This window comes from Aeoliella sp. (assembly GCF_965227375.1).
Taxonomy (GTDB): domain Bacteria; phylum Planctomycetota; class Planctomycetia; order Pirellulales; family Lacipirellulaceae; genus Aeoliella.
In genome coordinates, this window is record NZ_CBDDFX010000002.1 from 747,305 (window position 1) to 803,823 (window position 56,519).

At 61.6% G+C, this 56,519-nt stretch carries 53 protein-coding genes (1 of these 53 cut by a window edge); 34 read left to right on the top strand and 19 right to left on the bottom strand.

Features of this window, described 5'->3' with window-relative positions:
- On the bottom strand, positions 1-205 hold the 5' end (the start) of the coding sequence (locus tag ACQK2L_RS16130; protein ID WP_425398056.1) for a PQQ-binding-like beta-propeller repeat protein. The gene continues 1,604 nt to the left of window position 1, outside the view; 205 of the gene's 1,809 nt are visible here — the first part of the coding sequence; the start codon lies at positions 203-205; its stop codon lies off the left edge, out of view.
- Here ACQK2L_RS16130 and ACQK2L_RS16135 point away from each other — a divergent pair.
- The 6 genes from ACQK2L_RS16135 to ACQK2L_RS16160 are packed head-to-tail and all read left to right on the top strand — an operon-like array spanning position 192 to position 6,201.
- Positions 192-1,016, top strand: coding sequence for an SDR family NAD(P)-dependent oxidoreductase (locus ACQK2L_RS16135; RefSeq protein WP_425398057.1), 825 nt, complete (start codon positions 192-194; stop codon positions 1,014-1,016). The two genes, ACQK2L_RS16130 and ACQK2L_RS16135, sit on opposite strands and share 14 nt — an antisense overlap.
- Positions 1,017-1,045: 29 nt before the next feature.
- Entirely contained in the window at positions 1,046-2,482 is a 1,437-nt protein-coding gene (locus ACQK2L_RS16140) for a DUF6513 domain-containing protein (protein ID WP_425398058.1), read from the top strand.
- Complete coding sequence (locus tag ACQK2L_RS16145) at positions 2,479-3,918, top strand: anthranilate synthase component I family protein (RefSeq protein ID WP_425398059.1); 1,440 nt, start codon at positions 2,479-2,481, stop codon at positions 3,916-3,918. Before ACQK2L_RS16140 ends, ACQK2L_RS16145 begins: the two co-directional genes overlap by 4 nt.
- 9 nt (positions 3,919-3,927) lie before the next feature.
- Entirely contained in the window at positions 3,928-4,593 is a 666-nt protein-coding gene (locus ACQK2L_RS16150; protein ID WP_425398060.1) for an anthranilate synthase component II, read from the top strand.
- Positions 4,594-4,615: 22 nt separating this feature from the next.
- Positions 4,616-5,227 carry a DUF447 domain-containing protein gene (locus ACQK2L_RS16155; RefSeq protein WP_425398061.1) on the top strand — a complete coding sequence of 204 codons (612 nt, stop codon included), beginning with the start codon at positions 4,616-4,618 and terminating at the stop codon, positions 5,225-5,227.
- A 2-nt stretch (positions 5,228-5,229) separates the two neighbouring features.
- Positions 5,230-6,201 (top strand): hypothetical protein, encoded by a 972-nt coding sequence (locus ACQK2L_RS16160; RefSeq protein WP_425398062.1) that lies wholly within the window; start codon positions 5,230-5,232, stop codon positions 6,199-6,201.
- A 6-nt stretch (positions 6,202-6,207) separates the two neighbouring features.
- On the opposite strand, the gene dapA is transcribed toward ACQK2L_RS16160, so the two are convergent.
- The 3 genes from dapA to ACQK2L_RS16175 all read right to left on the bottom strand — a co-directional run bounded on the left by dapA (position 6,208) and on the right by ACQK2L_RS16175 (position 8,626).
- Positions 6,208-7,113 carry a 4-hydroxy-tetrahydrodipicolinate synthase gene (dapA, locus tag ACQK2L_RS16165; RefSeq protein WP_425398063.1) on the bottom strand — a complete coding sequence of 302 codons (906 nt, stop codon included), beginning with the start codon at positions 7,111-7,113 and terminating at the stop codon, positions 6,208-6,210.
- A gap of 81 nt (positions 7,114-7,194) precedes the next feature.
- Positions 7,195-7,911: a pyridoxine 5'-phosphate synthase gene (locus tag ACQK2L_RS16170; RefSeq protein WP_425398064.1), complete on the bottom strand. Its 717-nt coding sequence runs from the start codon at positions 7,909-7,911 to the stop codon at positions 7,195-7,197.
- Between the two features lie 37 nt (positions 7,912-7,948).
- Positions 7,949-8,626, bottom strand: a complete 678-nt coding sequence (locus ACQK2L_RS16175) for a hypothetical protein (RefSeq protein WP_425398065.1) — start codon at positions 8,624-8,626, stop codon at positions 7,949-7,951.
- Positions 8,627-9,103: 477 nt separating this feature from the next.
- Between ACQK2L_RS16175 and ACQK2L_RS16180 the strand changes: the two genes are divergently transcribed.
- Positions 9,104-9,478 carry a hypothetical protein gene (locus tag ACQK2L_RS16180; RefSeq protein ID WP_425398066.1) on the top strand — a complete coding sequence of 125 codons (375 nt, stop codon included), beginning with the start codon at positions 9,104-9,106 and terminating at the stop codon, positions 9,476-9,478.
- A 10-nt stretch (positions 9,479-9,488) separates the two neighbouring features.
- Here ACQK2L_RS16180 and mgtE read toward each other — a convergent pair whose 3' ends face one another.
- Positions 9,489-10,895, bottom strand: coding sequence for a magnesium transporter (mgtE, locus tag ACQK2L_RS16185; RefSeq protein WP_425398067.1), 1,407 nt, complete (start codon positions 10,893-10,895; stop codon positions 9,489-9,491).
- A gap of 244 nt (positions 10,896-11,139) precedes the next feature.
- On the opposite strand from mgtE, the gene rnc reads away from it, so the two are divergent.
- Together rnc and ACQK2L_RS16195 are read left to right on the top strand one after the other, a co-directional pair.
- A complete protein-coding gene (gene rnc / locus ACQK2L_RS16190) occupies positions 11,140-11,889 on the top strand; it encodes a ribonuclease III (RefSeq protein WP_425398068.1) in 750 nt (249 codons plus the stop codon).
- Positions 11,879-13,114, top strand: coding sequence for an NAD(P)/FAD-dependent oxidoreductase (locus ACQK2L_RS16195; protein WP_425398069.1), 1,236 nt, complete (start codon positions 11,879-11,881; stop codon positions 13,112-13,114). Before rnc ends, ACQK2L_RS16195 begins: the two co-directional genes overlap by 11 nt.
- A gap of 2 nt (positions 13,115-13,116) precedes the next feature.
- Here ACQK2L_RS16195 and ACQK2L_RS16200 read toward each other — a convergent pair whose 3' ends face one another.
- Positions 13,117-14,847 carry an AAA family ATPase gene (locus ACQK2L_RS16200; protein WP_425398070.1) on the bottom strand — a complete coding sequence of 577 codons (1,731 nt, stop codon included), beginning with the start codon at positions 14,845-14,847 and terminating at the stop codon, positions 13,117-13,119.
- A 185-nt stretch (positions 14,848-15,032) separates the two neighbouring features.
- Positions 15,033-15,665, bottom strand: coding sequence for a response regulator (locus ACQK2L_RS16205; RefSeq protein ID WP_425398071.1), 633 nt, complete (start codon positions 15,663-15,665; stop codon positions 15,033-15,035).
- A gap of 358 nt (positions 15,666-16,023) precedes the next feature.
- On the opposite strand from ACQK2L_RS16205, the gene ACQK2L_RS16210 reads away from it, so the two are divergent.
- Entirely contained in the window at positions 16,024-16,881 is an 858-nt protein-coding gene (locus ACQK2L_RS16210; RefSeq protein ID WP_425398072.1) for a sugar phosphate isomerase/epimerase family protein, read from the top strand.
- Positions 16,882-16,935: 54 nt separating this feature from the next.
- Positions 16,936-17,394 (top strand): alternative ribosome rescue aminoacyl-tRNA hydrolase ArfB, encoded by a 459-nt coding sequence (arfB, locus tag ACQK2L_RS16215; protein WP_425398073.1) that lies wholly within the window; start codon positions 16,936-16,938, stop codon positions 17,392-17,394.
- A gap of 14 nt (positions 17,395-17,408) precedes the next feature.
- On the opposite strand, the gene ACQK2L_RS16220 is transcribed toward arfB, so the two are convergent.
- Both ACQK2L_RS16220 and ACQK2L_RS16225 read right to left on the bottom strand, forming a co-directional pair.
- Positions 17,409-18,155, bottom strand: coding sequence for a UvrB/UvrC motif-containing protein (locus tag ACQK2L_RS16220; RefSeq protein ID WP_425398074.1), 747 nt, complete (start codon positions 18,153-18,155; stop codon positions 17,409-17,411).
- 180 nt (positions 18,156-18,335) lie between these two features.
- The gene (locus ACQK2L_RS16225) at positions 18,336-18,803 is read right to left on the bottom strand and encodes a hypothetical protein (RefSeq protein ID WP_425398075.1); all 468 of its coding nucleotides are present in this window, start codon (positions 18,801-18,803) and stop codon (positions 18,336-18,338) included.
- 814 nt (positions 18,804-19,617) lie between these two features.
- Here ACQK2L_RS16225 and ACQK2L_RS16230 point away from each other — a divergent pair.
- Positions 19,618-19,944 (top strand): carbon storage regulator, encoded by a 327-nt coding sequence (locus ACQK2L_RS16230; RefSeq protein ID WP_425398076.1) that lies wholly within the window; start codon positions 19,618-19,620, stop codon positions 19,942-19,944.
- Here the strand turns inward: ACQK2L_RS16230 and ACQK2L_RS16235 are convergent.
- Together ACQK2L_RS16235 and ACQK2L_RS16240 are read right to left on the bottom strand one after the other, a co-directional pair.
- Positions 19,916-21,961: an esterase/lipase family protein gene (locus ACQK2L_RS16235; protein ID WP_425398077.1), complete on the bottom strand. Its 2,046-nt coding sequence runs from the start codon at positions 21,959-21,961 to the stop codon at positions 19,916-19,918. The genes ACQK2L_RS16230 and ACQK2L_RS16235 overlap by 29 nt on opposite strands.
- A gap of 330 nt (positions 21,962-22,291) precedes the next feature.
- On the bottom strand, positions 22,292-22,555 hold the full coding sequence (locus tag ACQK2L_RS16240) for a carbon storage regulator (RefSeq protein ID WP_425398078.1): 264 nt from the start codon (positions 22,553-22,555) through the stop codon (positions 22,292-22,294).
- A 303-nt stretch (positions 22,556-22,858) separates the two neighbouring features.
- Here ACQK2L_RS16240 and ACQK2L_RS16245 point away from each other — a divergent pair, with 303 nt between their 5' ends.
- Positions 22,859-23,956 (top strand): M24 family metallopeptidase, encoded by a 1,098-nt coding sequence (locus ACQK2L_RS16245; RefSeq protein WP_425398079.1) that lies wholly within the window; start codon positions 22,859-22,861, stop codon positions 23,954-23,956.
- 355 nt (positions 23,957-24,311) lie between these two features.
- On the opposite strand, the gene ACQK2L_RS16250 is transcribed toward ACQK2L_RS16245, so the two are convergent.
- Positions 24,312-26,105 (bottom strand): SulP family inorganic anion transporter, encoded by a 1,794-nt coding sequence (locus ACQK2L_RS16250; protein ID WP_425398080.1) that lies wholly within the window; start codon positions 26,103-26,105, stop codon positions 24,312-24,314.
- A gap of 12 nt (positions 26,106-26,117) precedes the next feature.
- On the opposite strand from ACQK2L_RS16250, the gene ACQK2L_RS16255 reads away from it, so the two are divergent.
- A complete protein-coding gene (locus ACQK2L_RS16255) occupies positions 26,118-26,267 on the top strand; it encodes a hypothetical protein (RefSeq protein WP_425398081.1) in 150 nt (49 codons plus the stop codon).
- A 190-nt stretch (positions 26,268-26,457) separates the two neighbouring features.
- On the opposite strand, the gene ACQK2L_RS16260 is transcribed toward ACQK2L_RS16255, so the two are convergent.
- Both ACQK2L_RS16260 and ACQK2L_RS16265 read right to left on the bottom strand, forming a co-directional pair.
- A complete protein-coding gene (locus tag ACQK2L_RS16260; RefSeq protein ID WP_425398082.1) occupies positions 26,458-27,570 on the bottom strand; it encodes a cellulase family glycosylhydrolase in 1,113 nt (370 codons plus the stop codon).
- Between the two features lie 34 nt (positions 27,571-27,604).
- Positions 27,605-28,057: a hypothetical protein gene (locus tag ACQK2L_RS16265; RefSeq protein ID WP_425398083.1), complete on the bottom strand. Its 453-nt coding sequence runs from the start codon at positions 28,055-28,057 to the stop codon at positions 27,605-27,607.
- A 435-nt stretch (positions 28,058-28,492) separates the two neighbouring features.
- On the opposite strand from ACQK2L_RS16265, the gene ACQK2L_RS16270 reads away from it, so the two are divergent.
- The 4 genes from ACQK2L_RS16270 to ACQK2L_RS16285 all read left to right on the top strand — a co-directional run bounded on the left by ACQK2L_RS16270 (position 28,493) and on the right by ACQK2L_RS16285 (position 35,320).
- Positions 28,493-31,666, top strand: coding sequence for a DUF1592 domain-containing protein (locus ACQK2L_RS16270; protein WP_425398084.1), 3,174 nt, complete (start codon positions 28,493-28,495; stop codon positions 31,664-31,666).
- Positions 31,663-33,024 (top strand): DUF1552 domain-containing protein, encoded by a 1,362-nt coding sequence (locus ACQK2L_RS16275; RefSeq protein WP_425398085.1) that lies wholly within the window; start codon positions 31,663-31,665, stop codon positions 33,022-33,024. The genes ACQK2L_RS16270 and ACQK2L_RS16275 overlap by 4 nt, the downstream gene beginning before the upstream one ends.
- A gap of 19 nt (positions 33,025-33,043) precedes the next feature.
- Positions 33,044-33,889 carry a hypothetical protein gene (locus ACQK2L_RS16280; RefSeq protein WP_425398086.1) on the top strand — a complete coding sequence of 282 codons (846 nt, stop codon included), beginning with the start codon at positions 33,044-33,046 and terminating at the stop codon, positions 33,887-33,889.
- A gap of 153 nt (positions 33,890-34,042) precedes the next feature.
- Positions 34,043-35,320: a hypothetical protein gene (locus ACQK2L_RS16285; protein ID WP_425398087.1), complete on the top strand. Its 1,278-nt coding sequence runs from the start codon at positions 34,043-34,045 to the stop codon at positions 35,318-35,320.
- 98 nt (positions 35,321-35,418) lie between these two features.
- Here ACQK2L_RS16285 and ACQK2L_RS16290 read toward each other — a convergent pair whose 3' ends face one another.
- A complete protein-coding gene (locus ACQK2L_RS16290; protein WP_425398088.1) occupies positions 35,419-36,123 on the bottom strand; it encodes an ATP-grasp domain-containing protein in 705 nt (234 codons plus the stop codon).
- Positions 36,124-36,579: 456 nt separating this feature from the next.
- Positions 36,580-37,467, bottom strand: a complete 888-nt coding sequence (locus ACQK2L_RS16295; protein ID WP_425398089.1) for an L-type lectin-domain containing protein — start codon at positions 37,465-37,467, stop codon at positions 36,580-36,582.
- A 663-nt stretch (positions 37,468-38,130) separates the two neighbouring features.
- On the opposite strand from ACQK2L_RS16295, the gene ACQK2L_RS16300 reads away from it, so the two are divergent.
- The 5 genes from ACQK2L_RS16300 (at position 38,131) to ACQK2L_RS16320 (ending at position 41,958) form a co-directional block, all read left to right on the top strand.
- Entirely contained in the window at positions 38,131-38,922 is a 792-nt protein-coding gene (locus ACQK2L_RS16300) for a tyrosine-protein phosphatase (RefSeq protein WP_425398090.1), read from the top strand.
- On the top strand, positions 38,922-39,713 hold the full coding sequence (locus ACQK2L_RS16305; RefSeq protein WP_425398091.1) for a DUF1570 domain-containing protein: 792 nt from the start codon (positions 38,922-38,924) through the stop codon (positions 39,711-39,713). Before ACQK2L_RS16300 ends, ACQK2L_RS16305 begins: the two co-directional genes overlap by 1 nt.
- A 248-nt stretch (positions 39,714-39,961) precedes the next feature.
- Entirely contained in the window at positions 39,962-40,483 is a 522-nt protein-coding gene (locus ACQK2L_RS16310; RefSeq protein ID WP_425398092.1) for a carboxypeptidase-like regulatory domain-containing protein, read from the top strand.
- 168 nt (positions 40,484-40,651) lie between these two features.
- Positions 40,652-41,215, top strand: coding sequence for a carboxypeptidase-like regulatory domain-containing protein (locus ACQK2L_RS16315; RefSeq protein WP_425398093.1), 564 nt, complete (start codon positions 40,652-40,654; stop codon positions 41,213-41,215).
- Positions 41,216-41,406: 191 nt separating this feature from the next.
- Positions 41,407-41,958, top strand: coding sequence for a hypothetical protein (locus tag ACQK2L_RS16320; RefSeq protein ID WP_425398094.1), 552 nt, complete (start codon positions 41,407-41,409; stop codon positions 41,956-41,958).
- Here the strand turns inward: ACQK2L_RS16320 and ACQK2L_RS16325 are convergent.
- On the bottom strand, positions 41,955-42,926 hold the full coding sequence (locus ACQK2L_RS16325) for a bile acid:sodium symporter family protein (RefSeq protein WP_425398095.1): 972 nt from the start codon (positions 42,924-42,926) through the stop codon (positions 41,955-41,957). The genes ACQK2L_RS16320 and ACQK2L_RS16325 overlap by 4 nt on opposite strands.
- Before the next feature lie 244 nt (positions 42,927-43,170).
- On the opposite strand from ACQK2L_RS16325, the gene ACQK2L_RS16330 reads away from it, so the two are divergent.
- The 8 genes from ACQK2L_RS16330 (at position 43,171) to ACQK2L_RS16365 (ending at position 50,636) form a co-directional block, all read left to right on the top strand.
- Positions 43,171-44,112, top strand: coding sequence for an IS5 family transposase (locus tag ACQK2L_RS16330; RefSeq protein ID WP_425396299.1), 942 nt, complete (start codon positions 43,171-43,173; stop codon positions 44,110-44,112).
- A gap of 80 nt (positions 44,113-44,192) precedes the next feature.
- Positions 44,193-45,863 (top strand): protein kinase domain-containing protein, encoded by a 1,671-nt coding sequence (locus ACQK2L_RS16335; RefSeq protein ID WP_425398096.1) that lies wholly within the window; start codon positions 44,193-44,195, stop codon positions 45,861-45,863.
- 145 nt (positions 45,864-46,008) lie between these two features.
- A complete protein-coding gene (gene leuC, locus ACQK2L_RS16340) occupies positions 46,009-47,409 on the top strand; it encodes a 3-isopropylmalate dehydratase large subunit (RefSeq protein WP_425398097.1) in 1,401 nt (466 codons plus the stop codon).
- A 112-nt stretch (positions 47,410-47,521) separates the two neighbouring features.
- Positions 47,522-48,217 (top strand): hypothetical protein, encoded by a 696-nt coding sequence (locus ACQK2L_RS16345; RefSeq protein WP_425398098.1) that lies wholly within the window; start codon positions 47,522-47,524, stop codon positions 48,215-48,217.
- A gap of 13 nt (positions 48,218-48,230) precedes the next feature.
- Positions 48,231-48,818, top strand: a complete 588-nt coding sequence (gene leuD / locus ACQK2L_RS16350) for a 3-isopropylmalate dehydratase small subunit (RefSeq protein ID WP_425398099.1) — start codon at positions 48,231-48,233, stop codon at positions 48,816-48,818.
- Positions 48,811-49,830 carry a hypothetical protein gene (locus ACQK2L_RS16355; protein ID WP_425398100.1) on the top strand — a complete coding sequence of 340 codons (1,020 nt, stop codon included), beginning with the start codon at positions 48,811-48,813 and terminating at the stop codon, positions 49,828-49,830. The genes leuD and ACQK2L_RS16355 overlap by 8 nt, the downstream gene beginning before the upstream one ends.
- A 36-nt stretch (positions 49,831-49,866) precedes the next feature.
- Positions 49,867-50,190 carry a tetratricopeptide repeat protein gene (locus ACQK2L_RS16360; protein WP_425398101.1) on the top strand — a complete coding sequence of 108 codons (324 nt, stop codon included), beginning with the start codon at positions 49,867-49,869 and terminating at the stop codon, positions 50,188-50,190.
- Positions 50,191-50,213: 23 nt separating this feature from the next.
- On the top strand, positions 50,214-50,636 hold the full coding sequence (locus ACQK2L_RS16365) for a hypothetical protein (RefSeq protein WP_425398102.1): 423 nt from the start codon (positions 50,214-50,216) through the stop codon (positions 50,634-50,636).
- 3 nt (positions 50,637-50,639) lie between these two features.
- Here the strand turns inward: ACQK2L_RS16365 and ACQK2L_RS16370 are convergent, their stop codons facing one another.
- Both ACQK2L_RS16370 and ACQK2L_RS16375 read right to left on the bottom strand, forming a co-directional pair.
- Positions 50,640-51,038, bottom strand: a complete 399-nt coding sequence (locus ACQK2L_RS16370) for a DoxX family protein (protein WP_425398103.1) — start codon at positions 51,036-51,038, stop codon at positions 50,640-50,642.
- A 30-nt stretch (positions 51,039-51,068) separates the two neighbouring features.
- Positions 51,069-51,614, bottom strand: coding sequence for a PSP1 family protein (locus ACQK2L_RS16375; protein WP_425398104.1), 546 nt, complete (start codon positions 51,612-51,614; stop codon positions 51,069-51,071).
- Between the two features lie 175 nt (positions 51,615-51,789).
- On the opposite strand from ACQK2L_RS16375, the gene bioB reads away from it, so the two are divergent.
- The 3 genes from bioB to ACQK2L_RS16390 all read left to right on the top strand — a co-directional run bounded on the left by bioB (position 51,790) and on the right by ACQK2L_RS16390 (position 56,285).
- Positions 51,790-52,824 (top strand): biotin synthase BioB, encoded by a 1,035-nt coding sequence (bioB, locus tag ACQK2L_RS16380; protein ID WP_425398105.1) that lies wholly within the window; start codon positions 51,790-51,792, stop codon positions 52,822-52,824.
- A 30-nt stretch (positions 52,825-52,854) separates the two neighbouring features.
- Positions 52,855-53,568, top strand: a complete 714-nt coding sequence (locus tag ACQK2L_RS16385; protein WP_425398106.1) for a hypothetical protein — start codon at positions 52,855-52,857, stop codon at positions 53,566-53,568.
- A 185-nt stretch (positions 53,569-53,753) separates the two neighbouring features.
- A complete protein-coding gene (locus tag ACQK2L_RS16390) occupies positions 53,754-56,285 on the top strand; it encodes a CARDB domain-containing protein (protein ID WP_425398107.1) in 2,532 nt (843 codons plus the stop codon).
- Positions 56,286-56,519: the final 234 nt, after the last annotated feature.

A 56,519-nucleotide genomic window follows, 5' to 3' on the forward strand; every position in this document is an offset into this window, starting at 1 on the left:
ACCACAAGACGGGAAACCAGCGAACGGGCCACGAGGCCCAGGGCTTACTATCAACTGCGGGGTCCGACGACATGTCCAAGCCGACCTTGTATATTGAGTACTTACCAGTGCGAGCGACCGCAGGCGAGTGGCCCGCCGCGGCATGCACTAGATGGTAGGCCGCCACCAACGACCGAACAACGCCAAACCCGATGAGCTCACCCAAGAATGCCGCCGTCCGTGGGGACACACGTCCACTATCCGGCAAAACCGCGCTGGTGACCGGCAGTTCCAGCGGCATCGGTCGAGCGATGGCCGTGGCCCTCGCCACCGCGGGTGCGGACGTCCACTTGCACACCCGCAGCAACACGCGCGGCTTGGAGGAGGTCCGCAATGAGCTCGTAGCCATTGGCGCTGGCGGAGTCGACTTTCAGTTCGACCTGGCGGAAGCGGCGATCGATGAAAAATTCGTGAATGCTGCTTGGGACGCTGGGCCGGTGGACATTTGGATCAACAACGCTGGCGTCGACGTCCTCACGGGCGAGGTAGCCCAGTGGTCGTTCGACGAAAAACTGGCCGCGCTGTGGGCCGTGGACGTACGGGCCACGATGTCGCTCAGTCGACTGGTCGGCGAGAAGATGCAAGAGCGCGGGGCCGGTACGATTATCAACATCGGCTGGGATCAGGCCGAGGTTGGCATGGAGGGCGACAGCGGGCAGATGTTCGCCGCGGTGAAAGCCGCCGTGATAGCCTTCACACGCAGCCTGGCCCGAACGCTCGCTCCGACGGTGCGCGTGAATTGCATCGCGCCAGGTTGGATCCGCACCAAGTGGAGCGGCCAGGCGAGCGACTACTGGGACCGCCGCGCGCGGGCCGAGGCCCTGCTCGATCGTTGGGGCACGCCCGAAGACGTTGCCGCCGCGGCCGTGTTCCTGGCCTCGCCCGCGGCCAGTTTCATCACCGCTCATGTGCTTCCCGTGAACGGTGGATTCGCGGGAACGTATCAAGGTCCTCGGGATGGTACCGACGAGGTGTAGCTCGTCGGCTATTGGGCTCACCAGGGGCGATGTATTCATTTCTCGCAGAAGTTAGCACCACTTTGTCGCGCGATCACATTCAATTTGTCACCGGTCGACTGGCCGAGCATTCGCTCCGCGGGGTGGTGGAGTCGCTTGCGCCGCAGGTCGGTTTCGACTACACGATCAGTGTGCTGCCGATCACCGTGGCCGCGCTAATGACGCCCGAGTGGATCGCCCGCAAGCTGACGATCGAACCTGCCGCCACGCGCATCCTGCTGCCGGGCTACTGCCAGGGCGACGCGGGGCCGATCGCCGAACTTGCCGGTCAGCGCGCGATCGAGTTTGGCCCGCGCGATCTGCGACGACTCGCGGAGCACTTCGGTCACCGACGCGAGCCCGAGGGCTACGGGGCGTACGACATCGAAATCCTAGCGGAGATCAACAATTGCCCGCGGCTCGTGCTCGACGAGATCCTCACCATCGCCCGACGTTACGCGGCCGACGGGGCGGACGTGATCGACCTGGGCTGCGATCCCGATGGGCCGTGGCTTGGCGTGGCCGACGCCGTGAAAGCGGTGCAGGACCTGGGATTGCGGGTGTCGATCGACAGCCTCGACCCACGCGAAATCGCGCCAGCGGTCGCTGCCGGTGCGGAGTTGGTGCTGTCGGTGAACTCCAGCAACCGCGAAGCGGCCGTTGATTGGGGCGCGACGGTGGTCGCTGTGCCAGACGACCCTCGCACGCTGGCCGGCTTGGACGAGACGGTCGATTTCCTCGCGACGCATCGCGTTCCGTTGCGGATCGATCCGATCTTGGAGCCTATCGGTTTCGGCTTTGCAGCGAGTCTCCAACGGTACTTCGCCACACGCGAGCGTTACCCCGATGCCGAGATGATGATGGGCATTGGCAACTTGACCGAACTGACCGACGTCGACTCGGCGGGCGTGAACGTGCTGCTATTGGCCGTGTGCCAGGAGCTGGGCATTCGCAGTGTGTTGACCACCGAGGTGATCCGCTGGGCCAAGTCGAGCGTCCGCGAGTGCGACATCGCACGGCGACTGGTCCATCACGCGGTGATCGAAGGCGTGCTGCCCAAGCACGTCGAGCGGCGGCTACTCACGCTGCGCGACGAGCAAGTCACCGAGCCAACGGACGAGGACCTGGAGCGACTCGCCGAGCAGATCAAGGACAACAACTACCGCATCTTCGCCAAAGACGGTGAGGTGCATCTGGTTACCAGCGACTTGCATCTGGCCAACGCCGATCCGTTCGCACTCATGAAGCAGTTGCTCGCCACGGGCCCGGCGAACCTCGACGCCAGCCACGCGTTCTATCTGGGATACGAGATGCACAAGGCGCTGACTGCCATCTCGCTCGACAAGCAGTATCAGCAGGACGAGGCCTTGGACTGGGGGCATCTGACTCGCGAAGAGAACCGGCACTACCTGAAGTCCCGCCCGCAGAAGAAGCAAGCCGACGAATGACCCACAGCCGCTCCGAGCCCGATACGAGCCTTACCCAGCCAGAGCAAGGCTTGCCGGTGGTCCGCCCGCTGCCGGTGGAGATCACCGCGCTCGACGCATTCCGCGCGCTGCGGGCGTTGCCGCACGTGGTGTATTTCGATAGCGCGATGCCCCACGAACAGCTCGGGCGGTACTCGTTCGTGGTGGCCGATCCCTTTCAGTGGCTCACCGCGCCGGCGGATGGCTCGGATGCACTGGGGATGCTCGAAGCCGAGTGGCAAAAGTACCTCACCGCGACAGTCGAAGGGCTGCCGCCGTTTCAAGGTGGTGCGGCCGGCTTGTTGGGTTACGAACTCTGCCACAGCCTCGAACGTTTGCCCCGCCCCGAGTACGACGAGTTCCAAGTGCCAGCGCTCGCTATGGGGCTGTACGACGTAGTGGCCGCGTTCGACCATCAGACGGGCCAAGGTTGGCTTATTTCGCAGGGCTTTCCCGAAACAGAACCCGCGCGCCGCCGCCAGCGGGCGCTCGAGCGCTGCGAAGAGTTCTACCAGCTGATACTCTCTCCGCCAGAATCTACCGACGCGCCGGTCAGTGAGACGATCCGTGCAGCAGAGCTTGCTCCGCAGTTCGACGTCGGCGAGGGACTCACGAGCGATTTCTCGCGCGAGGCGTACCTCACCGCGGTCGCCCAGGCGGTGGAGTACATTCACGCGGGCGACATCTTTCAGGTGAATCTCTCGCAGCGGCTGCTTCTGCCGGCCAGCAGCAGTTCGGCTGATCTGTATGAGCGGCTCCGCGAGCGCAACGCGGCGACTTTCGCCGGCTACTGCGACTTGGGCGAGTTCCAAATCGTGAGCGCTTCGCCCGAGCGTTTTTTGCGCGTGGCGGGCGATCACGTGGAGACGCGGCCCATCAAGGGCACTCGCCCGCGGACTTCCAGGCCCGAAGCCGACCTGTTCGCCGGCGACGAGCTGTCGCAGAGTGCGAAGGATCGCGCCGAGAACGTGATGATCGTCGACCTGCTGCGAAACGACCTGTCGCGCGTCTGCCAGCCGGACAGCGTGCGGGTAACGCAGCTTTGCGGCCTGGAGTCGTACGCCTACGTTCAGCACCTGGTCTCGGCCGTGGAAGGCAATCTGCAACCGGGCAAGACGTCGATCGACTTGCTGCGGGCGTCGTTCCCCGGAGGTTCGATCACCGGCGCGCCGAAGGTGCGGGCGATGGAAATCATCGCCGAGCTGGAACCCACGGCCCGCGGTGCGTATTGTGGTTCGCTCGCGTATATTGGTTTCGACGGCGCCATGGACAGCAACCTGCTGATCCGCACCATCACCGCTGGCGGTGGTTGGTGGCAAGTGCCGGCCGGGGGAGGAATTGTCGCCGATAGCGATCCGCGGCGCGAGTACGAAGAAACCTGGCACAAAGCTCACGGCATGCTGCGGGCGCGAGACTAATTGGCACCTATGATTCTGGTTATCGACAACTACGACAGCTTCGTGCACAACTTGGCCCGCTACCTGCAGCGGCTGGGTGGCGAGACGCAGGTAGTGCGCAACGACCAGATCACCGTCGAAGAAGTCCGCAGTATGCAGCCGCAAGCGGTGGTGCTCTCCCCAGGCCCCTGCACGCCCGACACCGCGGGCGTGTCGCTGGAACTGGTCCGCCAGCTTCACACCGAACTGCCGTTGCTGGGCGTGTGCCTTGGCCATCAAACCATCGCCCAGGCTTTGGGCGGACGCGTGGTGCGCGGCCTTCGGCCCTGGCATGGGCAGGCTTCCAACGTCACGCATCACGGCAAGAGCCTGTTCGCCGACGTTCCCTCGCCACTCACGGTGGGTCGATACCACTCGCTGGTTGTCGACGAGGCGTCGCTGCCGGCCGAACTCGAACCGACTGCTTGGACGCTCGACGGTCAAACCCTGATGGGCTTCGCGCATCGCGAACTACCGGTGGTCGGCTTGCAGTTTCACCCCGAGTCGGTGCTCACCGAGCACGGCTATCAGATGCTGGGCAACTTCCTCCGCACCGCAGGCATCGACCTGCCGCAAGACTCCGCGCCGACCATGGCGAGCGAACTGGAAGAAACAACCCCCGAGTGGACCATGCCCACTCGCCCTGTGACTTTTTAACTCAACACCCTGCCGCCCGACGATGACGAATTTTCACGAATGTGCTTTGCTCGAGGGCATCGTCACCACGCTGAATGACGATGGCACCACGCATATCGCCGCGATGGGGCCTCGCGTCGATTGGCCGATCACCGGTATGTTGCTGCGCCCTTACCAGACCTCGACGACATTCAAGAATCTCTGCCGAAACAAGCGAGGCATTCTGCACGTGACCGACGACGTGCTGCTTATGGCCCGGGCGGCCGTGGGCCGGTTGTACGAAACGCCGCCCATGGAGTTCGGTCCCGAAGGCTACCCCCAGCGACTGGCCGACTGCGTGCGGTGGTATGCGTTTGAAGTACAAAACTTGGACGAATCGCAGGACCGCACCGAGATGATCTGCCGGGTGAGCGAACAGGGCCACGTGCGGGACTTCTTCGGGTTCAATCGTGCGCGGCACGCGGTGATCGAAGCGGCCATCCTGGCCTCGCGACTGCACCTGATTTCCGTCGAAACCGTGCTCGATCAGTTTGAGCAGTACGCCACGATCGTCGACAAGACCGCTGGCCCCACCGAACGCACCGCCTTTGCAGAGTTGCAGCAGTATTTGAGCGACCGTCTGAGCGAACAAGACACCCGCACGATGATGGAGTAGAGGTGGCCACTGCAATCATTTCACTCACCATCGAATGCGGTGCTCGGCTCCATTTTGGGCTGTGGGCGTGGGGCGAGGTGCATGCTCGGCAGTTTGGCGGGCTGGGCATGATGATCGAGTCTCCGCGGCTGGTGGTTCGATTCACTCCGGCAGACCGCTTCGAAATCGGGGGCAAGCTTGCCGGGCGAGTTCAACGCATCGCCGGCCACTGCACGGAGCATTGGAACCTCGAGTCGCTGCCACCGGTACGCATTGAGGTGGTCGACCACCCGCCGCAGCACGCGGGCTTTGGGCTTGGCACCCAATTGGGATTGGCAGTGGCGCGCGGTCTTGCCGAATGCCTTGGCAAGCAGAATCTAAGTTCGGCGGAGCTGGCCGTCGCTGCCGGGCGGGGGTTGCGATCGGCGGTCGGTACGCATGGTTTTGAGCAGGGAGGGCTGTTGATTGACGCAGGAAAACGCCCGGGCGATGCCGTGGGCCAGTTGCAGCGGCGCGTGGAAGTGCCGAGCCACTGGCGGGTGCTGTTGGTTACTCCGCAAGTGGGCGCCGGCAAGGCTGGCGAGGCCGAAGTGTCCGCGTTTGCCGAGTTGCCACCGGTGCCGGAGTCGACGACGCAGGGGCTGCGACATTTGGCTGCGGAGGTCATCGCGCCGGCCTGCGAAGCGGCCGACTTTGACACATTCGCCCGCGGCATCTTCGACTACGGCCACACCGCCGGAATGTGCTTTGCCAAGGTTCAAGGAGGAGCGTACGCCAGCGACGAGGTTTCACGCGTCGTGGAACTCGCACGCTCGTTTGGAGCCGAAGGGGTCGGGCAGAGCTCGTGGGGACCCACGGTGTTTGCTATGGCTCGCGACAAGCAGCACGCAGCGGAGCTTCGCGCGCAACTCGAACGGGAAATTCCAAGCGACGAGTACACGATCACCATCGCTGGGGCGAAGAATGACGGAGCGCGGTTGTATCGTGAAGCTTAGAACGAACTACAGCAATCCATAACCGACCAGAGTCTGTCGCAACGAGGCCATTTCGCTTTCTTCCAGCGGGGTCATCGGCAAAAGCAGTTCGCCGGAGTCGCGACCCACCATCTGCATCGCGGCCTTTACGGGGATGGGGTTGGTGGCGATGCCCAGCATGTCGCGGCACAGGCCGAACAGCTTGTAGTGCCACTGGCGAGCTTCTTCGTAGTTGCCCGCGTTGGCCGCGGCCACCAGCTTGAGCATGTCGCCCGGCACTAGGTTGCCTACCACGGAGACTACCCCGCGAGCGCCGACCGCCATGAGCGGCAGCGTCAAGCTGTCGTCGCCCGACAGCACGGTCAGGTTCGTGGCCGCGATGATCTGCGACGCCTGATCGAGCGAACCGGTCGCTTCTTTCACCAGGGCGATGTTCTCCAGTTCCGCTAGCCGGGCGATGGTATCGGGCTCGATGTTCTTCGCGGTGCGGCCGGGGATGTTGTAGATGCACTGAGGAATGCCGGTTTCTTCGGCCAGCACCTTGAAGTGCTCGTAGAAGCCCTTTTGGGTCGGCTTGTTGTAGTAAGGAGCTACTTGCAGGGCGGCGTCCGCGCCGACGTTCTCGGCAAACTTGGTCAGTCGCAGCGCTTCGGCCGTGCTGTTACTGCCGGTGCCGGGCATCACTTTGGCGCGGCCGGCGGTCTTTTCGACCACGAACGCAATCACCCGCTCGTGCACCTCGTGGCTCAACGTGGGCGACTCGCCGGTGGTGCCTACCGGGCACAAGCAGTTAGTGCCGGCGGCGATTTGGAACTCGATCTGCTCGCCGAACACGTCGTAGTCCACCTCGCCATTCTTCAGCGGGGTGGTCAGTGCTACGGACAGTCCTGCAAACGCTTCGCCTTTGGTGGTCATCGCTTCTTTCTCGCTCATCTCGAGGGATCAGTAACCCGGGTAATGATACCGAGTGGGGCGGCGCACCGGCCAGGGGGCGATGCTTCGGCCGCTGCTGAACTAAGGGCTGACCAAGCGTTTCATGTCGCGGACCGCTTGTTCCAGGCCGACCATGATGGCTCGGGCGATGATGCTGTGACCGATGTTCAGCTCGTGCATGCCGGCAATCTGGGCTACGGGGCGGACGTTGCGATACGTGAGCCCATGCCCTGCGTTGAGTAGAATCCCGGCGTCGCGAATCTGCTTGGATGCCTTCTCCAACTCGGCAAATTGCTCGCTGGCGGGGCCTTTGGCCGAAGCGTGGGCGTACGCGCCGGTGTGCAATTCAATGGCCTCGGCGCCGGTGGCGATGCCGGCCTCGATTTGCTGCGAATCGGGATCGAGGAACAAACTGACCTGGATCCCGGCGTCCTGCAGGCGTTTCACGGCATCGGCCACTTTGCCTTGCTGCCCCACGACGTCGAGCCCGCCTTCGGTAGTGACTTCTTCGCGTCGTTCCGGCACCAGTGTGGCTTGCGATGGCTTCAGATCGCAGGCGATGGACAGCACGTCTTCGGCGGTGGCCAGTTCCAAGTTGGTCGGCACCGCGACGGTTTCGATCATGATGCGAACGTCGCGGTCCTGGATGTGGCGGCGGTCTTCTCGCAGATGCAGCGTGATGCCGTCGGCGCCGCCCAATTCGGCGAGCGTGGCCGCCCACACGGGATCGGGCTCGTTGGTTTTGCGGGCTTCGCGGACGGTGGCAACGTGGTCGATATTGACGCCGAGTCGGGACATTCGCGGTTGCTCTTGCTAATAGTGGTCACGCGGACCACTACTGGCCCGCCTGGTCGAGTACAAAACGCTGTCGGCGGTCGAGCCGCCCGTCGCCATCGGTGTCCGAGTCGAGTTGTATCGCCTGGTGGGCGCGATCGAACCGCAGTCGGTGCCGCACCTGGCCGCGATCGGTCTCGATCACGAGCGGCTCGCCCAAGGCGTCAATCGCCGCGCCGAGCGCCGCCGCATTGCGATTGGGCGCCACGCGGGGGCGGGGATCGGGAGCACGTTGGCTGAGCCACAGTGTCGCTAAACCTGCCACCGCCATCAAGGCGACCGGCCGCCAGAACACCAGATGGACCGGCTCGTCGTCGATAGGTTCGCCGAACCGGCCGTATTCGCGTTGCTCGCCCAGGATGAGCTCCGACTCTTCGCGGAGAATACTCTTGGCGTCGGAAAGACATCCCGCGGGCACTTGTAGCGTGTAGGAGCGTGTCCACTCGCCGCCGATGGCGTTGAACGAATCCGACTCGATCAACTGGGCGTCGATGTCCTTTGCTTCCAGGCAACTCGCCAGATAGCCCGCCTCGGCCAGATTTGTCACCTTTGCGGCGCTGCGCCACTGGTCCTGTGCGTGCGCCTCCAATTCCTCGCTTTTCTCACGGCAAGTAGGGCAATCGGCGTTGGCGTATTGCAGTGGACTGAGGTAGGCATCGCAAACTTGGCAACTTGGCATGGCTGTGACCCTGGAGGAAGAAACAAGGCGGGCAGACGCCAATGAGTATTCTCCCCGGTTGCGCGGGACGTGTCCACAAACTTTCTCTGGCGGTGCTGAAGAAGTCAGGCAGAAAAATGTGGGATTTCTTTTTTTCTATCCTCGTAACCGTCGCAATCGCCTGACGGTTTTTCCGGTCATGGGCCCACGAGATTCGGAAATTACTCGTAGTTTTTCGGGACAATGGGGGCCATGTGGCCACGGCTCCACCGCCCGGTGGCAGTCGCACCACACCGCGGACCCAAAAGTGTTGCCGATTTGCCACGCACCTGCACAAAGGCATCTGATGTGGGTTTCTTTCACATTCGCCGGGCTTGGTTCCTAACCTACGTTTGAGCGTTCCGGACAGGCACTCCCCCGATTCGCCCCGTCGGTGGTTGAGAGAGCCAACCGGAAACCAGGAAGAAAAACACTTACCCCAGACGAAAAACAAGAACCTTGATTTCTCACCAATCGCTCGCCGACGAGGGCACTACGATGAATTGCCACAGCCTCGCTCGCCACATTGAAGAAATACAGCCGGAAGCCACGCCGCAAGACGTCGCCAGGTTGTGCCTGTTGCTCACCAACGAATACGCCAAGCTGGACGACTTGCTCGACGGCGCCACGTTGCATCGCGCCTGGAAGGAAACCGGCCTGCGACTGCAACTGGCCACCGACCAGCACGCCGCGATGACGCAGGAGTTGGAAGAGCTGGCCAACGGCGATCCGAAGAGCTTCACCCAGGAGCAGATCTGGGTGCTGATCCGCGCCATCAAGGTGCAGAGTCAAATCCTGCAGATGTACGTCGGTCACCCGCTGCTCGACGTGTAGCGGCCCGCCACTAGGCAAGCGCGTCCAACATGATCACGGCCACATTCATGTAGATCACGATGCCGGCGATGTCGATGATGCCCGCGACGAACGGGTTGCTCATCAACGCCGGATCGAGTCCCAAGCGGCGGAATAGCATTGGCAGAGTACCGCCGCACAAGGTGCCGCAGACCACCACCATTACCAGTGTGATGGGAAGCACCAACACTTCGGCGAACGTGGGCGGCCTCATCAGCGGCACCCCCGAGGCGTCTACCGGAGCGAACACTTTCAGGATGACTACCGCGCACAGGTAGCCGGCCACGGCCACGGAGATGCCCAGGCATAGCCCCATCGCCAACTCGCGGCGAATCACGCGCCACCAGTCTGTCAGCTTGACGTCGCCGTGCGTCATTGCGGTGATTACCAGCGTGGCCGACTGACTGCCCGAATTGCCGCCGCTGGAGATCACCAGCGGAATGAACAGCACCAGCCACGACACCTTCTGGAACTCGGTTTCGTAGTTCTGCAGCGCCAAGGCGGTGAGCAACGCGGCGAAGAACAGGATGCCAATCCAGATGCCCCGCTTCCAGGCGAGGGTGAACCAGTGAGTCTCCAGGTAGCTGTCGTCCAGCGGATCGACGGCCGCGGCCATGTGGGCGTCTTCGGTGGCTTCTTCGCGCAACACGTCGATGATGTCGTCGTGCGTGATGATGCCCAGCAGGTGCTGCTGCTCGTCCACCACAGGAATGGCGATAAAGTCGAAACTCGCCACTTTAGCGGCCACCGTCTCCTGATCGTCCGTCGCCAAGACGGTCACGACGTCGCGCTGCATCAGCTCCGAGATCGGCGTGTCGGGCTTGCCGAAGTGCGTCACCAACTGCCGCGCGGAAATTAGGCCGCGCAGGCGGTTGCCCTCGTCCACGATGTAGTTGTAGTAGACCGTTTCCAGGTCTTCGCTCTGGCGAGCGATTTCTTCCAGCGCCTGGCGAACGGTCAGGTTCTCGCTCAACCGTGCGACCTCGGTGGTCATCACGGAGCCGGCCGTTCCCTCGGGGAACTCCATCAGCCGCAGCGTCTCGCGGCGCTCCGCCACCGGCAGCAGTGGCAGCATCTCTTCCACCACATCCGGGTGGACGTCGCTGATCAGGTCGACTCGGTCGTCGGCAGGCAGGTCGGCCACCAGCACCGACGTTTCGGCAGGATTGACCGTCTCGAGGATTTCGACCTTCATGCTGTCCGGCAGGAAGCCAAACACCTCGGCCTGTTTCGCAACGTCCGACGCCTGCAGCACGTTCCAGGCTTCCTGCGGCGAAAGCCCCTCCATGAACTCAGCCGCCCGGGCGGGGTGCAACGCCGAGGCGAATTCGCGCAGCCCCTGCTCGTCGCCGGTGGCGAGCATCTCGCGGAGTTCGGGAAGCAGCAGGGTATTGATCATCGGCGCTGCGATAAATCGGCTAGAGGGCTGGAGTTAGGCAGTTTAGTTACCACCGGCCGCACCGTAAACGGCCGGGCGAACCGTAAACTGCCCAAGTGGTTTCGGTTGACTCGGCCGGCCACGCTGCTTATGCTGCGCTATATACGTACATATACTTAATTGTCTTGCAGTTCGGAGTGACAGTCACGTGGCTGAGGCCTTTTGGCGCAGCTACGCGACCGCCGCTCCGGCGGGATTGGGACGAATGTCGACAGTCAATGCCTCGGACGAGGTGCAGTTCGACGCGTGCGAGGCGCGTATCGGCTACACCTTCATAGATCGTCAATTCTTGGAATCGGCCCTTACCCACGCCTCGGGTGCCGAAAATCGGCTCGCATCGAACGAGCGGATGGAGTTCCTGGGCGACGCCATTTTGGGTGCGGTAGTCTGCGAGCGGTTGTTTCGCGACTTCCCCGAACACCTCGAAGGCGAACTCACCCGGCTCAAGTCCATTGTGGTTAGCCGACTCACGTGTGCCAAAGTGAGTAGGGCGCTGGGGCTCGAAGACTTCTTGATCCTGGGCAAGGGGATGACTACCCATCCCGAGGTGCCTTCGAGCGTGCTGGCGGCGGTGTTCGAGGCCCTGGTGGCTGCCATTTTCCTCGATGGAGGGCAGGAAGCAGCCAAGGAATTTGTCGAGCGGTGCATGGGCCCTGAAATCGACTTGGCCGAGGCGGGCGAGATGGGGCGCAACTACAAGTCGCAACTACAGCAACTTGCCCAGCGCGAGCACGGAGTGACGCCCAACTATCGTTTGCTCGACGAAAAAGGGCCCGACCACTGCAAGTGCTTCCAGGTAGCCGCCGAGATCGGCCCGCAGCGGTTCACCCCGGCTTGGGGCAAGAGCAAGAAGGAGTCGGAGCAACGCGCGGCGGCCAACGCCATCTACGGACTCCGCGGAGACGAAGTGCCGTACGAAGACGATCCGCCCATGGACGACGACGGTGAAGAGTGACCCGACGGTCGAGGTAATCGTTGTCGGCGCCGGCGCCGCGGGACTGATGGCCGCCATCCGCGCCGCCGAACGGGGCAAGCAAGTCCTGCTCTTGGAAAAGAACACCAAGCCGGGCGTGAAGATCCTCATGTCGGGCGGCACGCGGTGCAACCTCACGCATGCGACCGATCGCCGCACGCTCACCGACGCCTTTCCCCGTAATCAGGCTCGCTTCCTCCGTGGTCCACTCGCTGCGCTCGGTCCCGAAGAATTGGTCGACCGCTTCAATGCCGAGGGCCTCGCGACGAAAGTCGAGTCGACCGGCAAGGTGTTTCCCACCAGCGACCGCGCGCTCGACGTGCAGCGGATGTTGCTCGGCATGCTTGATCGCGCCGGCGCGAAGCTCCAGCTTGGCGCGGCCGTCACCGGCATCCAGGCGACGAGCGATGGTTTCGTGGTGGCGACCAACACGGTGAACCACCATTGCCGCGAGGTTGTGCTGGCGACCGGAGGGCAGTCGTATCCCGGCTGCGGCACCACCGGCGATGGCTACGCCTGGGCCAAGTCACTGGGGCACTCGATCGTGCCCCCCCGCCCTGCCCTGGTGCCGCTAAAGACGTCGGAAAGCTGGGCGCACGAACTCTCCGGGCTGACGCTGCCGGAAGTCGGCGTGTCGATCACCAAGCCGGGCGAGCGAAAACCACTTGCCGCTTCGCGCGGTTCGCTGTTGTTCACCCACGTTGGGCTGTCGGGACCGGTGGCCATGGACCTCAGTCGCGAAGTGACCGCCCATGCTCGCAGCGCAGGCCTTGTAGTGGTGTGCGATTTCCTGCCGAGCCGCACGGAGGCAGCGCTGCTCGATGAGCTACGTTCCGTAAGCGGCCGCCGCGCGATTCGCGGAATGGTTGCCGAGTGGCTTCCAGGGCGACTGGCCGACGCGCTGCTAATGCAAGCCGGGGTGCCACTTGACCGTGTGGCAGCCGAACTCAGCAAGAAAGAGCGGCAAGCATTGGTCGACAGAATCAAACGTTGCGGCTTCGAACTCAGCGGAACACTCGGCTTCGCCAAGGCCGAAGTCACCGCCGGCGGCGTGGCCCTCGCCGAAGTCGACTCGCGCGACATGCAAAGCAAATGCACGCCGGGGCTCTATCTCGTGGGCGAAGTGCTCGACATCGACGGCCCCATCGGCGGCTACAACTTCCAAGCTGCGTTCAGTACGGGATGGTTGGCCGGGGACAGCGTGTAGATCTATTCGCTTTGCGTCTTCGCGGTTGGCTCGCCAGTGGCCTTGGCCAGCGTGGCCCACTCGATCGTGAACTGCGCGTTGCACTTGGGGCACACGACTTTGCGGCCGAGAAACTTGGCGGGGACGTCCTTCTCGTGTTGGCACTCGTCGCACAACACGTGGATCTTGCACTCGGGATCATCCAGCGGAACGTACACCTCGGCGGGAACCTTTCCGTAGTCGATGTCCGGGCCTTCCAAGAGCTGCAGTTGCTCGGGCGAGATCTCCTTGAGCGTCGATAGCCGGTTGGCCATGTTGCGGATCGCCTGCTCGAACAAGTTCCGCGCCGAACGGCCATTGCCGAAGTGGCGATCGCGGCGGTCGTAGTGGTAGGTGAGCCACTGGATCACGCGCAGCCGCGCCTCGGGCGTTAGTTCATAGCGGTTCTTGTTGCAGAAGAGCCCGAAAATGCCGGATAATTCCAGCGGCGTGTAGTCGACGAAGTGCAATTTGCGATTGAAACGCGACGACAAGCCGGGGTTCGACTCCAGCAGTTCTTGCATCTCGTCGGGATAGCCCGCGAGGATCACCACCAGCCGCTCGCGGTCGTCCTCGGCCCGCTTGAGCAACGCCTGCACGGCCTCGTGGCCGTAGGGATCTTCGCTTCGCGAAGCGATCAAGCTGTACGCTTCGTCGATGAACAGGATGCCGTCCATCGACTCGTCGACCTTCTTGTTGATCTTGGGCCCAGTTTGACCAGCGTACTCGGCCACGAGTCCGGAGCGATCGGTTTCGACCAGGTGCCCCTTCTCCAGCACGCCCAGCGCGCGGTAGATCTTGCCGATGATGCGGGCGACGGTCGTTTTGCCGGTGCCGGGGTTGCCGGTGAACACCATGTGCAGGCTGATGTCGGTTTCCGGCAGTCCTGCGGCTGTGCGTTTTTGTTGCAGCTTCAGGAAGTTGGTGAGCGATCGCACTTCGTGTTTGATCTCGCTCAAGCCAATCAGATTGTCGAGTTCTTCGAGCGCCTCTTCGACCGTCAATTCGGGCTCCGAGGTCTTGGCAATCGCGACCTTTTCGGCCGGCGTGGTTGTTCGCTTGTCGAATTTGCGATTGGATTGCGACGTGGGCGGCGGCACGTAAATGCCATCGTCCGCTTCGCGTCGCATTTGCTCGATGGCCTGCGATCCATCGCCCAGGTCGTCGGTCGAGTCCTGCTTGTCGCCGTCGAGCGAGCGGTGCTTCAGGTGGCTATCGAGCTCGAGCTGGATGGAGCGGACGATCGCCGCTTCCGGCTCGCGCATCACGCCGTCGGCGCGGGCGACGATGTTGCACAGCCGCGCCACGATGGTATCGAGTTGGCCCACGCGGTCGCGGAGCGGTGGGATGCGGTCGAACGGGCGGACCATGCTGTACCAGGTCAGCTTGGTCGATTCGCCCGACGCCTGCTTCATGGTTTCGTTGAGCTTCTCGCCCGATAGCCAGTGCCCCCACAGGTGATGGCAGAGCACTTCGGCCAGGAACCGCTCGTTTTTGGTCCACTTTTTGTCGGCTTCGCAGATCGACATGTAGATCTTCAGCACCAGCGCGCGGTGCAGATCGTCCATCAAGGCAATGAACTTGCCGTCGGCACGGTCGATCAGTTGCGGGTAGTCCCGCTCGCACAGCTCGCCGCTGGAAACGTAGAGTTTGCGACAATCCCGCAGCGTGCGGCTGAACAGCGATGGCCGCGAGGGCATTGTGTAGTCGGCCATGACGTGCGGGCGTGAAGCGGGAGAGGGCGTTGGATTGTGACCCTTCGATTATCCCCGCCACCGGGTGGACTGCAAGCGGCGCTGATGGAAACCGGCTACGCCAGTTTCTTACGCGGGTGCCTAGGGACGAGCTCCGCGAGCCCCCAGCGAGCTAAAGAACTGCACTCTGGAATTGCTGCGAAACGCTACGCCAGCTTCTTACGCACCGCCCACACCGCGGCTTGCGTCCGGTCGGAAACGCCCAGTTTGCGCAACACGTGCTGCACGTGTTCCTTGACCGTTTCGTAGCTGATGCCCAGCGCTTCGGCGATCTCCTTGTTCGTCAAACCAAACGCCAGTTGCTTGAGCACTTCCATTTCGCGTCGCGTAAGCGGTACTTCTAAGTCGATTTCTGTATCGGGATCGCCAATCGGCCCAGAGGCACGCCGCAAGTCGTCGCGCGACCAAGCGGTGCCGCCGCCGGCCACTTCGGTGATGGCGCCTACCAGGGTGTCGCGCTTCGCCGCCTTTGTTAGATAGCCCGAAGCTCCCAGAGCTACCGCGCGGGCGATGTAGGTGGGAGAGTCATAAGCCGAGAACATCAACACCGGCAGTTGTGGCTTGATTTTGCGAATCTCGGCTAAACACCGCAGCCCATCTACCTCCGGCATACGGACATCGAGCAGCACCAGATCGAGCTGCACCTTTTTGACAGTCTCAATGGCCTCGGCGCCATTGTCGGCCTCGGCCACGACGTGGATGTCGGAACCCGAAGTAAGATGCTTGACGCCGATCCTGACGACCGGATGGTCGTCGACCACCAGCACTTTGATCGCCATGCTGTTTGGTCCTTAAATTCCAGCCCCCTCTACAGAGAGCGGGGCGGAGCTGATGAGAGTGGGATACGAATACAGTGAGCAGAACGCTAGCTGCTATCCCCCCAAGTAAGCTATCTAAACTCTAAAACAGGCTGCGGCTAAACGCAACCTCATAGCTGGACATTCCTTGCATAAAACCGAAATTGTCCACTACTCGGAGCGATCCAGGTGGGAAATTCTGGGAAGAAGGGGCTGAAACGGATCGCTGTTGTCCGTTTTCCTCCAATTCCGCATACTTTGCAACCTGCACACTCGAACTTTGGAACCACTTCGGCCGAGAGCCGAAGGCGCTCGCGACTCGAACCAAGAAAACTCCTCGATGCCACTCGACTGCAAGTTCTCCGTCAACGAGCTGACCACTTACCGTTGGACGTTCGACGAAGACATCTACTACGCCCAGAAGGCCGGTTTCGACTCCATTGGCCTGTGGCGACGTAAAGTGAACGACTTCGGCGAAGCCCGCGCTCGCGAAATGCTGGACGACACGGAACTTTCCGTCAGTTCGTTGAGTTGGGCCGGCGGGTTCACCGGGGGCGATGGTCGAACGCTCGAAGAGAGCATTCGCGACGCCCTGGCGGCGGTGGGATCCGCCGAGCGGCTCCGCGCTGAGTGCCTGGTGGTGCTCGCGGGCGGGCAGAACAGTCACATCCGGCCGCACCGCAATCGTTTGTTTCGCCAAGGGCTCGACGAAATGCTCATGGCGGCCGAAGTCGCCGGCGTCACGCTGGCCATCAAACCGATGCACGCCAGTTGTGCGGGTGAGTGGACGTTCCTCAACACTTTGGAAGACGCCCTGGAGTTGGTGAACCTTTACCCGTCGCCGCACCTCAAGTTGGTGTACGACGTTTACCACTTCCCCGAATTGGCGGACGATCCCGCGTTGGTGGCGGACCTGGCACCTCACCTGGCGCTGGTGCAACTCGGCGACGCCCGAGTGCCTCATTCGGCGGCGCAAGAGCGGTGCCCGCTTGGTCAGGGCGTGTTGCCGCTGTGGGAAACGGTCGCCGCGCTACAGTACGCGGGGTACAATGGCTGCTTCGACGTCGAGCTGATGGGGCCAGAAATCGAGGCAACCGACTACCAGTCGCTGCTCACCGAGACCTACCAGGCACTCACCGCTGGAGTCGACGCTGCTCGGCAAGGCGGAGTGCAAGAACTGGCTGAGCGTACCAGATAGATTCATTCGAGTTCCCTCCCCGGGGCCTCACCTGGGTGAGGAGCGCGAGAGGGGATGGCCTACTTACCCCCTCACGTTCCGGTGGCAGATTATCTGACAATCAACGACGACATCGCCATCCCGCGGAGCGAGTTGAATCTCACGTTTTCACGCAGCCCCGGTCCGGGCGGGCAAAACGTCAACAAGGTCAACTCCAAAGCGACGCTGCGGTGGGAGTATCAGCAGTCGATCTACCTGCCCGACGGCGTGAAGTCGCGTTTCGGCAGGCTGTTTGCCAAGCGGATTAACGATGCGGGCGAACTGGTGCTCTCGAGCAGCCGCCATCGCGAGCAGCGCCGCAACGTGGACGATTGCCTGGAGAAGCTGCGGCAGCTGGTGCTGGCCGCCCTGGTGGTGCCGAAGCCTCGCAAGCCGCGCAAGAAGTCGGCGGCCGCTAACGCGCAACGCTTGAAACAGAAGCGCCAGCGTTCGGAGCGAAAACAGAACCGCCGCCCGCCGCGAATCGACGATTGATAGACGATGTCGCGCTAGCGACGCGCACCGTGACGGTTGATGCGATCGCGCAGTTCGGCCGCCAACTCGTATTGCTCGCGAGCGATGGCTTCGGCCAGTTGCTTCGCCAGGGGCGGCTCGATGTCGTACTGCTCTTCGAGTGAAGTCTTCATCTCCCCGAGCCGCACGAGGAATTCATCCTCGGCCAGTTCATCTTCCTCCGCTCCTTGCGAGCGATAGGAGTCCGCGATCAGCTTGCAGCCTTCTTCGATTTCCTCCACCGCACTAGCCGGGTCGAGCAATTCCAGGGCTGCCAAGGCGGTGGCCTGCGTGCGATGGAACAGTACGAAGGGACGATACTGCTCGTGCATTTCAGCCCACTCGGCGTGTGGTGCGTGGATCGACGAAAAGTCCATCAGCGCCAACGAGTGATCGGCGTCGGCCGCCGCGCGGTCGAAGTCGCCCAGCGACAGCCAGGCGATACGGCGATGGTAGAACTGCACGAACTCGCGGTCGATTTCGATGCAGCGTGTGTCGTCGAGTTCGAACTCGTCCCCTTCGGTAACCAGCAGCCCTTTGAGGTACTCAAGGTAGTTGTCGCAGCCGCCGGGACGACCGCCATCGGGGCGACCGGTTACTTCCAGTTGCAACACACCCATGTCCATCCGCAATTGCAGCACGTCGCGGCCATCGTGTCCTTGCACCTTGCGGGCGGCGACGTCGCCGAACTCGTAGGGCCACTCATTGAATAGGTGGTCTAGGTGCTGAGGCCAATCGGACATCGATCACTCGCTGCTGCGGATCCGCGCTAGGTTGCGGTTTAGTGGGGTACTGTGCTTGGTTACCTACAATTTTCGCACATCCCACCCGATCTGGCGAGCCAGAAAACCCGCAAATCAGGTCCGATAACAGCGCATAAGCCCGATTTATTAGGTGCTTTTTTCGGATTGTCCCATTGCCACTTAATCGCCCACACCTTCGTCCAGCAGCATGGCATCCTGCAACAAACCGATCTCCGCCCGATCGTGCTGGTCGATCTCGTCGAGCAACTGCCCCACGCCAGCGCAGATCCGTTCGAAGTCGTTCGCTTCCCACTCTCCCAGCGCGTCGATCTCGTCGAGCAACTCGCCGGTCCGCTCGCGGAAGGCTGTGTGGTCTGCGCGCAGTTTCGCAATCTGCTTGGCCTTGCTGGGCTTCGACTCAACCACCATCCGCAGGTAGCCATCCTGCTCTTCGATGTCCATCAATCGTTCGAGGTGGCGGGCGAACGATTCCAGGGCGAACTCCACGCTCTGGCGTTTTCGCTGATAGCTGATGGCCGGAGATTGCCATCCAATGGTCACGCGTAGTGCTCGCTTTACGTGCTCCAGTGCCTCATGTTCCATCCAGCTTTGGCTGGCTTGCGAAACGTCGTACGTTGTTTTGAACATGTGTTTTCTCCTCGCCGCAGAATCTGGCTGCGCGCTTCTTGCACGTCGGCAGCCAGTTGGGCAGTGCGGCTAAACGGGGTAAAGGCCGGTCGATCTTCGCTATGGTCAAATGGGTGGAACGCCACCCATGTCACTCCGCAAAGTACATGTCACTCCGCAGTGATGGAGTGCTGGCCCGACAGTTCAAAGCTGCCAATCAAAGAAGAGTAGATGGATAAGAAGAGATAGAAGTCGAATAGACACGCGAGAGCATCCGTCGGTGCGGCCGTATATTTTACCGAACCGGGGACATCTCCCAAACACTTTTTCCAGAAATGCTGGAATCGTCGGAGTTCCCGCACTTCGAGCACCACCCTCCAGGGTGGAGCCCACCAGTGTTTGCGACCGTCTTGCTAGCAGGCGCAAAGCCGCAATCGTAAGTCGGTGCAATACCCAAAGTGCGGCGGCTGCCTAGGCTTCTTGCAGCGTTAGGAATGGTTCGCTGGCTGCCAAAGTGGCCGAAAACGGCATCGGGCGATTGCAAACTTACAAGCCATTGCAATTGCTGCCCGTCTGGCGTGGGTGACGCTAGCAGCAGAAAACCACTGAAATAACGCTATTGGTACCTGAATCGTAAGAATTTCGTTCTTTGACCGCCAACCTTGGCACGCCGCGTGCGTATAGGTGGGTGTGGGCGACGAGGATTGGCCGAACCAGTTACCTTGTCCAGTGCTCATAAACAGCACAAGTGGTTTGCGGAGCAACCCAGCCCAACCGCCGTCAGTGGTTGCTGACGGCAGTCTTTTCAATTTCCTCAACCAATGGAGTGACAGAGATGTTGGTTCTAACCCGAAAATCAGACGAGCAGATTCGTATTGGCGACGACATTGTCATCACAGTGTTGCGCACCAAAGGCAAAGCAGTTCGTTTAGGCATTCAGGCCCCCAGCGACATGCGTGTGCTGCGTGGCGAGATTGCCTTCGATGGCGATGAAGCCGCCGATTCGCGCAACGCCCAGTCGCCTAGCAGTGAAGAGAAGTCGGATAGCAAGGCGTTCTCGGCTCGCGTGCCGCGTTCGCAAGTCGCTTCCGTGCTGCCTGCCCTAACAGCTAGCGGTCCTCTGGCCGACTTCCTCAATACGGCGAGTGTGGCAGCACGTTAGCGGGTGGCGGTCTGGTGGCAGTACGCTCCGCGGGCGGGGTTTCGTCGGTAGTGTCAGACTCAACACTCGCCGACGCCATCATCACCTCGCCCGCTGGTAGCGGGAAACGCTCCAACTCGGCCAGTTGCTCAAACAGGATGCGGCGCACTTCCAGCACACTTTGCGGGTGCCGATGCACGCCCAGGTGATCGGCTTCGACCACTAGCTGCGACCGCACATTGGGCAATCCGTCGAGCCGGGCGCTTTCGAGCGACACGACTCCATCGCCCTCTTTGCTGAACCAGCTCGAAAAGCCCTCGGCCGCCTGGCGCCCTGCGATGTTGTGGTACGACACCCAGGGACCAGGATCGGCGTCGCGGAGCGTGGTGAGCAGCACCGATTGCGGATCGAGCGAATCGAGACTGGTGCGAATGTCGAGCGGTGCATTGTCGCGGAAATACTCGCGATTGTCGCGGATCAACGCTTGCCGGCTGGTGACGAGCTTCATGGGCAAGCGAATAAACTTGTTGCCGGCCCACTGCGTGAGGTCGTTGGCAAATTTGCTTCCTCGGTGCGGCGTGCCGATCGTCACTACGCGGCGAATGGAGGGATTGGGCTGGAAGAAGAACGCTCGCTCGAGCTCTTGTTTCAGTGCCGGATCGGCCTGCAGGTCGGCGAACGACCGTTCGCTCATTGTCTCCCAAAAACGGTCGCCACTGTCGATGCTCTGCAGCTTGGATACCAGGCCTCCCATGCTGTGACCTACCAGCACCATCTGGTCGAGCGCCGGCGACGACTGCCCGGGGTCGATGGCCACGCGCATCTCGGCCAGATCTTTGCGCATCTGCGAAGCACTCACCCAGAACGGCTGCCCAGTGGGATACAGGTAGAACCAGAATTGGTAGTGCTGCCGTACGTAGGGATCGCTACGCAGGTCGTTGAACATCTCCATCCAGGTCACAGGGCTCGACCACAGGCCGTGCACCATGACCACGGGCATCTTGTTGGGGTCGTACGGCTCCAGCATGTAGAGCCCTTGCAGTTTCTCAACTTCGCCCGGCTTCAGCAGCCCCAACGTCGAGACTTCTTCGATCTTGAAATCGGGCTGGTTCAGGAAGTACGCCAGTGGTGTGCTGATGTCCGACTCCAGCGGCACCTTCATCCCATCGACGGCCAGCGTTTGGCGGTCGAGCGGGTCGTGCAACTCCAGCACGAATCGCGGTTTGGCAGGGGAGCCGTCGGCTGGCAATTCGCTGCGGTCGATGCGCAGGAAGGCGGTGAGCGGGAAGGTGAGCTTGTCGGGATAGAACTTCTCCGCGCCGAGCTCATCGGCGTGGCTGCGGCGTTCGGCAATGATCGGCACTCCCAGGCCGTAGGTGTGGTAGTGGTTGCGCAGCCCCGCGATTTGGTAGTCGCTGACAAACTTGAAGTTGTCGAAGTCCTCGGCGTGCCAGCCGCTGCTGTTCAGCTCGATATCAAACTTGCACTGCCGCCCAATGGTATGCACCACTCCCTGCGTGCCGGGTCGCAACACGCCATCGGCCTGCACCAGCCGCAAGGTGCCTTCGAGCGATTGGTTGTACAGGTCGCACGCGCCGCGGAACTGGGGATCGTAGGGGTTCAGCGTGTCGGTCTGACGACGGTCGAACAAATAGTCGTAGGCGTACATCAGCGAGGTGCCGTAGTACGACAGCGCCTCGGACTTCTCATTCATCTCGGCCTTCTTGCCGGCGATGTACGCCAGCTCGGCGATGGAGTACTGTACTTCGCGATCGTCGATGTCCGATTGCAGTTGCTGCAAGCGGGTGACGGTAGCCGACAGGTCGCGCTCCGAGAGCTTCACCAGATCGTAACGCCGTAGCACTTGCGCCGTTCGGTCCGATGGTTTGGGCCCTTCGCGCGAGACAAGATTCAGCGTGGTTTCCAGCGGGTTGCGTGGCGTGGTTCGCACCGTGACCCACTGGCTGCGATCCGAAGCACACCCCACCAACGACAGGCCCAGCAGCAGGAGCAACCACTGCGCATAGCTTGAGCGCATGGCGGTGCTCTTGGCGGCAGGAGTTGGGCTCTCAGCGGGCATGGATCCATCCATGCGGGGAAAGTTCCGGGAAAAGTGGCCTTACTTCGCGCGGAGGATAGAGCCCGTCGGGCTAGGGGTCAACGCGAATTGAACGCTAGCACTGCGCGTGGCAGATAGCAGATAGTTGCCCGTCCCCCGGGTATTTACTGTTGTTGGTGTGCGCAAAAAGGAAGCGACCGCTCGATCCCCGATAGATCCGAGCGGCCGCTTGCGAGGGGGGTGATTTCGACCCGACTTTTTGGCTCGGTTCGAGCCAAACTGGCGGGTCGGCGATCGGTAGATCGGCAGTCAGCCGACCATTTCGCTGCTTGCAATGTGAGTTGTCAGTTCGGCGATTCGAGGGGCAACCCCGCGGGTGACAGGGTACGTCTCGGCCTCGTCTTCAATCTCGAATTCCGTGGCCGCCTGCTGTAGTTCGCCACGCAGAATTCGCACGTCTCGCGGAGCCTCCAGGGCGATGGTGACGCGATTTCCCGCGACCCGTCGGACCTCTACTACGATGTCGTCGCCAATGTGGATACGTTGTCCAGCTTTCCTGCTGAGTACGAGCATGTTCCTGTCTCCTTAACTTTATTAGCGTGACGCTGTGCGATGCTCCGGTCTGCCAGAGCTTGTCCTCGCGGTGAGTTGTGAGAAGAGTAATGCAACAGGGATGCCAATTACCTCAAACCGACCAATTTCGGTGGATTAGTCTCAAAAATCAGGGTTTTGTGGTCGGGGCGGTAAACTTCGAGCAAGAGAACCGGCCTCTCGTTTTGAGATTCACCGTCTGTCAATGAGACACATTCGCTGCTAGCTTGGGGGCCAAAGGAATAGTCTGATATCTCGCATTAACGCCCATTTCTGGATCTCTCAATGCCGTCGCTTACTACCGAAGGATGCCTCGCCCGCCGCCAACTGCTCCTCGCCGCAATGGCCGAGTTGGGGCTCGACCGCGTGATTTTCACCCGTGGCGAGTCGATCAACTGGCTGACCGGTGTGCACCTGGGACCGCTATTCACGCCCACCGCCGCACTCGATGCCGACGGGCGGCTGACGTTGGTGCTGCCGGTCCGCAAGATCGACACCCCGGCTGTGGCCGACGTAGTAGCAGGATACGAGGCCAAGTGGCATTCGACCATGAGAAATAATCAGCCACAGGCCAGCCTCGTCGCCCTGGGCGAAGCGGTGGGGAGCGGGGCGAAGAAGCTCGGCGGGGAGTTTTCGGTATTTCCGCAGTACCTCGCAGCCGATGCTGGCAGCCACTGGACCGACATCGAGCCGACGATGTTCCGCCTCCGCCGGCAGAAGCATGCGGACGAGCTGGCGATGATGGCGTTTGCCAATCAGGCCAACCGCAAGATGTACGACCGCGCCCGCCAGATTGTCCAGCCCGGCGTGAACGAGATCGACGTGTTCAACGAGCTACAGACCGTGGCGGTCCGCGAGTTGGGCGAACCGCTCACCTACATTGGCCAGGATTTCCGCGCCGCCGCGCGTGGCGGCCCGCCGCGTGATCGCGAGGCCCAAGCCGGCGAGATGTACATCTTCGACCTCGGCGTCGGCTATCGCGGCTACTATACCGACAACGCCCGCACGCTGTCGGTCGATGGCAATCCCACCGACCAGCAAGTGGCGGCCCACTCGAAGCTGTGCGAGGTGTTCCCGCTGGTGGAGTCGGAGGTCCGCCCGGGAGTTAGCTGCAAAGCGGTGTTCCAGCAGGTACAGGAGTTGCTCGACGCGAGTAAACTCGGCACGTTCAACCACCACCTGGGCCACGGCGTGGGCCTCGCGCCGCACGAGGGCCCGCACCTCAACCCCTACTGGGACGACACGTTCGCGGTGGGCGATTACTTCACCGCCGAACCGGGCCTGTACGCCGACGACTTGAACGCCGGCTTCCGCCTGGAGCAGAACTACGTGGTCACGGAGACCGGTGTTGAGCTGGTAACCGACTGGCCGCTGGAGATGTAGAACGCCGATTGAAGAGGGTGAATTCCACACACTTGTGGGCTAACACATCTCATCAACGCACGTCAGGTATTCCCAAGGTTATCGCTAGCGTGAGCACCACGAATGCGGCGACACTATATGCGATCTCGCTCTTGGTCAGCTTCAGCGGCCGGCCAAATGGTAGTTTCATGACGGCGATGCCGAGTGAGGTCGCGACGAGTGCCGTGAGTAACGCGAACGGGAACACAGTTCGGCCCGAGAAGTCTGGTGGGGTTTTGCACCTTCATTGGTGTTCCACTTCAGTCTAACACTCGTTGGGCCATCTTTCACGTGTGAAAGAGTATCTAAGTCTCCAAACTTGAGAGCCTTACGCTACCTACAGCGCCGTGGCTGCGTTCACCTCATACTCCGGCTGCTCCGATGGCCGCTGGACCAAGAGCGGTTCGATGCGGTCGGTGGCTACGTGGTATTGGGGGTCTTCCGACAGGTTCACTTCCACCAGGTCGCCCGCGCGATTCAGTAGTCGGCGACACTCGTTGCTCAAGTGCGTCAGGTGCAGACGCTTGCCGGCCGCCTCGTAACGTTCGGCCAGCGAGTTGATTGCCTCCAGGCCCGACTGGTCATACACGCGCGTGTAGTAGAAGTCGATCACCACGTCGTCGGGGTCACTCTTCGGGTCGAACAGTTCCTTGAACGACGAGGTCGAAGCGAAGAACAGCGGCCCGTGCAGTTGGTAGATCTTGCTGCCGAACTCGTTGTACTTGATGTCCGCGCCGATGTGCTTGGCGTGCTGCCAGGCGAAGACCAACGCCGAGGCGATGACTCCCAGCACCACGGCCGTAGCCAGGTCGTGCATCAGCACCGTGTAACCGGCCACCAGCACCATTACCACGTAGTCCGACACCGGCACCTTGCGGGCCATCTTCAGCGACGCCCATTCGAACGTGCCGATCACCACCATGAACATCACGCCCACTAGCGCGGCCATCGGGATCATCTCGATCCAGGGAGCTAGGAACAGCACAAACAGCAGCAGGCAAACCGCGGCGGTCACGCCCGACAGTCGGCCGCGGCCGCCAGAGTTGACGTTGATGAGCGACTGGCCGATCATCGCGCAACCGCCCATGCCGCCGAACAGCCCGCACACCATGTTGGCCACGCCCTGTCCAATGCACTCACGATTGCCCTGACCGCGGGTTTCGGTGATGTCGTCCAGCAGGGTGAGCGTCATGAGCGACTCGATCAGCCCCACGCCGGCGAGCGTTACCGCGTACGGAAGCACGATCCACAGCGTCGACAGTGTCAGCGGCGGCAACGCGTACTCCAGGAAGAACGGCCGCGGCAGTCCCGCACTCAAGCTGACCGACTCGGGCGTAACTTGGGCCATGGCGGCTTCGATCTGGGCGGTAGTTGCTGCTTCGGTACTGCTTGCTGCGACCGCCGCTCCATGATCGTTCGCGGCGAGTGTTGGGTCGAGTTGCGCGGCGGCTTGCGATTTGGCGTTGGTCATCAGCATGTCGCCCACGGTTAACACCACCTGGCTTTGATTCTCCGCGGCCAGCTTGGTGTCGAGCGTGCTGTTCAGGGCGACGGAGATGCCGGTGACAATGAGGATGGCCGCCAGCGAAGCGGGCACCGCCCGAGTGAGTTTCGGCAACAGCCAGATGATGCTCATGGTCAGTGCGACCAGCGCGAGCATGATCCACAGCGCGGGGCCGCGCATGTATGCTAGGTGCCCGGCGTTGCTCACGGTTTTGAAGCTTCCGAACTGGGCGAGCAGAATCACGATCGCCAGCCCGTTCACAAATCCCAACACCACGGGATGCGGCACCATACGAATCAACATGCCGAGTCGGGCCGAGCCCACGGCGACTTGGATGATGCCGCACAGGATCACTGCCGGGAACAGGTACTCGATGCCGTGCATCGCCACCAAACTCACCACCACCACGGCCATCGCGCCGGTGGCGCCAGAGATCATGCCGGGCCGGCCGCCAACGACGGCCGTGATCAGCCCGATGAAGAACGCGGAGTACAGTCCGATGATCGGCGATACGCCAGCCAGGAAGGCGAACGCCACGGCCTCGGGCACGAGTGCCAGGGCTACGGTAATACCAGAAAGAACGTCGTTTTTGAGATTTTGAGGACGGGTCGCAAACAGATTGAGCATGGAGGAACTTGGATGAATCGCCTTGGTGAAAAATCAAACGTCCCGCCCCAACTCCGTAGAGCCAGCGCAGCCGCCGAGCGGAAAAATTCCGCCAACGGACAACGCCTGAGGTACTTCAAGGTGCCGCAGATGCTTCGCCAGATCGGCGGGCAGCGGCGATAGGTGGGCCAGGACGCGGTGGGTAAGCTCACTACCCTAGCAGGCGGGCCCATGGTGGGCAATCGCAAACGGCAGATGAAGGTGATTTTCACAAACTGAGTACCGCATTCGGATAGCCGGAAAACGGATCTCACGCAAGTGATGGAAAGTCGCAAAACAGATAGTCAAACTACTGCGTCCCGGTTTGCCGCTTTTACGGTTCTCCAAGCCTCCCCGTTTTCGCTTCTTTCGAGAGCTTGCTGAATCGCTCGAGCCAAGCCGCGGTGATTGCCGCGGAGAGACTTCCTTCTTTCCGCAGTTCCTCGGCTCGCGCGCCCCAGTAGAAGCTGATCCAGCCGTCGGTGTGCGTGGAGGAGCGGCGGATGAACAGCTCTACCTCGTCGTGATCGGCCTTCAAAGGAAAGATTTCTTCGACCACCAGCGGCTTGCCAATGTCGTAAGCCTTCAGCGCCTTGAGTGCCGCATCGACTTTGCCACGTTCGGGGTAGAAGTGAACCGACACGAAGTCGAGCGGCTCGGCGACGTCCGGCGCGTAGAACAGCGGCTTGCCTCCGCCGAACGCAAACACCCACGGAATCACGCCGACCGTCACTAGATGCTCCTTGTCGTGGCGGCGAATAGCGGCCACCATCTGCTCGACCCACTTCTGAGCAATCTCTTGCGGCTCGCGCCCTCGGCGGTCCAGCGTGATGCGCTGCACGAAGTACTTATCGCCCAGCGGCCCAGCGAGCCACTCGTCGGTCGGCTCTTTGCCAGCAATGATCGGTTCGTTCATCAAGTCGTAGCAAAACACGGCCGGCTCGCCGCTGCACGCTTTGGCCACAGCCTCCCAGAACCGCGCTTGCACGGCCCACCGCTGTTGTTCGTCGAGCGGGTCGTACCACGGAGGGATATTCGCCTTGTGGTAACAAGCGAGGCCCGTGATATCGAGATACAGGCCGGACTGTTCGGCCAGCTTGACCAACTTCTTCAGCTGCGAAACGGCCGCCGCGTTGGGCGTTTGAGCATCGTGCATGAACTTGCCGAGTTGCAGATGCACCCGCACGCAGTTCGCGCCGAGTTGCTTGATCTCAGCAAAGTCCTGCTCAACGGTGTCCCACTCGTCGATCCAATACTCGTCGAGCAAACGCCCGTCGCGATCGTGATCGTAGTTGACTCCCCACACGACGAACGGCCGATTGGTCTGGCCAAGCACAAAGTGATCGCCAGACTCGCTCACGCGGATTGGCTGGAGCTGCTCGGCCCAAATTGGCGCCGCTGCCATGACGAGAATGAAAGTCGCACTAGCTGAAGTTCTACGGTGCATGGCTCACATGAGGCAAAGCCTCTATTGCGATGTGCTACTTTTCAGAATCATTGTTGTCTGCGGCAAAGCGAACGATAGCCTCGCCTTTGTATTTCTTTCCGGAGGAATCAACTCCGACAAAGAACCACTTCTGTTGAAAGTCCGCCAGTTCATCGCTGCCGGCCCAGTTCTGAGGATCCACTGCGGCTGTCCCAGGAGCGATCTCTCCGTCAGGACATGAATACCATTCTGCAAACGTACCTTGATCCAAAATCCCGCAATTGTAACGGCGCTGATTAGGTGGAAGAATCCAGCATTTGCCATCCCACGCCAGGATGCCGAACTGTTCAATCGTTATTGGGCGGTCGAGAGCAGCAACTTCTGTCTTGAACACCCACTTGTACTTCCAGGCGGTCGGGTCGTGGTTGGGACCAGTTGGCCCGCCAACTTGGGTGGGTGTGTGAGTGACTTGCAGCCCGATGGGAAGCGTCTCGAGTTCTTCCAGCAATTCCGAGTGCGTGGCAGATGCGCTTTGGGAAGGCTGTGAAGTTCCACTCTCTGCCGAGTCGTGGTTGCAGCCGGAAAGGCATCCAATCAATAAGGCGAACAGTCTTCGCATTGTCGCGCGTTCTCCCCTCGGCTGGCTTCTACATTTGCCAATTTAAGTTAGTGGCCAGTATAGCCCGTTGCGGTAAACCCCGCCTCGCATGGATTCTGTTTGCTAGAAAATTTGACTTGCGTCGCGAAACGTCTTAACATCTAGGCCTGTCGGCACTTAGCGTATAGCGCCGATCCCACCCGCTCCGTCGTTCCCACCCTTGGAGCACGTTTACGTTGCTTAGCGTATTGGCTTTGCTACGTCCTCCTGGCTGCATGACGTGGTGTATCATGCAGTTGCAGGCACGGCGTAGCCTTAGGATACAACCGATCTGGGATGCCCTCTATGCGTGTTGATGGTACAAGGACAACTGGGCGGCTCGCGGCAAGCCTGCTGACTCTGCTGGTGGCGGCTGCCCCCAGCGTCGGCTTCGGCGAGGATGCCCCCACCTCGGTGCCGACGGAGGCCATCGCCAAGAGCACCAGCGAGTTCAAGGCCAACGTTCAGCCGCTGCTGGCCAAACACTGCTACGGTTGCCACGGGGCCGATGTGCAGGAAGCCGAGGTGCGGCTCGATTCGCTCAACCCCGATATGGTCGCCGGTCCAGACGCCGAGCGGTGGCACGCCGCGCTCGACATGATCAACCGGGGCTACATGCCGCCCGACTACGAGGAGCAGCCAAGTGACGAAGAGCGTCGCGCGATGGTCGACTGGATGACCTCGTCGCTCGACCTGGCGCGACGGGCCAAGAGCGATAAGCCGCAGCCGCGCGTGCGGCGGCTCACTCGCGAGCAGTACACCAACTCGCTGGCCGAACTGCTGCACCTGCCGATCAACTTCGGCAAGAACCTGCCGGACGAAGCCAAGTCGAAGATGGGCTTCACCAACAGCACCAGCGCACTGCTCACCTCGGGCCTGCACGTCGAATACTACCAAGCGATCGCGCGAGCCGCCTTGGACAAGGCGATCGTGGCGGAAACGCCACCGGAGAGCATGCACTACCGAGTCACCGTGGGCCGCGACCTCGGCGCGGGCCGGCATGCGGCGGTGATTGGCGGTTATCAGTCCGCGCCGATCGCTCGGCAGCACGTGCTGGTCGAGATACTTGACCAGAGCGGTAACCCTCGCGAAGCGAACACGCCGGACGAAGAGAAGCAGCTCCGCGGCATTGAGTCGAACATCGGTGTCGGCATGCGTGGCTCGAGTGGCGATCGGTACGAAATGCTCGACAACGGGCTGCTGCTCTACTCGGCCCTGCCGCACAAGGAGCAAGCTCCCAAGTCGTGGCAAGGTCCGTCGCCCAACATGAAGATGCTGCTGCGGCGTTGTTTCCCCAGCGAAGGTCCGTTCGTCGTGCGGGTGGTGGCGTCGCTGGCCGGCGCAGAAGCAGATTCGCACCGCGAAGGATTGATCGAGCTGCGAACCTCCGAGCCCGTCGCGCAGCTCAAGGCCGAGACGCAAGACCTCGCTCCCGCCGAGAAGGCGATCGTGCTCACCGCCGCCGCGTGCCAAAAGCAAACGCAGCTAGTCGCCAGCGGCGACAACCTGGTGCCCGAGGACGTGACCAAGCCATCGTGGGCCGAGTTCGACTTCGAAGTGCCCGAGGCGGGTTACTATCACATCGACTTCGTGCATCCCCCGGCTTCGGCTGATGCGATGCCTTCGGTTTCGCTGCAAGTCGACAAGTCGGCCCAGCATCTCCGCGTGGAACCGAGCGACACCAACGAAGTTTGCATCACTCCGCTGGCCCACGCCTATCTACCGGTCGGCAAGCATCATTTGCGGCTGGGCGGCAAGTTCTTTGTCGGCTTCCGCGAAGTGGTGATCTCCCCCCTGCCCTCGGATCATCCCGCGAATGCAACGCTCGCGCAGGAGCGCGCCAAAACGCGCGACGAAATGCTCGGCGACTCGGCCGCGCTGCGAGCGTTTGTCGGCACCCGTACCGACGACGGAATGGAGTACGCCGAACTCGACGCGGCGCAGGTGGTCGACGCGCCGAACGACCAGCCGGCGACGTTCGAATTTCATGGCTACCTGGAAGACCTGCCGATTCCGATTCTGGACCTGAGCGAAAAGACCGACCTGTCGAACATCATGATCGTCGGCGTGTGGAACGACCGCCTGGCGAAGATTCCCGCCGACCGAGGTGTGCCGGTGGTGGTCAAGTCGATTGAGTTCGAAGGTCCCTACTATCCAACCTGGCCTCCACAGAGTCACACCGAGGTCTTCTTCGACTCGCCACTCCGCGAGAGCGATCAGGAAGCTTACACGCGAGCAGTGCTCGAGCGTTTCATGGCCCGGGCGTTCCGCCGCGAGGTTTCGGCCGCAGAAGTCGATCGCTACATGGAGTTCTGGCACGCGTCGCGCGGCGATTTCGAGCGCTACGAGGACGGAGTTCGCGAAGTACTGGTGGCGGTGCTCTGCTCGCCGCACTTCATGTACCTCGAAATGCCGCAACGCCAAGAGTCGGGCGAGGCCGCGCTGGCCGAGCGGCTGGCGTACTTCCTGTGGAACGCACCGCCCGACGAAGAACTCGCGCGATTGGCCAATGCCGGCCAGCTACGCGCGCAGATCGAGGGGCAAGTCGAGCGAATGATCGCTGATGAGCGGATCGAGAACTTCGTCGACGCGTTCGCCAACGAGTGGTTGAGGCTCGACCGCCACGACGCGATGAGTGTGAACGTCGGCAGGTATCCCGATTACACGCGGTTTGTGAAGCGCGACATGGCGCTCGAGACCACGCACTTTGTGCGGCACGTGCTGCAGAACAACATGAGCCTGATGACGTTCGTCGAGTCCGACTTTGCGATGCTCAACCAGAACCTGGCGGAGTTCTATGGCATCCCCGGCGTCGAGGGCAACCACTTCCGCCCGGTGAGCATCACGCCCGACATGCACCGCGGCGGGTTGCTGTCGCAAGGGGCGTTCCTCACCGGTCACTCCGACGGTACCCAGGCGCACCCGATCAAGCGGGCGGTGTGGGTGAAGTCGAAGATACTCGGCACTCCGCCCCCGCCCCCGCCGCCGAACGTGCCGGAACTCGACCCCGAAACACCCGGCTTCCAGAAACTCACCCTCAAGGAGCAACTGGAATTGCACCGCAGCAAGCCATCGTGCTCCGACTGCCACAGCAAGTTCGATCCCTACGGAGTGGTGTTCGAGAATTACGACGCGGTGGGCCGTTTCCAAACCAAGGCCAAAGGCCGCCCGATCGACGCCAGCACCGAACTTCCTGGTGGTGAGAAGATCGATGGAGTCGACCAACTGAAGGACTACTTACTCAAGCAGCGAAGCGCCGACGTAACGCGCTCCGTCGTGAGCCATCTGTACGCGTACGCCATCGGGCGAGACCTCTCGTTTGCCGACGAGCCGGTGATCGACTCGATCGCGGCCGAGGTTACCGAAGACGGCGACCGCATCCAGACCGCCGTGCTGGGCGTGGTCCGCAGCCCCGCGTTCTGGCAGGACGCCCCCGCCCCGCAAACCGCAGCAGCCCCCTCAGAAAAGGACAACCGATGAGTGGTCGATCGCTAAGACTCAGTCGCCGCACCTGGCTTCGTGGAGCCGGCGTGGCGTGCGCGCTTCCGTACCTCGAGGCGATGGGCGCCGCGCTGCCGGCCGCCGAGACCGCGCCCAAGCGGCTGTGCTACGTCTACTTCCCCAACGGAGCGAGCCTCCCGCCCGAGTCGAACCCCGCGCACCAGGAGTGGAGTTGGTTCCCGCTGGGCGAAGGGGAAGATTATCGCACCACCAACGTGCTCCAGCCGCTCGAAGGATTGCGGTCGAACATTTCGATCCTCGGTGGGCTCAGCCATCCCAACAGCCGCAACCTGCTCGGCCACCTGGCCGGCGACACGTGGCTCACCGCGGGCGACCTTCGCGGTTCGGCGTACAACAACCGCATCTCCGCCGACCAGGTCGCCGCCCGGCACTTGGGGCGCGACACCCGTTACCCGTCGCTGGTGCTGTCGACCGACGGCGGCATCGGCTACAAGTCGCGCGTGGCGACTTTGTCGTTCGCCGACGGTGGCCGGCCGATTCCCGCCGAAAACCGCCAGCGCGAGATCTTCGAACGCTACTTCTCCGGCGGCGCTGGCGCGACGACCAACGAGCGGCGGCAAAGCCTTACACGCAAGAAGAAGATCGTCGACCTGGTGATGGAAGACACCGCCAGCTTGCAACGGCAACTCGGCCAACACGATCGCAGTCGCATGGACGAGTACCTCACGTCGCTCAGCTCGGTGGAAGAGCAGATCCAGCGCAACGAAAAATGGCTCGACGTGCCGCTGCCCGAGATCGACAGTGGCAAGATCGACTTCGACAGCAACCCGGCGGTCGATCCGGCGGCCTACTTGCGGACGATGTTCGACCTGATGGTCATCGCCATCCAGACCGACATGACGCGGGTTCTCACTTACATGATGGCGCGCGAAGACGGCATGGGCTTCGGCGAGAACTTCCCCAAGCTGGCGCTGAACATCAAGAAGGGCCACCACGCGATCAGCCACGACCAGGCCGACGGCCATTGGCAGGAATGGGGCAGCTACGACCGCTGGCTGGCCGAGCAGTTCGCCTACTTCCTCACGCGGCTCGACTCGCTGTCGGACGATCACGGGTCGCTACTCGACAACACGCTCGTGCTCTACGGCAGCGCGTGCAGCACCACGCACAACGCGGTCAACTACCCGCTGGTGCTGGCCGGCGGAGCGGCGATGGGCGTGCGGCACGGGCGGTACATCAAGCAGCACGAAGAGACCCCCATGGCGAACCTGCTGGTCAGCATGCTCCGCACCGTGGGTGTGCCCACCGACCAGTTCGGCGACAGCACCGGCCCCTACACCACGCCCGGCGAGCCGCTGTTTACAGTGGCAAGCTGATTTCTTTGCCGGAAGATCAATGCGAACTTTGTTTATCGCGCTGCTTGTCACCAGTCTGTCGCTAGTCAGTTCCGCCTGCGCCGCCGAGCTTCCCGAATCCACCGGGCGGGAGTTTGCGCTCGAGAACAAGGCCGCCAAGTTGTTCGTGCCGGATAGCTTCGCGATGCCCGAGGACGGCGCGGTGGATTTGCTGGTGCACTTTCATGGCCATCCGCCGGTCGTGCGCAGCAACGCTGAGTACGCCAAGCTGAACGTGGTGATCCTCACAGTGAACTACAACGGACTGTCGCGGGCGTATTCCAAGCCGTTCTCCGATCCGGATTTATTTCCCGCGTTGCTTGACGACACGCTGGCCGCGCTGCGCGAGCAGGCTGCGTTTCCTGAAGACACGCATTGGCGTCGGGTGGGCGTTTCGTCGTTCAGCGCCGGATACGGGGCGGTCCGCGAGATATTGAGTCAGCCGCGCGGCCCGGAACGAATTGATTGTCTACTGGCGGCCGACTCGCTGTACGCGTCGACCAGCGATGATGGCACGCCGGAAGACGCGCAGATGGCGCCCTACATTGCCTACGCCAAACAGGCCATCGAGGGCAAGAAGTCGTTCGTGTTCACTTACTCACTGGTGCCGACCGACGGGTATGAAACCACCAAAGAGTGCATCGACGAGATCCTCGCGGAGGTGAAGCTCGAACTCGAACCCACCGACCAAGAAGGGCTCGGCGAGCTCGTCTTTAATCAGCAGGCCCGCCGCGGCAAGTTCCAAGTCTACGGCACCCCCGGCCGTGACGGCGAAGGACACATGGCACACCTGCGGTACATTGGCGAGTTCTTTAAGCAAATGCCGCTGGCCAAGTGCGACAAGTAACGTCGCTACCGTCGCCAGACGGTGGAAGCCGTGTGGAATCGCATCGTGTCTTCATCCCACTGGGTGATTCACTCCACGCTCTGGTGAGCGTAGCTACGGTGCGTTAGATTCTACTTTAGCACCGCCCGCAACTATTCCACACAGGAAACGGCCATGAGCGATTCGCAACGATTGCTGGAATTCATCGACGAAGGCATCGTTGCTCATGGTGGCGACCTTGGTGGCTGGACGAATTTGGACGACGAGCTGCTCAAACTATTCGATGGGCGGGTGACGCTCACGGCTGAGATCACGGACGATCCGGATCAGGCCGAGGGGTTGGTTCATGCGCACGTGCTGACGAAGTTGCACGACTACGACGACGAAGTGCTCGACGCCTGTTTGTTCGGCATGGGGGACAATCGCGAAAACGCGCTACGCGAAGCTTCGATCATCTGGATCACTTGCGTGGCGGGGCCCATTCGCTCGTTTCTCGACAACAAGCCGGTCTGCATGACTTGTCAGGCGGGCGTGGCCGATGGCGATATCAACGAGGGTTACTCGCCCGACGACTATGGCCTGCCGAACTTGCGGGCGTACGTTGGTCCATCGATCGCGCGGGGTTTTGACGACGATCGCTTTCAGTCGGAGATGGACGCTTCGAAGCCGTGGTTTCGCTACGCGGCCGAGTCGGCGGCGCCGCGGCGGGTGCACATGGCCAAGGCCAGCGTGTTTGCCCAGGGCGAAGAGGGGTGGCGGCGGGAACTGGAGATCGACGGGCATGACGTTTCCCATCGCGATCCCACCTGGCCCGCCGACCAGCAGGGACCCGAGTTTGGCTATTTCACGCGCTTTGCGGTGTTCGAGTTTCCCCAGAATTCGCATCTACTGCAGCAGCGTGCCGAACTCGAACGGACCATCGAGCACTTCGGCAAGCAATACTCGAAGTTCGACGACGTCGATCAGTTGATGGAGACGATGGAAGCCGAAGGTTTCGATCCCGACATGGTAAAGCAGGCCGAGTCGATGTCGAGCTTGGCATTCGGCCGGATGTTCTTCGAAGGCTACGGCGTGCAGTACTCGCCCTACATCATCCGCGCCCGCTCCGACGACCGCGTGGAGACCAACGTGCCGCTGATGTCGCTGCCGGCTTACTCGCGGGCCAGGGCGCTAGCGCCGAAGTTGGCCGAGGAGCTTTCGGAAGATGAATTCCGGAACCTCTGTTTCTACAGCGCCGAGTCGGGCGGCATCCTGCAGTTCCTGGAAGCCAACGGCGACCAGGAGATCGATTGGGGCGCCATGACCTTCTACCCCTGCGTCGTACCCGACCGCAATACGAGCGTCGAAACCATGGAGCGGGCCATGGCCGAACTGGAACGCATGCAAGGCAACTCGCGCAGCAAGCCGGCGAAGGAGCAGCGGCCGGAGAAGCCTTGGTGGAAGTTCTGGTAAATCACCCGTAGGGTGGGTGGTTCTGCCGCCAAGAAGCTTGGAGTTCACCGCGACGTCATGTCGGCAGGTTCACCCACCGCCAGGACGTACTTAAGAAATCACTCCCGGGTGATCACCCACTTGGAGTACTCGTCAGGAACATGGCCTTTGCGAAAGCAAGCACCGTCAATCGCCGGCAGCACTCTGGCGAGATCACAGCCCAGCAGTCCGGAGCACCAGACGGGGTTAAATTCCACGACAGCCCAGCCGCGATCTTCAATCCGTCCGACATCCAATGTGAATGCGGGAGGCAGTTCGAGCGAGGTGTCCCGCAGCAACGCATCGCATACCTCTTTCACCGACGAGACCTCGTCGACGCTTGTCGGCCACTCGTCATCTTCGTTCGGCGCCAACCACCCACCCCGAATGTACGGGGACATGGCTATTACCTTGCGATGAAGAACGATAGTTCGATATTCAATGTCCCACAGCACCGGTTCAGATACGAGCACTGGAGTGTTATCCGTTGCTCTTGAGGGACACCGCATCGCGTGCCCGGTTTCACATACACCAGCGTCGAAGACCTTATCCGTGCAGTCAGCCGGTTTCACGAAGAACCGATCCGTGCGATTCCTCGCATCGGACAGGGTCGTGTATTCGATTCGTCGCTTGGTCAAATCCAGCGGCAATTGCGTCAGCAGATCGAAGGAAGGCTCGATGAGTGCCAATTGCAGCTTCGCCGCCACGCGCAGGGCAATGTCCGTTTCGGCATAGATGGCGACTTCGCTTGAATCAAGCTCTGGTGGTTCGCGTTTGTCATCCAACCAGCACACTTTCCATTCATGTTGGCCGGCAATGCGTGCGAAGCTATCGGCCTCCGGTTGGCAAGTTCGCGATAGTAGTAGGGTTTTCATGTTCATGCGAGTTTGGTTGTTGGGAAATGGGCTTTTATCAGGGGAAAGATTGGTGAGAGGCACCAATCGCGCACAGGGGCGTGCGAGAGAGCGACGAAGCGCTTAGGCACAACTAAACTACCGGTTTGCGGACGTGAGGTCAATCTTGGGACGAGAACATACCGGGCTGCGACAACACGCGTCACCGTTGGAAGTTCGGGTAGGCCCTAGCCACCGTTGCGAAGCCATCGGCGGGAGAGTCGGCTCGCGATGTGCATTGCGCGCGCCGACGGAATCTCCCACCCTACGGGGCTACGAGGCTGGCGGAGTCGTTCTCAATGTTGCCGCGCTGTCTGGGCCAAGCGGCACTGTGGCTGGAAATTCCGCCTATCGCATTCGCCGCGAGCAGAGCAGCACACCAATGCCGAGAGTAGCAAGGCAAATAGTGCTCGGCTCGGGGATCACCGCTTCGGTGTATCGCCAGTAGATGACATCATGGTTGGCCCAGTCGGAGCCAGTGCCGCTGGTGAATCCAACAAAGGCTTGGTCGCTGCCACCTAAAACCGTGTTCAGGTCCATGGGGTGGCTGAGGAGCGGAGCGGCAGGAAGCACTGGCTCGGTAGTGCTCTCATCACGGCGGAGGTAAACATCGAGCGTGGTGCCATCGTAGATCACCCACGACCACCAACGGTCGCCATCGTCCAATTCGGGACCCGGCAGGTCCGTGTCCGGCACATTGGTATCGCCGATGATCGCTGTCGGCCCCTGCCCTGCAGCGGCGTGGTTGACGTTGCCGTTCAGGTCGATGCCGATGTGACTTTGGCTCGGGTCGTTGTTGGCCGCGTTTCCCCATGTGTCGAATTCGACGCCGACGGAAGTGCCGATACCAGCGTAGCCGATGCCCTGCCCTAGGGTACCAACATTGTTGGCCACGTTCTGCACCACGAACACCAGACCGTCCGCGCCAGGTTCGTCGTTGAAATCGAAAACGGTTCCGCCAGGATCCGTTAACCGAAAACTGAAGATGCTCGAGAACTCGGCCGTCGAGACCTTATCGAACGAGAAGAAGCTGCCCGCTGCATTGCGGACAGACGGTGTAACACGCATTACCGTGCCGTCGGAGGTGGCTGCCGTGGCCGCGATGCCGTTGAGTTGGAGATTCGAAGTGTCATCGAATCCATCGTAGATCACGTCTGCCTGGGCAGCAGAAAAGAATGCGAGGGTGGCCAACACAAGAACTGCCCCCACGCCCAAATCGATTTTAGTGCGAATCATGAGCAACCCCTTTCACAAACCACACGAGCAACGGCCTCCCAAAGCCAGTGGCTTCGTTTCCACCGCTTGGGTAGCAACCACTGTTGGAGCAGCACGGTAGTGTACTGCTTGCGGCGATGCAGGTACAGCTTCTCAGGAATTGGACTCTCGGCGGTAGCGTAACTCGTAGAACGGAGTTCATTCCGTTGCTCTGACCTACCAGCTACGTACTAACGGAATGAATTCCGTTCTACGGATTGTGAGTTTCTCAGCCACGGCGTGTAGGAATTGGACACTCGATGGGGGAAAATGCGGGGTGCCGAGGAGTCTGGAGTTGAGCGTCGTGTGACGACTCCGGCTCGCGGTGGTTTTGTCGCAGCGGTGGGGTTTTGTCGCACCTGCGGTGAACCGAGCGCAACAACTCCTCGGGGTGGAGCAGCATTGGTAGTCGCAAAGTGTTTCAGGGTAATGGTTTATGAAATGTCGCAGCTGCCCGATTCGAGGAGTTTTGTCGCAGGGAATCGTTTTGTCGCGGCGGTGCGACATTATTCGTTTTGGTGTCCCCTCGGCAGAGGGGATTTTGACTCGGCGTTGACGGCTGCCGCAGGTTCCCTATACTCCGCCGGCTGTGTGGCCGAAGGTGCGTTTCAGGAAGAGACTGCTTTCCCAGAGGAGAGTTGCGCGATGTCCCAAGGATGGGTCGACATACACTGCCACTTGGTGCCCGGCATCGACGACGGGGCCAAGGACGAGGCCGAAACGCTCGCCATGGCGCGGATGGCTGTGGCCGATGGCACCGAGACGGTGATCTGCACCCCGCACCAGTTGGGCGCGAACCGGCACAACCACGGCGACGAGATCCGCCGCCGCGTGCAAGCATTGCAGGAAATGCTGAACGAACATCGCATTCCGCTGGTGGTGCTGCCGGGCGCCGATGTGCGGATCGAAGACGACATGCCGCAGCTACTGGCGTCGGGCGAGGTACTGACGCTGGCCGATCGGCGGCGGCACGTGTTGCTGGAACTGCCGCACGAGATTTACTTGCCGCTGGAGCCAGTGCTCCAAGCGCTAAAGAAGCAAAACTTGGTTGGCATCCTGTCGCATCCCGAGCGGAACCGCGGCATCATGCGAACGCCCGAGATCATCGAACCGCTGGTCGAAGCGGGCTGTTTGATGCAGGTGACGTGCGGCAGCCTGGCGGGTTCGTTCGGCCCGGAGTGTCAGGAGATCGCCGAGCGGTTCGTATCGCGCGGTTTGGTGCACTTCCTGGCGACCGACGGTCACGGACCCAAGTCGCGGAGGCCGCTATTTAGTCAAGCCGCCCAGCGGGCGACACAACTGGTGGGCGAAGCAGCCACACTGAAGATGTGCCGAGACAATCCTCGACTGGTGGCCGAAGGACGCGACGTGGCGCCAGGGCCAATTGCCATTGCACCGCCGAAGCGCGGTTGGCGGTTCTGGAAGAGGGCCAGTTGATGGAGCAAGTATCGCGGCGGACTTTTGGCAAGCGAGCGCTGGCGGCCGGCGCGGTGGCGTTTGGTCTTGCGCGCGGCGCGCAAGCGGCGCCGTGGTGGATCGATCAGCGTCAGGTGGGCCCGTTTATTTGCCAGAGTGCGTTTCCCTTGATCGAGTACCAGGAGCTACTGGACGAACTGGCCCCCCTGGAGCGAGAGTTGATGCGCGTGCTGGCGGTCCAGCCGTGCAAGACGCCGATCTACTTGCACCTGATGGCCAACAAACGGCAGCACACCGAATACATTCGCGAACGCTTCCCCGAAGTGCCCTACCGCCAGGCGTTGTTCATCAAGCAAAACAATCGGGCGAGCGTGTTCGCCTACAAGAATGACGAACTGGACATCGACATCCGCCACGAATGCACCCACGCGCTGCTGCACGCCGACATGCCAATGGTGCCGCTGTGGCTGGACGAGGGATTGGCTGAGTACTTCGAGTTGGCCAAGGACAAGCGGGCTCGGCACCACTCGCACTTGAAGAAGGTGAAGTGGGACCTCAAACGCAAGAAGTTGAAGAGCGTGGCGGAACTGGAGAAAGAAGAGCGACTGGAAGACATGACCGCGGCCGACTATCGATCGAGCTGGGCGTGGGTGCACTTCATGTTGCACGGCCCGGTGGAAGCGCACGCGGAGTTGGTGATGTTCCTGAATGAGATTCGTAACCACACCATGCCCCGCGCGCTGTCGCAGCGGTTGGCAGAAGCGGTGCCGAATCTGTCGTGGCGGATCCAACAGCACTTTGCGCAACTTTGATCCACGCCGTATAGCTTGCCAGCGATGCAAGCATGAATTGCTTCGCTAATCGGCAAAGTTTGACATTCTGGACGATGATGTTGAAGTTGTAAATGAATGCTAGTCGATACGCCTGAAGACCAAGTGGCAGCGGGGTGCGGGGCAGCCTGTTCAAATCGCACATCGCCATGCCACGAACAAGCCACAGGGAAGTGGTCGATTTTATACCAACCAAACCCTACCCTAACGACGGACAAGGTAAACGAAACATGCGAATTCAAACTCTTGGCCGATTGGCCGCTGCTATCGCTTGCGTCGGAATGATTATGCCGTCCGCCGCACTGTCGGCCGAACCGGTCGCCGCACAAGCTCCGAGCCTGGATGTGGCTCTGGGCGAAGGTGGGGTATTCCGCGGCCAGGTAGTCGACGCCCATGGCGCAGCTCAGGCTCACCAAGACGTTGCCCTGGTTTATCAAGGTCGCGAAGTGGTTCGCACCAAGACCGACGAGCAAGGCGTGTTCGCCGCTCGCGGGCTGCGTGGCGGTCAGTATCAACTGGTCACCCAAGACCAAGTGGCTCCGTTCCGTCTGTGGTCGGCGAATGCCGCTCCTCCGACGGCTCGCCCTGCTGCTTTGATTGTCTCCGGCAGCCAGGCAGTGAATGGTCAGTACGGTGGTGGCGGCATCCTGGGTTGGATGCAAGCTCATCCGCTGATCGTCGCTGGTGCCGTGGTGACCGCGATCGCCGTGCCGGTTGCTATCACTGCTTCGGATGACGACTCGAGCAGCTAATCGCTCGAAGCGACTATCGCAAACATCGGTTCGACCCCACACGTTGCACTAGCATCGTGTGGGGTTGGCCTTTTGGAAAAGGACGAAAACCGCTAACATCCGCCCCGCGCGACCGAGAATTCCGCGCACGAACCACCACTCGTCCAAGGGGCTTGGGAGAAGTTAGCGATGCGTAACGCCCGATTGAGAAACACGATTGTCCGAGTGTTCACCGCCGCGGTGCTGGTGACCTCGCAAACCGCCCTGGCGCAAACCGGAGCGGAACGAACAGCCGAAGGACCCGCCGTGCCATCGGTGGATGTGATCCTGGCCAGCGGCGGAGTGCTGCACGGCTACGTGGTGAACGCTTCCGGCGCACCGGTAGGCAACGTGGAAGTAAAGCTGACCTCGCCCGCCGGCGAAGTGGTGGCCGCCAAGTCGGACGAGAAAGGTCGATTCGGCTTCCGCGGCTTGCAGGGCTCGGGCTACCAACTCGAAACCGAACACGGCGTGGTGATGTGCCGCGCGTGGACCGCCAAGGCGGCGCCGCCCAAGTCGTCCGCCACGCTGCTGGTGGTGCACGACGCCGAGCTGGTCCGCGGCCAGTGGTCGGCCCCTCCCGGGGTGAACAACGGAGTCAGCCGCCTGAAGCGGGCGATGACCAACCCGTTCTTCGTGGCCACGGTAGTCGGTGCGGCAGTGGCCATCCCTGTGGCGATCCACAACGCCAACCAGGACGACTCGAGCAGCTAGCCAGCTTTATCCGCCGTTCCGCTACAGCTTACCACACGTGCCGTAGGAACCTTCCGCCACGGCAGGACGCGACTCGACTTTTGCGTCGCAGCTAGCCGATCGCTTAGGTAGGCGCACTGTCTACCGCGCCGGATAGCTTCAGGCGACGCGAGGGACTGCGCGGCCGCCAGGTTCTGCGGAGGGATATCGGCATGGCGGCGATTAGCTGGTTGGGGTACGCGCGACTGGCGTATTTCTCGAAACCCAAGCACGAGCGGCAACTGTACCGCGCCGTGCGACAGCAGAAGATGCATCGCATCGTCGAAGTGGGCATCGGCTCGGCCGAGCGCGCGATCGACCTGGTCTCGACCGCCCAGCGATACGGTGGTGAGTCGCCGGTGACGTACACCGGGCTCGACTGGTTCGAAGAGCGCGAAGCGCCCGCAGCCCCGCTGCCGCTGATCCACGCGCACCGCCAACTGCAACTGACCGGCGCACGCGTTCGACTGGTGCCCGGCTATCCACCGGCGACGCTGCCGCAGATCGCCAACACGCTGCAACGGACCGACCTGATCCTCATCTCGGCCGCCGTGGACGATGCGTCGCTGGACAAGGCTTGGTTCTACTTCCCGCGGATGTGCCACCCGGGTACGTTGGTGCTCCGCGAGATTCACGAGAGCCCGGAGGTCACGCGGCTGGAGCCCATCGCCGTGGCGGAACTCGAACGACGCGCGGCCCAGCGCGAAGTGAGAAAGGCTGCTTAGAGTTCGCTGTCGGACTCGACTTCGCCCGGTTGCGAGTCTGCACGCACGCGCCACCAGGCGGCCAGCACGCTGCCGATCACACAGTGGGCGACCGCTGAGAGCGCGCACGGCGCGGCGGCAATCGAGAGGTTAGTCTCTGGATTGACGAAGTGCCGTTCGGCCAGGATCGCGCCGAGGCCCGAGTTCTGCATACCGACTTCGATAGACACCGTGCGGGAGATGGTCGAGTCGTAGCCAAACAGCCGCGCGATCCCATAGCCTAGAGCAAACCCGCCGACGTGCAGCAGGCCAACGGCCACGCTCAGCTCGGCCGCGTAGGTCACGATCAGCGACTTGCTCTCGCCGATGATGTTCGCGCAGATCATGGCGATGGCCACCACGCTCACAAGCGGGGAGAAGGTCGTGATGCGCTCCACGGTTCTTGGCAACAAGTGATGCAGCGCCAACCCGGCGAGTACCGGCAGCAGCACTACTTGCACGGTCGACTTTAGCAGCCCCAACACTTCGACCGGCACGCGCTCGCCCACCAGCCACTTGGTGAGCAGCGGCGTGAGCAGGATCGCCGCAAAGGTCGAGCAGGCAGTCATCAGCACCGACAGCGCCAGGTTGCCGCGGGCCAGGTAAGTCACCACGTTCGACGCGGTGCCGCCGGGGCAACACGAGACCAGGATCAGCCCGACTGCCATCTCGTTGGGCAGGTTCATCACCGTGGCGATCGACCACCCCAACATCGGCATGATCAGGAACTGGGCCAGCACGCCCAGCAGAATCGGCCGCGGCATCAGCAGCACCTTGGCAAAGTCGTCGGCGCTGAGCGTGACTCCCATGCCGAGCATGATGATGCCCAGCGCCCAACCGTTGTACGGCCCGAACCAGGCGAACAAGGGGGGATGCCAGAGGGCTGCCACGGCGAAGCCCACCACCCACACGGGAAACAGGTTGGTCAGCAGATTGAGGAGGCGAACCATGCGGGCCACTGGTGGAGTTTTTTGGCGCTTTTTTCCGCGGAGAACTGCAAGGATAGCCTGAACCCGCAAGGCTTGCCAGCAGAACTGCACGACGCGACAAAAACGCATCTGCACAATTGGAGGTCGCGGGCGTAAGATAGGTAGACGAATGGTCCCCGGACGCTGGCCTTGTCGAACAATTCCCTCAAACCAAGCGTTTTACGGGTAGGAATGGATTCTATTTCTTATCTGAAGGAGCGTTGTCATGGGGAAGAAGCGGAAGACTGCTTACAAGGTCACGAATTGGCGTGAGTACAACGAGTCGTTAGTGCGGCGGGGTGATATCACTTTGTGGTTCGACGAGGACGCGCTAGCGACCTGGGAGCATGCTAACGAGGAGGTAAAGCGAGGGCGCCCTTTTACTTACAGTGACACCGCGATTGAGTGCTTGCTGATGCTCCGTGAGTTGTTTCGCTTGCCCTATCGCCAGACCGAAGGTCTGGGGCGGGCGCTGGTGCAACTGATGGACGTGGATGTTCCGATTCCCAGTTTCACGCTGCTAGCGAAACGAGCGGCAAGGCTGAAGACGTCGCTGGACGTTTCGCATACCCGTGGTCCGATCGATATGGTGGTCGACAGCACGGGCCTGAAAGTAGTAGGCGAAGGGGAATGGCGTTCGGCCGCTTACCAGACGTGTAGACGAAAGACCTGGCGAAAGCTCCATCTTTCGATCAATCCCGAGACGCAGGAGATCATGGCCGAGGTGCTGACCACGCGGAGCAAGGTGGATGCAGAGTCGGTGCCGGAGTTGCTGAAGCAAGTGGATCAGCCGATCGACAAGTTCTACGGCGATGGAGCCTACGATCGTTGGGCGGTTCATGAGCAGTTGGAAAAACAAGGAATTGCCCCGATCATTCCGCCTCAACGAGGGGCGGTCATCAAGCAGCATGGCAACTGCAAAGCCAAGCCGTTAGCTCGCGACGAGGCGGTTCGCAGGATTCGACGAACGGGACGAAGCAGTTGGAAAAGAGAGATCGGATACCATCGGCGGAGCCTGGTCGAGACGAGCATGTTTCGCTTGAAACAGGCGTTCGGCAACCGCCTGAAAAACAAAGCCTTCGAGAACCAACGGATCGAGGTCCGCTTGAGATGCAAGTTGCTAAACCACTTCACACAACTGGGTATGCCTAAATCCAAATGGAATTAGGAGACAAGGCCCCGGACGCTCTTGGTGTCCCGCAAGAGTGGGGGATCGGAGCAGCCGCCCCCCTACGTGCCGCGAACATCATGGCCGACAGCCAGATCGATCCCAATCAAGAGACGATAGAAGCCCCTTCACCAGTGCTGCTCAGCGGCAGCACGGATCGTTTGCGCGACGCGGCGAGGAAACTGGTGAATGTTGTCGAGGGGTCCACCCCGCATCTCAGCACCGAAACACGCGATGTGCTTCGCGTCCGGCTGTTTGCGGCGAGCGTGCTGTTTTTCATCGGTTTCTTCGCCTTCGAGATTCGCTGGTTCTTCGTAGTCGACGACCTAATGTCGAACTGGCTGTTTTGGGTGCACGGCACGGTCACGCTAGTCATGGCACTCATGGCGTTGATGATGTGGCGCGCGAAGGGCATCTCGCTTACAAAACTGCGGCTAGCCGAGCTTATCATCTTTGCGGATCCCGCCATCTACTTCCTGGTGCTTTCGCAGCAAACCCTACATCGCTCGGCGAACCTGATGGACGGTGCTCACCTGCCTGTCATCCTCGCGCCTTGGATGATGCTGATCTTCACGTACGCGCTGTTCATACCCAACAACTGGCAGCGCGCAACAGCGGTTCTCGTGCCGATGGGGCTAGCCCCGCTGGGGGTCGTTGTCTGGCAACGGTTGTTTTGCCCCGGCTTTCAGGCGTGCGTCAGCACCGAGGAATATGACAGCTACCTGAGTGAGCAGATCATTGTGGTAGCGGTCACCTTGTTGATCGCCATCGTTGGCGTGCACCTGATCTATCAACTACGCCGCCAGGTGTTCGCGGCCAAGCAGCTTGGGCAGTATCGGCTTAAGCAGAAACTCGGCAGCGGCGGCATGGGCGAGGTCTACCTGGCCGAACATCAGATGATGAAGCGTCCCTGCGCCATCAAGCTTATTCGGCCCGAGAAGGCCGGCGACTCGCGCATCCTGGCTCGCTTCGAGCGCGAAGTCCGCATGACCGCTAAGCTGTCGCACTGGAATTCCATCGACATCTTCGACTACGGCAACACTTCCGACGGCACTTTCTACTACGTGATGGAGTACCTGCCGGGTCATAACATTGGCGAGTTGGTCGAGCAAGGAGACGGATTGCCGCCGGCCAGAGTGATCTACTTGATGAAACAAGTGTGCGCCGCGCTGTCCGAAGCACACCGCATCGGGCTGGTGCATCGCGACATCAAGCCGGCGAACATCTTCTGCGCCTACCGCGGTGGTGAATTCGACGTAGCGAAGCTGCTCGACTTCGGCCTGGCGAAGCCCACCATGCAGACCGAAGACAGCCACCTCACGCAAGAAGGGGCCATCACCGGTTCGCCGCTGTTCATGTCGCCCGAGCAGGCTACCGGAGAGAGCGAAGCCGACGCACGCAGCGACATCTACTCGCTGGGCGCGGTGATGTTCTACATGCTCACCGGCCGCGCGCCGTTCGTGCACGAGCAGGCGATGCGGGTAATCGTGGCCCATGTGTCGGACAATCCGCCACTGGTGCGCGAATTCGCACCTGCGGTGCCGATGGATCTGGAAGAAGTCGTGATGCGGTGCCTGGAAAAGGACCCCGAAGATCGCTTCCAGGACGTGATGTCCCTGCGGGCTGCTCTGGAAGAAGTCTCGCTGATGGAAGACTGGACCACCGCCATGGCCGCCGAATGGTGGAACTGCAAGGCGTGCCCCCAACGCAAGGCGATGGCCGCTGCCGCGGTGGAAGCCGCCGCCGTTTGACTCAGGGCCGGCAAAAACAGTGGTTTCCGGCTCGCCGCAGTGCCTAGTCCGCTGCGAACCTGCCGCTTAAACTAGTAGTCTTGCCGACAGCGAGTTGGTCTCGCTCCTCTTTCCCCATCCTCTCCACCCCTACCCCTCACCTGCTATGCCTCGCACGCTGTTCGAAAAGATCTGGGACAAACACGTTGTACATGCCGAGCCGGGGCGGCAGACCATTCTGTACATCGACCTGCATCTGGTGCACGAAGTCACCAGCCCCCAGGCGTTCGAAGGCCTTCGCATCGCCGGACGGCCAGTGCGCAGGCCTGAGCGCACCGTGGCCACGGCCGACCACAACGTGCCGACCAGCGACCGCAGCTTGCCGATCGCCGACCCCGTGAGTAAGCAACAGATCGATACCCTGCGTGCCAACTGCGCGGAGTTTGGCATCAAGTACTATGACCTGGGCGACATCCATCAGGGCATCGTCCACGTGATCGGCCCCGAACTCGGCTACACCCAGCCCGGCATGACCATCGTGTGCGGCGACAGCCACACCTCGACGCACGGCGCGTTCGGCGCGCTGGCGTTTGGCATCGGCACCAGCGAAGTTGAACACGTGCTGGCCACACAAACGTTGCTGCAGTCGAAACCCAAGACGCTCGAGCTTCGCGTCGACGGCAAGCTGGGCAACGGAGTCACGGCCAAGGACATGATCCTGTATCTTATCGGCCAGATCTCCACGCACGGCGGCACCGGCTACTGCATCGAGTACACCGGCGACGTGGTCCGGAACCTGACGATGGAAAACCGGATGACCGTCTGTAACATGTCGATCGAAGCTGGCGCGCGAGCGGGCATGATCGCTCCGGACGAAGTGACCTTCGAATACCTCAAGGGCCGCCCGTTCTGTCCGCAAGGCGAAGCGTGGGACGCCGCCGTGGCCGAGTGGCGAACGCTGCCCACCGACGAAGGCGCCACCTACGACAAGAGCCTGGTGTACGACGGAGCCGACATCGCCCCGCAAGTCACCTGGGGCACCAACCCGGGGCAAGTGGCCAGCGTTACCTCGGCGATTCCCAACCCCAGCGACTTCAGCGACGCCACCGACCAGAAGACCACCGCCATGGCCCTGGACTACATGGGCATCCAGGCAGGCCAGGCGATCACCGACCTGCAGCTCGACCGCGTGTTCATCGGCAGTTGCACCAACGCCCGCATCGAAGACCTCCGCGCCGCGGCCGCAGTGGCCAAGGGCCGCAAGGTTTCGGACCGCGTCAGCGCGATGGTCGTGCCAGGCAGCGGTTTGGTAAAGAAGCAAGCCGAAGAGGAAGGACTCGACCAGATCTTCCGCGAGGCAGGCTTCGACTGGCGCGAGGCCGGCTGCAGCATGTGCCTGGCGATGAACCCCGACAAGCTCTCGCCGGGCGAGCGCTGTGCATCGACCTCCAACCGCAACTTCGAAGGCCGCCAGGGCCGCGGTGGCCGCACCCACCTGGTGTCGCCAGCGATGGCCGCCGCCGCGGCGATTGAAGGCCACTTCGTCGACATCCGCGATTGGGAGTAAGGAGGCGATGGGGATTCGATCTTTACTTTCTCGCTGGTGGCGACGACCAGCCGCTTGGCGCGAAGTAGGCGAATTATCGATCCACTCAGGTAGGTTACTAATCCACGACATCATGGATGGCTGGAAGGACGATGCCGAGATACGCGTCCCTCCGGGTAAGTACCTGATTAGCGTTAGGTATGGTCGGACGGAGGCACCAGCGCCGTTCTTCAGCAAAATTGTTCAACGTGTCAGAATTGAAAATCAACCCAAAGTTGCCGGGACTTTCCATGTCGTAAGAGAAGTAGGTGTCGACATGGCAAAGATTACGATCTCCGATGCACAAGACCTTAGAGACTATATTGAACATGAGGGGAAGAAGCGGGTTGGATATATCTACTGTGACCCAAGCAACCCCGAGAACGGTGGTGACATTCTTCAGCCGCTACTGAAAGACAAATATGGACTTGCCGTGGCAAAAGAAAGCCGTGCAAGTAGGTATGCACGAATTGAAAAGCCGATTTCGAAAGAGCTGGAGCGGTCCATCCTCGAAGATGTGGAGAGTATCCCGAGATTTAGTCGCAACTCCTTCATGTACTTTCACGTGGAGACGGCCAATACGTTCGATCGAGTCAATCGTTACAGCGAACCATATGGTATGATGCCAATCGATAGCGCTGGCTCAGCTGCAATGGCAGTTGTGCAGAGCGGATACGGCGATGGAAGCTACCCCGTTAGCCTGTGCCAGGATGGAGCTGGAGGTGTCTGCGTCCAAGTCGATTTTGAAGGCACTTACACGGAAGACTTTGTAAAGTCATTTGCGAATTAGTTGAGAAACCAATATGAACCCGTTTACTGTTCACACTGGCAAGGTCGTTGCAATGGACCGGGCCAACGTCGATACCGACCAGATCATTCCCAAGCAGTTCCTCAAGCGAATTGAGCGGACCGGGTTTGGCGAGTTCCTGTTTTGGGACTGGCGCAAGAAGGAAGACGGGTCGGAGGATCCCGACTTCGAACTCAACCACCCGCACGCCGAAGGCGCCAGCGTGCTGCTCGCGCGACGCAACTTCGGTTCGGGCTCTAGCCGCGAGCACGCTCCGTGGGCGCTGGAGGATTACGGGTTCCGTGTGATCGTCGCCCCCAGCTTCGCCGACATCTTCTACAACAACTGTTTCAAAAACGGCATGCTGCCGATCGTGCTCTCCGAAGAGGAAGTCGAAGAGCTGTTCCAGCGGCACGCCAAGCATCAGCATTATCACCTCACCGCGCACCTGGAAGACTTGAAGCTGACCGACGAGCACGGCTTCGAAGCGGTGATCGAAGTCGACGACCACCGCCGCCACTGCTTGCTCCACGGTCTGGACGACATTGGCCTGACTCTCGAGCACGAGCACAGAATCTCTGCCTTCGAAGAGTCCAATGGCTAAGCTCCCCTTGCCGCTGCCAGCGATCCTGTGTCTCGCCGCGCTGCTCTCAACAGCCACCGCGAGCACCGCCCAGGAGGTGGCCGAGCAGCCGGAGGTCGAAACGATCGCCGAAAACTTGGCGCGCCCTTGCGATTTGGCGCTGCGGTTGGGCGGGAGTCGTTCGGGACCAAACCTGATGGTGGCCGAGGGCGATACCGGGCGGGTGCTGGGATTGTCGACCGAGTACCTCGGGGGCGGGTTGGTCGAGATCATCGAGCCGGCGGCCGACCATGAGCAGTGGGGCGACGCGCGGATCCTGTTTCGCTCGCGAAATCGCATGCTCATCGGCCAGGCGGCCGCGGATGGATCGACGCTGCGAGTGGTTGAGTTCGACATCGACGACGACGCCCTGCCCATGTCGCGCGACCAGCAGAAGCTGCGTTACGACTACGAGCCGAGTGACGGCTCCGTGCAGCTGACCGGCATGACACGCGACGCGAGCGTGTTGGTGCTGTCGACCGGCTCGCATCAGTGGCTCCTCAAAGCCAAGCTGCGCAGCGGCCCACCGGCCAAGCTGGAGACCTTCGTGCGGACCCAGGACGTCACCGAACTGGGGACGCCGCGGATCGTGAAGTTTAGCCACAAGGGCTACCTGGTGGTTGTCGAGTCGGGCAGCGACGAATCCGCGACCGAGTCGCTGCTGGTGTTCTATCACCCGGTGAACATGGCCGCCGAACCGCTGATGAAGATGCCGATCCAGCTCACCGGCGTGGTCTCGATTGCTTACAGCACGGCCACTGGCAACTTGTACGTGGCGAATCAATCGTCGGACGCCGCCCAGGCGGGCATCTACCGCCTCGACGCCCAGTTGGACAAGGCCACCGGTCAGCAATCGTGCGAAGTGGTGCGGGTGCTCGCGCTCGACGACCCTACCGCGATCGTATTCGACGACTCGGGCGCCATGTTCATCACCACCGCGGGCGACGAAGACAAATCGAACGGCAAACTGCTGCGAATCGCCTCGGGAATGTAACCCGCTCGGCCTAGGCAACAAATAGGAAGCGAAACGATGGCGTCTCGACGCGAAAAGATCGAAGCAATGCTGGCCGACGAGCCGAACGACCAGTTCCTGCGTTACAGCCTGGCGATGGAACTCGACAAGGAAGGCGACCACGATCGCAGCCTCGATCAGTTGACCGAGCTGATCGAAGGCGACCCGCCGCACGTGCCATCGTTCTTCATGGCCGGCCAACAACTGGCCCGCCTGGGCCGCATCGAGAAGGCCCGCGACGTTTTGCGCGTCGGCATCGAAGTCGCCCGCACCCAAGGCGACACTCACGCGGCCGGCGAGATGAGCGAGTTTCTGGCGTCGCTGGGTTCGCTGGGAGAATAGTCTTCAAGCGTTGGAGGAGAACGATGCGTTACTCACTTCGCGTACTATTTTTACTTCCGGTGATTTGTTTCGCGAGTCTGCACCTGATTCGCGTACTTACTCCGCCGCCGATTGAGGAGTTGCAGGAGCGGGCTGAACGGCTGCTGGACGAAGGTGACTACGACGAGTTCAAGCTTGTGGCAGAAGAGATTATCCGACTCTATCCCGAAGAGCCGTTAGCCCGGTTGGTAGAGTTGGATTGTAAACACATCGAGTTGCTTGAACGTGTGCGCAGGCAGGAGTTGATATTTCGAGCTCGTCTTAGAATCTGGGAGCGCAATCGCGGCTGCAGATTCCCTGATCCTTATGACGAGGTGAACTCAGTTGAGAAAGGGAAACCTAGTTCAACGAATCCGCCAACACCTACAACTGAGTACATCCCTCCGGGTCTCCGCGCCTCTGCGTGACACCTATCTGCGAATCGGCAGCAGCGACCACAGACGTGGCTCGCGAACATACACGCCCAGCCACACCAGAACGCCCACTGCAATCTGTATATAGAACGGATCGCCGGCGCTCCAATGCGTACAAATGGCTCCGCCCATGTAGCCGGTCAGTAGGATGGCGCCCAGGATGCAAGTGGCAGGTATGGCGTAGATCACCGCGCAAATGACCTCGAGCACCGCCAGTGGAAATCGAAAGTCGAGCGACAAACCCAGGTGTTCGAATTCTTCCTGCAGTTGCTCTCCGCCGACGAGCTTGCCAACTCCACTGATTAGAAACGCAGCTGCAACGGATCCACTTAAGAACCTGCCCGTCCAGGGTAGTCCCTTGTTGTGTATAGTCGCGGGAGGCGATTCGTCGGGCATTGGTGTGCTCCGTGCCACTTGGATGGAAACCTACTTCTTGCAAGCCGAAGCCACCGCGCAGCCGGTGCACGAGCTGCATCCCCCCTGCCCTTTGGCTTCCTCGGTGCCGCAACCTGGGCCGCAGCCTTCGAGCAGAGTGTTGGTGAACTTGCGGAACTGGACGGTCGCTTCGTAGGTCTCGGCCAGCTCGGAGGTGAGCGCGTCGACTTCCGGCGTGACGTCGCCCAGGAAGTAGAAGTACAACCCCTGCCCGTCCATCAGGAGTTCGACGTCCATCAGGGCGACCGGCAATCGGCGATCCGTGAGCAGCTTGTTGCACTCGGCGAACGCCTCGTCGCGGCGGCGTTCCATGCGTTCGGCCAGCAGTTCGTCCTCGGTGGTCATTAGCCGCAGCAGCTCGCCATCGGCCTCGCCGGCGCCTTCGGAGCCATTGGGCTCGGCCAGCACCTCGCCGGTCTCCACGCCGCGCACCGTGCGCACCACGACCCGACGGCCACGGGGGTAAACGGTCCGCTCGGGCGAGCGAAACTGCCCCACAAGGCCCATGGCGCCAACGCGAACAAGGTGATTGGACATACGGCAAGTCGAACCGGCACGCTCGCGGCCGGCGGTAAAAGGAGTGAACGAACGCTTCATTGTGACCCGCCGTAGCCGCTGTGGGCAAGGGCAAATCGCCCACGCCCTTGCCTCGCCGCGGCGGTCTGTCGATACTGGCAGGACGTTTCTTTTGCCATAGATTGGACCGATTACGATGACCCGCACCGCTACCGCCACCCCCCCGCTGTCGCCCACTACTAGTCGCTGGCACGAGTTTGCCGATCGCGTGCTCGCCGGCGAGACACTCTCGGCCGCCGAAGCCGAGAGCATTCTGACCTCGCCCGACACCGAATTGCTCAGCGTGTTGGACGCAGCCTACCGCGTGCGGCATCATCATTTTGGCAACAAGGTGCAACTGTACCTTCTGATGAACGCCAAGAGCGGCCTGTGCCCCGAAGACTGCCACTACTGTTCGCAGTCGAAGGTCTCCGAGGCGGAGATTCCCAAGTACAACATCCTCAGTCGCGACAAACTGCTCGACGGCGCGAAGGTGGCCGCCGAGCGGCAGGCGAAGACCTACTGCATTGTGATCTCCGCTCGCGGACCCAACGAGCGCGAGATGCAAGCGGTGGAGCAGATCGTACCGGAGATCAAGAGCCAGTACGACCTGAAGATCTGCGCCAGCATGGGCTTGCTCACCACTGAGCAAGCCGACCGGCTCGCAGCGTGCGGCGTCGACCGCGTGAATCACAACCTGAACACCGGCGAAGACTACTACGCCGACATCTGCACCACGCATGGTTACTCCGACCGTGTCGACACGCTGAAGGCGGTTCGCTCGGCCGGCATGGAAATGTGCAGCGGCGGCATCCTCGGCATGGGCGAGAAGCCTTCCGACTTGGTGCAGATGGCCATCGAACTTCGCGAGTTGGGCGTCCATTCCATTCCGGTGAACTTCCTCAACGCCATCGAGGGCACACCGCTCGAAGGCAAGGACAGCCTTACCCCGCAGCGATGCCTGAGGGCGCTGGCCATGTTCCGCCTGGTCTGCCCGGAACGCGAGATCCGCATCGCCGGCGGCCGCGAGATTCATCTCCGTAGCATGCAGCCGCTTGGCTTGTACGCGGCCAACTCGATCTTCGTCGGCGACTACCTCACCACCGAGGGCCAGGCGCCGGACGCCGACTATCAGATGATCCGCGACCTGGGCTTCGAGATTGTCGAAGCGGCCGAAGCACAGCGGTGCTAGGCGCGCGGAGACCAACCACAGGGGGCAATCATGGCATTCGTCAGAGTCTGCGCGTTCGTCGGGATCTTGGCTGCAACTGTAACGTCGTCTGCCGCCGATGAGGAGTCGGCTGACGAGAAGACAGCGTTCGGCCGCCGCCAAGTCGAGCAGATGCTCGACGACCGCCCCGACATGCGAGGTGTGATCCCCGAGTCGCATCCGCTCTTCACCTGGGTGGTTACCGGGTTTAACGGCGATCGTTTCGGACGCCGGGTGTATTGGCTGGCCGACTCGCCGCGGGGTGGTTACCCGTCGATGCACATCCCTCCCTACGAAGAGCTTCCGCCGTTCATTCAACTCTCCGCCGGAGCGGAACTCACTCCCGTCGACCGCTGGGCGTCGGTTATCTTCGAACTGCACAACCTCCAGGGCTTGGATCAGTCCGGTAAGCTCGTCGAACAAGCCATGAGCGGCGAACTCACCGGCGAGCAGTACGCCATGGAGTGCGTGCGGCTCGAGTACGAAGCAGGCCTGCGGTCGAAGGAGCAACTTCTCAAGGAACCAATTCCGGAACCCCAACACAAGCGAAATCCCATCTACCATCGCATACTCTCCTTGAAGCCGACTTTCGAAGAGCACCAGGCCGACCTCAAGGCGAAAGGCCATCCGTTGGACAACTTCGATTACTTTCTCGATCACTACCGGCGCGTGCTGGTGCCTGCAATGCAAGCAAACCAAAGCGACGACAAGGCCGCTTCGCCCTGAGCGGCGGTTGCCTGGTCGATGCTGTCTTGCCCTGTTTATCTATCCGGAAAATCCGTTGCGATTCTCTCAACTCGCACTCGCCTTGCAGCCGATACCCCCTCGATAGCAGGCGAACTGTTCCAGCGCATGACGTGGCTGGTCGCTTGCAGGTACGGCCCCCCGGCAAGCTACGCAAGGAAGCGACCATGCACCGCCCAGTCCTCACGAAGTTCACACTCATTGCCGCCCTGGTAGTCGGCCCGACGCTCACTGCTGCCGAGCAGCCTACCTTGAGCAGTCGGCTTACCAAGCTGCGACAGAGTTGGTCGGGTGAGGACCAGACTCAACAACCGGTGCAGCGCACTGCGCACACGGAGCCCGCCAAGCGCGGTATCGCCGGCGACCTGTTCCACATGCTCGGCGGCGGTAAGCCCAAGGAGGCTCCAGCGCCCCGCCTGGCGAGTCGCCCCACCGACAACATGCCCGCGGCACCCAAGCAGCGCGCCGGTAGCGTGCTGAGCAAGCCCGCAGCAAAACCTGCTGCCTCGTACGACATCTTCGACGCGCTCGGCAGCAAGCCAGCCGAGCCAACACTCGCACCCGAACGCCCCGAGGAGCCGGCCAAGCTCGCGTCGCGCCCGACCGGTGCGCCCCGACGCCATTCGACGGGCGACGTGGCCCTTGACTTGATTGGCACCACGGCTCGCTCGAGCGACACTACTGGCGTAGGCCGTCCCGAGGATCAAACCGCTCCGCTGGTGACGAACTCCCTCGACGAGTTGGATGAGATCCCGGTCACGGAAACTCCGATCACTCCTATCCCCGGCGATCCGGCCGACCCGCCCGCCGATGCCGGCTTTGCTTCGGCTGCCGACGCTGCGAAACTGGCCTCGCTGCCGCAAACCACTTTGCCGGAACCGACGGCCATGCAGGCGGAGCCGACCATCGAAGTCGAGTCGCCGAGCATCGAGAAGGCGATCGAACCTGCCGCACCGATCGAAGACGCGGCGCCTGTCACCGCGAACAACAACTCCGACGCGCTCACGCTCGATTGGAGCAGCGCACCGGAAGGTCCGCTGGAGCGGCAAACTCCTCAACCAACGCCGTCCGCGCCGGTTCAACAGGAACCTGTGACGGAAGTAACCAGCTCGCCTTCGGCCGAGCGGGCGTTTGGCAGTGATGCAGCAACCGCCACGGTGAGCGATCGTGTCGGGCAGGAGCAGGACGTCTGGATCTCCACGCCGTCGAACTCCGCTTCGGCGTTCGCCAGCAACAACACTAGCGACAACCTGCTCGTTACCGAGCAACTGCCGCAAATCATCTCGCGGGTCAGCGGTCCCAAGACCATCCTGATCGATCGCGAAGCCAAGTATCAGGTCACTATCGAGAACCGCGGCAACGCGGCCGCCGATCAGCTTTCCACCGAAGTGGTCGCTCCCGCGTGGGCCGACGTCGTGCACGTCACCGCTTCGGCAGGCGCCGTCCAGCGGCCCGCCAATCAGGCGGGTGGAACCACGCTGCGGTGGGACATCAGCAGCCTGCAGGCTGGCCGTAGCCAGACTCTCGACGTGGTGCTGGTGCCCAAGACCAGCCAGCCGCTCAGCTTGGGCGTCAGCTGGCGGCACGCACCGGTAGCCGCCACCACCATGGTGGAAGTGCAGGAGCCCAAGCTGGCCATGGCCATCAGTGGGCCGAACGAGGTGTTCTTTGGTCGTCCGCAAACCTATCGCCTTTCGATCAACAACCCCGGCACCGGGCCGGCCGAAAACATCGTCGTGCAGCTCATGCCACCTGGTGGAAGCCAGCCAGTGAGTAGCTATCGCATCGACCGCCTCGGAGCGGGCGAGGCGAAGTCGGTCGACATCGAGATCACCGCTCGCGATCCCGGCGAGTTGGCCATCACCGCAGTGGCCGCCGCCGATGGCAACCTGCGAACCGAAACCTCACAACAAATCTTCTGCCGCCAGGCCGAGTTGAACGTCGACTGGCGTGGTCCCGAGCGAAAGTACGCTGGCACCGAAGCCACTTACTACTTCCGTGTGCGTAACCCCGGCACCGCGTCGGCCGATCAAGTCACCTTCGACGTGAACCTGCCGGCCGGCTTCGAGTTCCGCGCGGCCAGCGACGGACACCAGTTCGACGCCGCCTCGCAGCGCGTGATCTGGAAGATCGGCACGCTCCGCCCCGGCGACGACTGCTACCTCGAACTCCGTGGCATCGTCAACCAGGCTGGGCCGAACGAGTTCCGCTTCGCCGCGGTGAACCACGAAGGCGACGTTCGCGACAGCATGACCGCTTCCACGCAAGTGGTCGCGCTGGCCGACCTCAAGCTCGACGTCACCGATCCCAAGGGACCGGTTCCCGTCGGAGCCGACGTCGTGTACGACATCACCGTCACCAACCGCGGTCGCAGCACTGCTGAGGAAGTAAACATCATTGGTTTGTTCTCCGAAGGTATTGAACCGCTCGCCGCCGAAGGCGCCGAAGCTACGATCGCCGACGGCCGCGTCGGATTCCACACCATCAGCTCGCTACCAGCGGGCCAGCAGGTGAAGCTGAAGATCCGCGCCCGAGCCCAATCGGCCGGCACGCATTTGTTCCGCGCCGAAGTGCTGTGTCGCGACCTGGAAATCAAGCTGGCGGCCGAAGAGACCACCCGCTTCTTCCAGGACGAGTCAACCGCCGCCAACGGCGGTGCACCGCTCAACTCCGCCTCCCGCGCCGCTCGCTTCGAGTAGCTTCCGCCGAGGAGCCCAAACTCAGTCTTTACCACTAACCTCGACCAAGCCCGGTCGAGGTTAGTTTTGGTTCCGTTTTGCCCCACATCACGATCCATTGGCCCAAAACCCCATGCGTTTTGGTCCCACCGGCGCGGCAAAACCTCTTGTTTTCCAGGCAAAACCATGCGCGGTGTGCGACAAAACCCTTCGCGTTGTTCCCCGCATGTTTCAAGCTGGGGCAAAACCCAGGAT

Bases quoted from the DNA above. Each gene is read 5' to 3' on its own strand.
- ACQK2L_RS16135 (WP_425398057.1), top strand. From the start codon at position 192: ATGAGCTCACCCAAGAATGCCGCCGTCCGTGGGGACACACGTCCACTA.
- ACQK2L_RS16140 (WP_425398058.1), top strand. From the start codon at position 1,046: ATGTATTCATTTCTCGCAGAAGTTAGCACCACTTTGTCGCGCGATCAC.
- ACQK2L_RS16145 (WP_425398059.1), top strand. From the start codon at position 2,479: ATGACCCACAGCCGCTCCGAGCCCGATACGAGCCTTACCCAGCCAGAG.
- ACQK2L_RS16150 (WP_425398060.1), top strand. From the start codon at position 3,928: ATGATTCTGGTTATCGACAACTACGACAGCTTCGTGCACAACTTGGCC.
- ACQK2L_RS16155 (WP_425398061.1), top strand. From the start codon at position 4,616: ATGACGAATTTTCACGAATGTGCTTTGCTCGAGGGCATCGTCACCACG.
- dapA (WP_425398063.1), bottom strand. From the start codon at position 7,113: ATGAGCGAGAAAGAAGCGATGACCACCAAAGGCGAAGCGTTTGCAGGA.
- ACQK2L_RS16170 (WP_425398064.1), bottom strand. From the start codon at position 7,911: ATGTCCCGACTCGGCGTCAATATCGACCACGTTGCCACCGTCCGCGAA.
- ACQK2L_RS16175 (WP_425398065.1), bottom strand. From the start codon at position 8,626: ATGCCAAGTTGCCAAGTTTGCGATGCCTACCTCAGTCCACTGCAATAC.
- mgtE (WP_425398067.1), bottom strand. From the start codon at position 10,895: ATGATCAATACCCTGCTGCTTCCCGAACTCCGCGAGATGCTCGCCACC.
- rnc (WP_425398068.1), top strand. From the start codon at position 11,140: ATGTCGACAGTCAATGCCTCGGACGAGGTGCAGTTCGACGCGTGCGAG.
- ACQK2L_RS16200 (WP_425398070.1), bottom strand. From the start codon at position 14,847: ATGGCCGACTACACAATGCCCTCGCGGCCATCGCTGTTCAGCCGCACG.
- ACQK2L_RS16205 (WP_425398071.1), bottom strand. From the start codon at position 15,665: ATGGCGATCAAAGTGCTGGTGGTCGACGACCATCCGGTCGTCAGGATC.
- ACQK2L_RS16210 (WP_425398072.1), top strand. From the start codon at position 16,024: ATGCCACTCGACTGCAAGTTCTCCGTCAACGAGCTGACCACTTACCGT.
- arfB (WP_425398073.1), top strand. From the start codon at position 16,936: ATGGCCTACTTACCCCCTCACGTTCCGGTGGCAGATTATCTGACAATC.
- ACQK2L_RS16220 (WP_425398074.1), bottom strand. From the start codon at position 18,155: ATGTCCGATTGGCCTCAGCACCTAGACCACCTATTCAATGAGTGGCCC.
- ACQK2L_RS16225 (WP_425398075.1), bottom strand. From the start codon at position 18,803: ATGTTCAAAACAACGTACGACGTTTCGCAAGCCAGCCAAAGCTGGATG.
- ACQK2L_RS16230 (WP_425398076.1), top strand. From the start codon at position 19,618: ATGTTGGTTCTAACCCGAAAATCAGACGAGCAGATTCGTATTGGCGAC.
- ACQK2L_RS16235 (WP_425398077.1), bottom strand. From the start codon at position 21,961: ATGCGCTCAAGCTATGCGCAGTGGTTGCTCCTGCTGCTGGGCCTGTCG.
- ACQK2L_RS16240 (WP_425398078.1), bottom strand. From the start codon at position 22,555: ATGCTCGTACTCAGCAGGAAAGCTGGACAACGTATCCACATTGGCGAC.
- ACQK2L_RS16245 (WP_425398079.1), top strand. From the start codon at position 22,859: ATGCCGTCGCTTACTACCGAAGGATGCCTCGCCCGCCGCCAACTGCTC.
- ACQK2L_RS16250 (WP_425398080.1), bottom strand. From the start codon at position 26,105: ATGCTCAATCTGTTTGCGACCCGTCCTCAAAATCTCAAAAACGACGTT.
- ACQK2L_RS16255 (WP_425398081.1), top strand. From the start codon at position 26,118: ATGAATCGCCTTGGTGAAAAATCAAACGTCCCGCCCCAACTCCGTAGA.
- ACQK2L_RS16260 (WP_425398082.1), bottom strand. From the start codon at position 27,570: ATGCACCGTAGAACTTCAGCTAGTGCGACTTTCATTCTCGTCATGGCA.
- ACQK2L_RS16270 (WP_425398084.1), top strand. From the start codon at position 28,493: ATGCGTGTTGATGGTACAAGGACAACTGGGCGGCTCGCGGCAAGCCTG.
- ACQK2L_RS16275 (WP_425398085.1), top strand. From the start codon at position 31,663: ATGAGTGGTCGATCGCTAAGACTCAGTCGCCGCACCTGGCTTCGTGGA.
- ACQK2L_RS16280 (WP_425398086.1), top strand. From the start codon at position 33,044: ATGCGAACTTTGTTTATCGCGCTGCTTGTCACCAGTCTGTCGCTAGTC.
- ACQK2L_RS16285 (WP_425398087.1), top strand. From the start codon at position 34,043: ATGAGCGATTCGCAACGATTGCTGGAATTCATCGACGAAGGCATCGTT.
- ACQK2L_RS16295 (WP_425398089.1), bottom strand. From the start codon at position 37,467: ATGATTCGCACTAAAATCGATTTGGGCGTGGGGGCAGTTCTTGTGTTG.
- ACQK2L_RS16300 (WP_425398090.1), top strand. From the start codon at position 38,131: ATGTCCCAAGGATGGGTCGACATACACTGCCACTTGGTGCCCGGCATC.
- ACQK2L_RS16305 (WP_425398091.1), top strand. From the start codon at position 38,922: ATGGAGCAAGTATCGCGGCGGACTTTTGGCAAGCGAGCGCTGGCGGCC.
- ACQK2L_RS16310 (WP_425398092.1), top strand. From the start codon at position 39,962: ATGCGAATTCAAACTCTTGGCCGATTGGCCGCTGCTATCGCTTGCGTC.
- ACQK2L_RS16315 (WP_425398093.1), top strand. From the start codon at position 40,652: ATGCGTAACGCCCGATTGAGAAACACGATTGTCCGAGTGTTCACCGCC.
- ACQK2L_RS16320 (WP_425398094.1), top strand. From the start codon at position 41,407: ATGGCGGCGATTAGCTGGTTGGGGTACGCGCGACTGGCGTATTTCTCG.
- ACQK2L_RS16325 (WP_425398095.1), bottom strand. From the start codon at position 42,926: ATGGTTCGCCTCCTCAATCTGCTGACCAACCTGTTTCCCGTGTGGGTG.
- ACQK2L_RS16330 (WP_425396299.1), top strand. From the start codon at position 43,171: ATGGGGAAGAAGCGGAAGACTGCTTACAAGGTCACGAATTGGCGTGAG.
- ACQK2L_RS16335 (WP_425398096.1), top strand. From the start codon at position 44,193: ATGGCCGACAGCCAGATCGATCCCAATCAAGAGACGATAGAAGCCCCT.
- leuC (WP_425398097.1), top strand. From the start codon at position 46,009: ATGCCTCGCACGCTGTTCGAAAAGATCTGGGACAAACACGTTGTACAT.
- ACQK2L_RS16345 (WP_425398098.1), top strand. From the start codon at position 47,522: ATGGATGGCTGGAAGGACGATGCCGAGATACGCGTCCCTCCGGGTAAG.
- leuD (WP_425398099.1), top strand. From the start codon at position 48,231: ATGAACCCGTTTACTGTTCACACTGGCAAGGTCGTTGCAATGGACCGG.
- ACQK2L_RS16355 (WP_425398100.1), top strand. From the start codon at position 48,811: ATGGCTAAGCTCCCCTTGCCGCTGCCAGCGATCCTGTGTCTCGCCGCG.
- ACQK2L_RS16360 (WP_425398101.1), top strand. From the start codon at position 49,867: ATGGCGTCTCGACGCGAAAAGATCGAAGCAATGCTGGCCGACGAGCCG.
- ACQK2L_RS16365 (WP_425398102.1), top strand. From the start codon at position 50,214: ATGCGTTACTCACTTCGCGTACTATTTTTACTTCCGGTGATTTGTTTC.
- ACQK2L_RS16370 (WP_425398103.1), bottom strand. From the start codon at position 51,038: ATGCCCGACGAATCGCCTCCCGCGACTATACACAACAAGGGACTACCC.
- ACQK2L_RS16375 (WP_425398104.1), bottom strand. From the start codon at position 51,614: ATGTCCAATCACCTTGTTCGCGTTGGCGCCATGGGCCTTGTGGGGCAG.
- bioB (WP_425398105.1), top strand. From the start codon at position 51,790: ATGACCCGCACCGCTACCGCCACCCCCCCGCTGTCGCCCACTACTAGT.
- ACQK2L_RS16385 (WP_425398106.1), top strand. From the start codon at position 52,855: ATGGCATTCGTCAGAGTCTGCGCGTTCGTCGGGATCTTGGCTGCAACT.
- ACQK2L_RS16390 (WP_425398107.1), top strand. From the start codon at position 53,754: ATGCACCGCCCAGTCCTCACGAAGTTCACACTCATTGCCGCCCTGGTA.